The following is a 57,671-nucleotide window of genomic DNA, read 5'->3' as shown; positions in this document are numbered from 1 at the left end:
ATCAGCAACCCGATCCAGAAAACGCCAGAGTCCCGCCGCATCCACAGCGAATAAATCACACCCCCACCAAGGAGAGTAACGGTTAGCGCTAACGATACTTCATTGGCGCCAATAATGATAATCACTAATAAGCCGGAAAGAAGAAAAAGCAGTATTCGCAGGTTGCTATTTTTCCTCCTGTAAATTTTCCTGTGATTCGCACGACGGGTTGGGTGAGTACAACGCACACCTCTCAGCAAGATCAAAGAGTTAGATGAAGCCGATGTTCTAGCCCAGGCCGCAAATCATCGCCATCACAGGAAAATTTACAGGAGGCTATTTTTTGCTGTAGTCTCCCGCCAAATCAGCAAGCCCAGCAGAAAAACAAAGAGGACATTGGGTATTTGGTAAGTAAAGCTGCCGCCCGGCCAATAGAAGGTCTGGGCAACATCTGGAGCGCCGGCGATGAACAGTATCGTGCATACCCCTCCCAAAAGAAAAACCAGAGGTATCGAGAGCTTACTTTGGGTAATTTTCGCAGTCAGAAAAGCAAAGCCCAGCCACGTAGATACTAGAAGAATAATCGGTGGGAAGCGGTAGATTTTGAAAATATCCCCTGACAGGGTAAATGCGGTATAGACCAGATTCAGCGTGTAGCGGCCCGACCAGTGTTGGTACCAGAACACCTGCGCCTCGATAAAACCCAGTTGTTTGGCCTTGGCGGCATAACAAAAATCATCGGCGGATGGATAGTCAAAAAGCGATAGCGTGATGAAAAGTATGAGTACCGCTATCACTACAATCGCCAATATAGCGATCAAAACCTTATTCACAGGAAAAAGCTTGAGGCTATTGATCGGCATAATTAACTCTGTCGGGTAGTGAGAGAAGCCGGCCCCTGAACCAGCAATGTGCCGGTTCGACCCGGTACGCTGCCGTAGATGAGTTCATGGCGCGGTAAAGCATCCAATGCCGTCGCGGCGGCCAGCGACCGTAATGCGCCAAGGCGATACCCTTGAGCGCGCCATCCGCTGAGAAGCTGATTGAGTACCGGCAGGAATTTCATGCCTTCGAGTTCGGCATGGAGCGTAAAAACATGGCCGGTGGCCGACACCGTCTGAGTCAACGCCAGCAGTCGGTCGGCGACGTTATCCGGCGTGACTCCGTTCATCCCAATCAATTCATCCAGCGTCGGTAGCGTGGTCGGAAACTGGGGACAACGGATCGTTATCCCGTCCACCACCGGTAAAAAAGGATGGGTTCCGCGTGCGTCAGAATCATAGGCAAAGCCCAGGGATTCGCTGAGCCGCAGCGCATGGCCGTTCATTTGCCAGCCCGCAGCGCCATGGACGCACGCCGTCGCGCCGAAAATCTCGCTAAAGCGGTCGGTCGCCAAGCGCATCTGAGCAGCCGTCCACTCAGCGTTTGCGTTGACCACATGATCCTGCCACCGCACATGATCCCAGCAGTGAATACCGGTCTCGAAACCGGTATCGCGCACCGCCTGCATCACTCCCGCCGCCCGCCGGCCAATATCCGGGCTGGGCAATAACGTCCCATAGAGCAGTGTTTTCAGGCCATAGTGTTCGATCACCGAGGTTCGTTTGACCTTGCCGAGAAACCCGCGCCGAAATACCCGCTTGATTGCCCAGCCGGTATGATCGGGACCGAGGCTGAATAAAAATGTCGCGTCGGTTTGGTGGCGCTGGAACGTTTCAACCAATCGTGGTACGCCTTCCAGCGTCCCGCGCAGGGTGTCCACATCTACTTTCAGCGCCAGGGTGGGCGATAACATGGCGGCTATTGAATCAGCGCGCTGGCGTCAGCGACATGAGCGCGGTACGCCTCGAAAATCTGTCGCAGCGCATCGTCCATCGTCACCGTCGGCTGCCAGTCGAGATCAGCGCAGGTATTGGCGATGTTCGGCACTCGCTGCTGCATGTCCTGATAACCCTTGCCGTAATAATCCAGCGCCGTGGTTTCGATTAACCGAACCTTTGCCGCATTGTCGCGGTATTCCGGGTAATCCGCCGCCAGTTCCAGCATCCGCGTCGCCAGTTCGCGCACCGACAGGTTATTGCCGGGATTGCCGATGTTATAAATCCTGCCGCTGGTGATGCCGTCCACGTTGGCAATAATTTTGATCAGCGCGGCAATCCCATCGTCTACATAAGTGAACGAGCGCCGTTGTGCGCCACCGTCCACCAGCTTAATCGGCTCACCGCGTACAATCTGGCCGAGGAATTGCGTAATCACCCGCGAACTGCCTTCCTTCGGTGTATTGATTGAATCGAGACCAGCGCCGATCCAGTTGAAGGGCCGAAACAGAGTAAAATCTAACCCTTGTTCCATCCCATAAGCCCAAATGACCCGATCCATCATTTGTTTGGCACAGGCATAAATCCAGCGCGGCTTGTTAATCGGCCCATAGACCAGCGGCGAGTTTTCGGAGTCAAATTCAGCGTCGGCGCACATCCCATAAACTTCCGACGTGGAAGGAAAAACCAGCCGCTTATGGTATTTGACGCAAGCGCGCACCACCGGCAGGTTGGCTTCAAAGTCGAGTTCAAACACCCGCAACGGTTCAGTCACATAGGTGGCCGGCGTGGCGATAGCGACCAGCGGCAATACCACGTCGCATTTTTTGACATGGTATTCAATCCACTCGCGGTTGATAGTAATGTCGCCTTCAAAGAAGTGAAAGCGGGGGTTGCCGGTCAAATCGCGAATGCGGTCGTCTTGCATATCCATCCCGTGAATATCCCAATCGGTATTCGCCAGGATGCGCTTGGACAAGTGATGGCCGATGAAGCCGTTAACTCCGAGGATCAGGATTCTTTTCATTGCGGGAAGGAGTCCAAAATCTGAAAAAAGAAAAAGCCCCCTCTCATCCTTGGAAAGAGTTGGGGCTAGGAAATTGCGTGATGATATTCAATCCCCAATCCGCCACGGGCCAAGGCCGAATCGCAGCACTAGGGTCGCTGGTGTAATAAGTTCACCAGCAATCTCCAGCGTAAGGATCTGCAATACAGCGCCATCAGCACAATACACAAGCAGCCGGTTATCAGCCAGAGTAAGCAGTGGTGTAGGTCGCTTGCCACAGTCCACTGCAATCAACCGGGTGCTTAAAATCCGCGCCGGCTGATCCATCACGGTCGTAAAAGCGCCCGGATACGGTGGCGCAACTGCGCGCACCAGATTGTGAATTTGCGCCGCCGATTCATTCCAGTTAATCCGTCCATCTTCCGGGTCGCGACCGGAGAAGTAGCTGCCCTGCGCCAGGTCTTGAACAATGCGCGGCGCTGTTCCGGCGATCAATGCGGGTAATGCTCGATGCAGGGTAAGTTCAGCGGCCAGCGTTACCTTGTTAAATACCTCTTGCGCGGTGTCATCGGGCAAAATCGGCACCGGGGTTTGCGCCACAATATCGCCGGCATCGGGTTTCGCCACCATATAATGCAGCGTCGCCCCAGTCTCGCTCTCGCCGTGAATAATCGCCCAATTGACCGGGACCCGCCCGCGATATTTCGGCAGCAGCGAACCGTGCATATTGAGCGCGCCGCGTGGAGCGATGGCGAGAAGTTCCGGCGTTAACATCTGCCGGTAATAGAACGAAAACAGAAAATCTGGGGTGAGATCACGAATGCGTTGCAACTCATCCGGGGTATTGGGATTGTCCGGCATAATCGTCGGAATATCGTAATCCGCAGCCGTCGCAGCCACGCTGTCAAACCAAATCTGTTCCTTGGGGTTATCAGCGTGAGTGATCACCAGCGCTACATCCACGCCATGCGCCAGCAGCACTTTGAGGCAGCGCACTCCGACATGGTGATAAGCGAAGACAACGGCGCGGGTCATGCGGGCAGTTCCTGTTCTATGATGCTATTCACTTTTAACCGGATCACCTCCATATTTTCCAGCCCGTCATTGTCCACCACTTCTCTGTACATGACAAAAATTAGCTTGAAAAGTAAAATGATTAAAATCAATAAATTGAAACAAGGTAGCACGATTACAAGAAGAGGTGGCGTTGAATAAAATGATCACATTTATGGCAATACGTCCCGCACTCTGTGCTATTAACGGTAATTCGATAATACCCTTCTTGATCAACTTCTATATGCTCTATTTTGACATTAGAACTATCTAAATTTACCTCAAAAGTTGTTTTAATACCAATTCTGAATAGGTTTTCGTTATTCCCGCGAATGCAGGAATCCAGGCAGCCGCTGAAAAACTGGATACCCGCTTTCGCGGGTATGACGAACAGGGTGGTTTTTGGCCTCCGCAAAGAACAAAACCTATCGGGAAACGGTATAACAACACCGGCTGAATTATCCGTCATAAAATTCTCACCGGAGAAGGGATGGGACTGCGGGCGACAGCCCGGATTCTGGGAGCGCACAAGAACACGATGGCCTAGTGGGAACACCGGTGGGGTGGGATGAAACCGACGGGGAGGCTCTACGGGTTGTGCCAGACCTTCATTCCACGGATGTTAGAAGGGGATGCGATTGACACGGGGGTGTACCCAGACAGTGCAGACCGGGAAGCGGGGCCGTCCCCGCAAGACGTTGCCGAAAGGCGGCCGCGTGCGTCTCAAGAACCTGGGTCGCCCACGGCATCGGCGGGGTCGCAAGCGTCCGAAGGATCCCGCGCGCCAACCGGAACCACACCTCGCCTCGCCGGATTTTCCCGAGACCGCTCTCCACGCCCCTCCTCTGGAAGGTCACCATGGCGTTCCGGCGGCGCCATAGCGCCTTTCGGCGCAAAAGGTGGCTTACCGTGGTTTGATCCCTGTGCCTCCGTGCCCTAGTGGAATCTAAAATGAGGTCGGTCCCCGCTTACCAGCGCCCCGCCACCGGCAAATCGCCTGGCTGACCAAAGCTGCCGATGTAGCAGCGATCCTTTCCGCCGTCCTGCTGACAGCCACCCCATTTCCCGTCACCGTCATAGTCCAGATACCAGGTGCCATTGCGGAATACTCCGACCTTGGCTTTGCCGTCACCATTCCAATCGCCGGCCACCGGCAGATCGCCGGCTTGGCCGAAACTGCTGAAGTAGCAGCGGTCAATGTCGCAGCCGTCCCATTTTCCGTTGCCGTTGTAGTCCAGATACCAAGTGCCGGCGCGGAATACCCCGACGCCCGCTTGAAGCCCCCCGTTCCAGTTGCCCGCCACCGGCAGATCGCCCGTCTGGCCGAAGCTCAGGCAGAGTTCGGTGCCGCAGCCGTCCCATGATCCGTTGCCATTGGCATCCAGGAACCACTGGCCGTTGCGGAACACGCCGATTTTAGCGACGCCGCTGCCGTTCCAATCCCCGGCCACCGGCAGATCACCGGCTTGGCCGAAGCCGTCATAACAGCCATCGGCCACACAGCCATCCCATTGGTGATTGCCGTTGAGGTCGATGAACCATTGGCCGCTGCTGGAGCGCAACACACCGATAGAACTCTTTGCGCCGCCGTCCCAGTTGCCCGCCGCCGGTAAATCACCAGCCTGTCCAAAGCTGTTAAACAGGCAGAGATCCTGCCCGCCGTCCTGCTGGCAACCATCCCAAGCTCCATTGCCGTTAGCGTCCAGGAACCAGGTGCCCTCCCGGAACACGCCCACCGCAGAAGTTTGACTACTAAAGGTTGCAGTCACGCTCTTTGTTGCGTCCATGGTCACTTCGCAACTGGCTGTACCGCTGCAACCGGCGCTGCTCCATCCGGTGAAGGTTGAGCCGGGGTCTGAGACGGCGGTGAGGGTGACCTTAGTCGTGGCGCTGGAAAGGAAGTTGGTGGTGCACTGAGTACCACAGTTGATCCAGAAGGGTGTACCGGTGACTACACCTTGCCCATTACCGCTCTTGTTGACGGTCAGGATCACAATCGGCAGGGTGTTAGTGGTGGCCTTCCCATTGTTAGCCTCATCGCTCTCGGCAATGGTATTGTCGGGATCAGCGTAAGCGCCCAGATAATAGGAACCAGCAATAAGGCTGTTGGGCAGAACTAAATTGCGGCTGCAACTCGTAGTGGTATTCACAGCCAAGCTGTCAAACAAGCATTCACCCGCACTGATCACCCCTACCCCATTGGGGCTGAAATTACTGGGATCATTGCGAGGGCTGGTCAGCAGGTAGAGACCTACCTTGAAACTGCCCGCCGCCACCTTGCCAATATTTTTTACGGTTAGGGAATAGTTAATGTTGCGCCCGGTATTTTGGCCGGTGCTGGGAGTCGTTAGGGTCTCGATTTTCAGATCCGGGAGGTCGCCGGGCGCCGAAATAAAGGTCGCGGTGACGCTCTTGGCCGCATCCATCGTGACCACGCAGGTACCGGCGATAGTGGTGCAGGCACCACTCCATCCGGTGAAGGTTGAGCCGGCTGCCGCTTGGGCGGTCAGGGTAACCTGGGTGCTTCCTACATAGTTGGCACTACACGTTGTGCCACAGTTGATGGTCTGTGGATTGTCACCGCTGGTCACCGTGCCGCTGCCGGTCTTAATCACGGTCAGTGTTTGCGACGGGGAAAATTTCGCCACGACCTGTTTGGAGCCATCCATCGTGACTTCACAGGTCAACGCAGAACTGCCAGCGCAAGTACCGCTGCCACTACCGCTCCAACCTACAAACAGGGATCCGGTAGCCGGAACCGCTGTTAGAGTGACTTTGGTTCCCGTGGCATAGTTGGCATCGCAATTAGCATTCGGGATTAGAACACCCTCTGTCTGCTTACACTCAGCGGTTTTACCAATACCCTGCGGGGTGCTGGTCACTGCACCAGAACCGCTGCCTTGGAGTTTGACGGACAGATTGAAGTCGGTAGTGGTGGTGGGAATGCTGAACTTGGTTACAAACGCATCGGCACCGCCAGAATAATCCCGATAAGGGGTAATGGTGCCGAGTGAAAAACCGTCCTTGGGTGAGTTTGTGTAACCCACCATGTAAACGTCATTAGAGAAATCCTTAGCGAGACCCCGCCCGGAGTCGTTCTCAGCGCCGCCCCAGAAGCTGGAGTAGGTCAACTCCTTTCCATCTTGGTTCAGTCTAGCCAGAAACGCCTCGCCCTTGACCAAGGTAGCATCATCTGGACTCACCAAAGGAAAATCAGGAGAGAAGGTTTCGCCAGCGACATAGGCATTGCCGAAACTATCTACGGTAATGCCATAGCCAACATCATTAGCCTGACCCCCTAGATAAGTGGCGTAATTCAGCGTGAAGGCTGATCCTGAATCCGTATATTTGGCGACAAAAGCATCTTGTGATGCAGAGGGGCCATTAAACGTGGTGTCATAGGCACCCGTTGTAGCTATACCGGGGGTTGTACCCGTTGAGGTGCTACAGGGAATTGATGTATAGGAACAACTGGTATAACCGGTAATATAGATAGCTTTTGCGTTGTCCCGGTCAATCGCTAGACCGCGCTCATTGCTGCTGGAGCCGTCCAAGGCAGCACCATAGCTAAGCGCACCTGTTGTACTCACCTTGGAAATGAAAGCGGCTTCATTCGATCCAGTGGTGCTGAAGCCGGTGATATAAGCGCTGGTCCCTGCTGAATCCAGCACAATCCCTTGGCCGCGATCATTACCGGCAAAGCCCGTTAGACTGCTGTACACCAAGCCATTACCTGCTGCATTCACTTTGACGATAAAAGCGTCTTCTCCAACTGCCGCTTTGGGAGTGATGGCTGAAAAATTCGCACCGGGGAAATTATTAGCAGGTGTCGTTGAATCATTTGAACTGGTATAACCAGTCACATAAGCCTCACCCAAAGTATTAACCGCAATCCCATAACCAGCTTCATTACCGGTGCCACCGAGATAAGTTGAATAACCTAATGTGCCACTGGCATTGATTTTAGCGACAAAAGCATCTTGAGTACCTTGAAGAAGGCTACCCACCACCGTTAACCTGAAAGTCCTGCGTGCCGTATTGGGAGTGCTATTGTTATCAGCCACCTTGACGATAAAGTTATAAGTTCCGACATCAGCATTGGTTGGCGTCCCCGATAACACGCCACTGGCAGGGTCGAGCGTTAGGCTGGCTGGTAAATTAGCCAACGTTGTTGAATCAAGGCTCCATGTGTAAGTAACCGTACATGTCGCCGGCGCTACTGCTGTACACTGCCCGCCCGTCGCAGCGAATGTTGTCGTATAGGCTGTTCCCGGTGTAGCGCTAGACAATGGCGATCCGGTAATCCTGACCGTAGTACCCTCATCAACCAGAGTTGCTGTCGTTCTTATCGGAAAATCACTCGAATTGGTATAACCGGTGACATAGGCATTACTTCCGCCATCAACAGCAATTCCATAACCAGCATCAAAAGCACTCCCGCCAAGATAGGTCGAATAAATAATGGTGCCCGTCGCATCCATCCGGGTCACAAAAACATCCGTGCCTCCACTAAAAATTTTATTAATGGCAAGACTTGTTGTAGGAAACTGTTTAGTCGCAGCGGCAACATTCGCATTATTAGTACTAGTCGAACCGGTGATATAGGCATTGCCAGAGCTATCCACCGCAATACTCAAACCCAAATCATCACCGCCGACACCGGTACTATCATCCGGCGCACCGCCCACAAAGGTAAAATACACCACAGGATCAATCACCAGCGGCCATTGCCGGTCATACGCCGCAATCTCAAATCCCACCAGGGGTGCATCCCCAACAGCCTCGCGCAGCACATAGCGCCCAGTCACGATCTGCCGTTCGCCATTCACCACCTGATAGATCGTCGGCGAAGAATGCAACACTTCCCGCCCGGCTACCGACACCACCAACTCGCCATTGGCCGCGATCCGTGCTTGATCCGCTCCGGCAAAACTCACGGCAATCTGTTTCGGGTCGGCGCCCGGCGCCACCACAAAGTCATATTCCAATTGGCGCGGATTGCCATACAACACCCAATCCACTCCCGGATACACCTGCGAATAGCGCACCTTGGCGAAATGCGGAATATCGGTCTGCCAGCGTTGTGGATCGTTGCCCAAGTAATAATGACTGCGACCCGTCAAAGCCTCCAGCGCCTCCAAAACCGGCTGAGGATTCACGTCCGCGCCCATCAACTGCATCCGCACCAGCGACGGCGCTTGATCCACCGCCCGCGCCCGCACCGCCAGCACCGCCTCGTTCGGGGTCAACAACAACTGATAGCCCGGTGCCCGCGCCAGGAACTTCACGGATTCCGCCGTCTGCCCCTGATTCGGCTCGAAATGCAGCGGCGACCGCCCGAAGGTCTCGACCAACCGCGCCCGCTGTTCCGTCGCTGCCGGACGCAACCCATCGGCCAACGCCGCGCCCTGGCCCAGGATTACGCTGGCGACCAACGCCAATAGCACGGCCTGCAACCCTCGCCCCCAACTACGGAATGCCCGTTGACTGCTGATCATGATCGTTAACCTCACGGCACTTATCGCTATTCTGAATCAAGGATAAAAGCAACTAGTCGAGCTTTTTGAATTGCTCTACATAAACTTGATCAACGTCCATCAAGGATCCGGCCAGAAATCCCCGGACATGATCTGATCGGCGGACCACAGACAGGCTTCTGGAAAAACCAGCCCGGTTTCTTCGGTCGCCAAAGCCACCCCATCCGCCCAAACTTCCTCCCACCACTGCACATCCGCCAAGGAAGTTTTCAGACTCGGGGTTCGTTGCAAACGCTTGGCAATTGCACGCCGCTGAACCACGATCGTTTGTCGCCCACTGTGACCGCGCCGTTCGGATTGAAACTGCCACTTCAACAGGTGTGCCAGCAATACCGCCATGCGATGAGCCAATTCCCGCTGCTCGCTCTTGCCCACATCGCTAATCTCCTCAGCCACCTGTTCCAAGTCAATCTCAGCAAACCGGCCTGCTCGCAGCAAAGCCGCCTGTTGATTGGCCCAAGCAATCACATCCTGCTGGTAAAGCGTCGCCATTTCATACCCCGCCAAAATTCCTAATATTTCAGCAGACTGTGCGGTGTTGGGTTGCCCATAAAGACGGCAACCCAACTTAACTACTGCTAGGGTACCAGCCTGATGGGCACTACAGCCTTCGCATTTCCAACCGCAAACGTCACTGTCCCTACCGGCGTCCCAGTGGCTGACACCGGTACACTGTTGGTTATGCTGGTGTTGGTCACCGTCACATTAAACAGTGCCGTTGGTCCCGTGGTAGCCAAGGATGAGGGGACGGCAATACTCACATTGGACACAATCGAGTTGCCCTGAGCCGTTATAGTTGTTCCAGTGAGATCACCTGAGAAGCCCGGTAACTCAACCGTCACGGTCACACTACTGCTTACCGACGCAAGAGGCCCAAGACTAGCGCCAGCGACAGGGATAGATAACCCTACACTGGCCGGCGGGATCGTACTCAGTTTCAGCGCAACCTCCTTTTCAACAGAAACTGCGCAATTCGGCAACACGCCAAACGGACTGGGCTGTCCGGGAGGCGATATCTTTTCACTGCCGACATCGGCTGCGCTGGGCGGTAACACAAAGATGGAACTTTGCTCACCTTCACTCCCGTTCACCTTAGTCCGTGCAGTGAGGTTGTTATTGATCCAGCTCGCATATTGCTGTGCGTACAGTACATCGAACTTGCCGAAGCCATCTTTATCGGTGGTGATGGCAGCCACGGAGGTGGTTACCACATTGCCCGGATCCAAATGGCCGTTGTTATTCACATCTTCGCCCGGATCAAGAATGCCATTATTGTTAGTGTCTTCATTGGGGCAACTTATGGCAACCACCGGCACCCACACTACGCCATTCCACACATACTGTCCTTTGCGATACTGCAAAGGAACGGTATTCAAGGTCACCGTTGCCCCTTGAACCGCGCCGCCCACAATGTCATTCACCAGTACGTTGTAGGGCAATGCATAAGTCGTGGGATCAGGCTCAGTAATGGTATTACCGGTGCCGAGCGTAATAAAGACTTCACGCTTGGACACGGTCAATGTAGTGGTCGCCGTCAAGTTGACCGGACTGCTTGCGGTGGCCTGAATCTCCACGCCATTATCAGGGGTGGTACTGGAACCGGCAAAATAAACAACGCTGGCTTGTCCAGAGAAATCCGTTACCGCCGAAGCCGCACTTACTGTACCGCCGCTGGCATCTTTGATCACCTTAAAGGAGATCTGAATACCAGGGACGGGATTGTCGTTGGCGTCACGCACGGTCGCGGTAATGGTGCTCTGACTGGATGTCGACGGCGGCACATTAACCGGAATCGTCGCTGGATCGGCTTGCACCACAAACTTGCTCGGCAGGGGTTCTGTCGAAACAAACTGGATGCTTTTCGGAGCTGAAGCCACCTTGACGGGCTGACCATCCCTGGTGGTATTGCCGGTCGCGGTAATAACAGCCCCCCCCGGCACACTGGAACTAATCGTAGCGAGCAGCGGATTACCTCCGGGATTCGTCACCACCAGAGTGCCCTTGGTCACTACCAAACTGATATCCGCCGGCGATACCAAGCAGCCGTTAGGATCGCCGCAATTCACCAGACTGGTCCAAGTCACCCGGATATTACCGCTGGAATTAATACCAATCACATCTGGTTGATTGGTATTCGCATCCACCACTTCAATGGTGATCTTGTCGGAGGAAGCGGTCAAAGACAATGGTATGGATTCAGCACCACCGCCAACCCAACTTGCTTTAATTTCATCCGTACCATTTTGATTAATCTTCAGATTGACTTCGACCACGCCGCTGGAATTGGTTGTGACCGACAGCGTTGAACCCTTAGCATCGGATTTCGCCGGTGGTAGGGCCAAGCCATTCAGCACCGAGGACACGCTCAACGTCGCTCCAGAAATGCCCACACTCGCCGAATCCTTCAGTTCAAAGATCAGCTTCAAGGTATCGCCGACCAGCACCGACGCTCCAGAATCCACCCCGGACACCTTCAAAGTGGTGCCCGTCACCGTCACATTCACCGGGTTCGCCACAATCTCGCCAGAGACGGCGCCGACCGTGATAATGCGATTGCGCTTGTTACCGCCGGTGGAAAGCGAGGCCGTGGCAACCCCTTTGTCATCGGTGACACTGGTGATCACTTGAATGGTGCCATTGGGCGTTTTACCGTCCGCCTCGGTACTCTTGACCTGGAATTGCACACCGACATCTTTCAGCACCACTCCCTTGCTATCGCTCGCAACAGCGGTCAACGTCACTGACGGCTGGCCCGAAGAAGGCAAATCGGGGCTGCTCACCAGCAAGATCAGGCCGGAAGGGGTGACGGAACCTCCACCCCCCCCGCTTTGCTTCACGGTCAAGGCTAAATTTGCCAGCGCGGTTTTGCCCGCGCCATCCGCTACCTGCATAATCAGATTGAAGACGCCCGGCGAAGTCGGCGTACCTGATAGCACGCCTTTACTGCCGTCAAGGGTGATACCCGCAGGTAAAACCCCGCTGAAAATGGACCAGATGTACGGCGTCTTGCCCCCCGTCGCTTGCAACAACGCGGTATAAAAGGTGCTTGTAGTTCCATCAGGCAGTGTCGACGTCGAAATCGCCAAGGGGTCGCCAGTGCTGCCATCGCCCACCGTGATGGTGAATGCGCCAGATCCGGTCTGCCCCTTGCTATCGGTCGCCTGCACCGAGAAGCTAAAGGTGCCCTCAGTCGTCGGCGTTCCCGTAATCAAGCCCTTACTGGCGTCAAAGACCAAACCCTTTGGCAACGACGCCAAGCCTGATAGCAACTCCCAGGTGTACGGTGGAATCCCACTGTCAGCCTGGAAAACCGCGCTATAGAGTGTACCGATAGTCGCCGTAGTGGGGCCAACCATAGTGACTTTTAGCGAGGTACCACTTCCCACTGTGAGGGTGAACGTCGCAAAGCCGGTCTGCTTCTTGCTATCGGTCGCCTGCACCGAGATGCTGTACACGCCATCGGAACCTGCCGCCGGCGTTCCGGTAATTGAACCGTTACTGCTAAAGCTCAAACCCTGCGGCAACTGACCCGCCAGCAGCGACCAACTGTACGGCGGCACCCCGCCATCGGCCAGGAACACGCCACTGTAGGGCTGACCAACGGTCGCAGTGGCGGTGGTAGGCGGCGTGATCTTCAAGGTGCCCGGCACTGCTACACCCACTTTCAACTCATACTTTGCGGTGCCGCCGGCTGCGGTCTGGAACGGGAAGGTATATTGGCCCGGACTCCTTATATCGACCGACACCTGCAACTGACCGCTCTCATCGGTCTTACCGAACACGCCCTCCGCCGGATTAAAGGTCAACACGAACTCACCGGGTGCCACCACCTGTCCCACCGCTATCAGCACCCCGGCCATCGGCGATCCTTCGTCGTCGGTCAACCGCAAGGTGCCCTTGCAGCTAGCTGTGCCCTGGTCCGTTGCGAACTCGCAGTTGAAAAAGCCATCCATCTTGCCGGCGCCCGGTGACTTGATGGTCACCTTGATCGGGGCCGCCACAAAATCCGACGTAAAATTCAAATCAATCGGCAGTCCACCGGGAATCTGGCCGCTGCTGGCAATCTTAACCGTGGTGCAACCCTCTTCGCCGGTCAACAGCTTGCCCTTGTTGCCCTCTACATCATTGACAGTCACTTTGGCCGGGCCGGTCGATCCGATGTCATAACGGATTTCTGTCGCCGGCAGTGGAGTGAAATTCACGTCCCGCAGGCACATCTGCACATTGGTGGTCCGGTTCGGCCCCAAGCTGGTTGCCGAAACCGTTAGCACCCGGTCGGAGCCATTGGTCACACCCAGATAGACCGATTTGCAATTAGCGCCGTTGATATCGCAGGTATTGAGCATCCCGCAGTAGACATAATCATCAGTACACGCCATCAAAATCGCCGTCTGGCCGACCCGGGTGACCGGATAGGTCAGAATCGTGCTGGCCACTCCGCTGAGATCGGTAAACGACGGCGACAGAATCGCGGCATTTTCGGCATGACCGATCACGTAGGGAATCGCGGCGCGACTGTCCGACCCGAACGGCTTGCTGGCCTGAATCGTCAGGCTCTCCTCACTGGTCACCGTCTGTATCGTGCGATACTGGCCCCCATTCAGCACCAGTCGCTGGAATGGACGCACCCCTTTGGTCAGGAATTGACCGCCGAGCGCACTGAAGTTCAGGCCGTTTTCCTGCGGATCGCCGTTATTGCCGGCGACAAAAAATGCACCGGGATTGTTCGGATAACCGGTGATCGGCGCATCAATCAGGAAGAAGTTGATTTTGGTATTGGGATTGGTCGGATTGCCGTTGGCATCATTGACCACGACGCTGACTACCCGGCTGTAAGCGCCATTCTGGATAGGTGGCGTACCGAAGCGCGATTCCCCTGCGATCACCGCGTTCACATACGGCCCGGTGAATGCTATCGAAGTCGCTGGCCGGCTCTCGCCAACTACCGTGATTTGTACGCTGGAACTCACTGTTTGTTTAGTGTTGGGATCTTGTGCCGAGGCGGTAATAGTCACCGTGCCTGGCGTGGCAGAAGCCTGGAAAAATACGGTAGACAAGCCGCTGGTGCCTTTCACCGGCAGGCTGCGGAAACCCTTGGTCAGATCCGCCGGGTCAAACAGGGTGCCTTGCGCCAGATTGGGCGCCAAATCGAACTGAATATCCGTTGGCAACAACCGTCCATCCTGTTTCACCACCGCCGTGAGGGTGCTGGTATAAGGCAGGCTAGGATTCGGCCCAAAACCGGCCAGATTAACCGGCACACTGGTCTTATCCGCAGAAATCTCGACCGTAATCAATGGCCGTCCGGTGAAACCGCCGCTGCCGCCACCCGGATTGCTAAAAAACTGAGCAACTGCATCGCTGCTCCCCCAACTGACCAGCATCACGGCCAGCAGCAACAACTCAGCAAACCCTTTCAGCCTATCCAGCAACACGCGCATGGCTTCACTCCCCGCGACAATGGTGTTTCTTGAAATGTTTTAACGCTCGGCGACCGCGCCATTCTTCAGAAGCTGCGGCGTCACGAAAATCAGCAACTCACGTTTGATGGTTGAAGTGGTATTGTCCTGGAACAAATAGCCCAACAGCGGAATATCGCCCAACAACGGCACCTTACTCTGGCCTTTGCTCTTGTTCTGCTCGAAGACACCACCCAGCACTACGGTTTCGCCGTTATTCACCAGCACATTGGTCGTCACGTGGCGTGTGTCAATCGAGGGCACGAACCCCCCGCCTTGTTGCGGAACCAACTCACCTACATCATCTTTCTTTATGTCCAACTTCATGCTAACCCGATCATCAGGAGTGATCTTCGGGGTGACTTTCAACTCCAGAACCGCTTTCTTGAATTCAGTGGTCGCTGCGGCACCTATAGTAGTAGGAGCCACCGTATAAGGGATTTCCCGGCCTTGCAGAATAGAGGCTTCCTGATTATCCGCCGTCACTACCCGTGGATTGGAAAGAACCTCGCCATTGCCTTCCTTCTGTAACGCTGACAATTCCAGATCAAGCAGATAATCCGCACCGAGGATGGAGTAGGCGAGGCTGGGCGCGCCCGCCGCCGCCAGATTCACCCCCAACCGCTGGGCCAGAGGCGGCACCGCAACCGGAAACGGCTGCCCGGTACTAATCAGATTGCCGACGGCGCTGTCTACAATGGTACTGGTGCCGGCTAAACTGCCACTGACCGTATTTAAGGTATTACCACCCTGATTAACCCCGGTCACTCCAAAGCGCACCCCGATATCCCGCGCAAAATTGTCGACCGCAATCACTATCCGCGAATCAATCATCACTTGGCGGGTCGGCACATCGAGTTTGGTCACCAGATCGCGAATTTCCGCCAGCTTGTCGGGAATGTCCTTAACGATCAAGCTATTGGTTCGTTCATCCGTCTCCACGGTGCCACGCGGCGACAGAATACTTCCCTTATCCTTGTCCTGCGTTTTCAACAATTTCGCCAAATCACCGGCCTTGGCATAATTGATCTGGATGATTTCAGTGCGCAGCGGAATCAATTCATCCACCACCTTGCGCGACTCCAAATCCAGCTTCTCTCGCGCCGCCACTTCCTCGGTCGGCGCAATGAAAATCACATTACCGTTCTGGCGCATGGACAGACCCTTGGTCCGCAAAATAATGTCCAGCGCCTGATCCCACGGCACATTCTGTAAGCGCAGGGTCAAATTACCCTTCACGCTATCGCTGACCACAATGTTCAGCCCGGTGAAATCGGCCAGGATTTGCAGGATCGCCCGCACCTCAATATCCTGGAAATTCAGCGACAGTAAATCGCCGACGTACTTCTTCTTGGACGGATCGAACTTCGCCTCCTTATCTTCCTCTTCCTTGGATTTCTGCGGCGGGCGCACCTCAATCACATAAAGATCATTGGCCTGATAGGCCAAAAACTCGAACGGCGGATTAGGTTTGATAGTCAAGCGGGCGTTGCCGCCCCGGTTCAACGCCTCCAAAAGCGTGACCGGCGTCGCAAAATCGGTCACATCCAGGCGCCGCTCCTGGCCACGTTTCAGTGCTGCCCCCTGAAAATCAGCAATGATCTGGTTGCCTTCCTGCCGCACGTCCACTGGAATACCGGGATTGGACAGCCTGATCGTAATCACGCCCTGCCCGCCCGGCCCGCGCTTGAAATTGACATCACTGACATTGCGCGGGGTCGTCACCGGCCCATCGGCATTGGCCTGCCGCGAACTCGCCGCTGCCTTGACCGACGTCACCGGAGTCGCCGCCGGAGTCTTGGCGGCAGTTGCGCCGGCGTTTTCCAGCGTCAGTAACACCGCGTTACCCTGCACCTGCACGTTATAGGGCACCAGTCGCGCCAGATTGAGCGAAGCCCGAGTCCGGTCGGCGCCTTCCAGCACACTGATCTTGTCGGCCACTCCGACATTGATCGGCTGCTGCCGGGTATCCAGACCGTTGGTAGTCCCCAGAAAATCCAGCACGATTCGCGCCGGTTCATTGATAGTGAAACTACTCGGCGGCCCCTTGGGCGGCCCCGACAGTCGGAAGCGAATCTGCAACCGATTACCGGACAGCGGACTAATATCTACCGCCTGCAACACCACCGGATCGGTTTCCGCGGCAACCGCGACTCGCCCGCCCCCCGCCAGCGCTATGCATCCGATCAACCCGATCACCGCCAACCCAAGCGGCAACCAGCCTCCGCCTGACCGTCGGTCATGTTGGCCTTCACTCGTGGACCTGCTTATCATGACTTCCCCCTACGATCATTGGGTAAGCGACAGCAGCGAATCCCGCTCCTGCCAGCGTCCGGGCCCGTCCGGAACAATCTCTTTCAACTCGACCCGCTGCTCCGTAATACCGGTGATCTTGCCGTGGTTCATACCCAGATAATTGTTCTTTTGAACCCGATGCACCACACCATCAGGCGCCAGAATCAGCGCCCACAACTCGCCGCCGTTGCCGCTGCCCATGCGGAACGTACCCATCATCTTGAGCGAACCCAGCGAATATTTCTCCAACTCCTCCCGAACCCGGTTTGGATCAGGTCGCGGCCCGGTGTAATTGGCACCACTCTGCTGCACCTTAGCCGATATTTCTCCCAGCTCGTCGGGATCACCGGCCCACGCCGCCACCACAAACGGATCCTTGCCCCCTTGTGCCGTATAGGAAAAAGGCGTGTAGGCTTTAATTTCCGGCGGTGGATCGAGCTTTTTGACCGGCGTGGTGCGCTTGGTGGTTTCCACGAACTGCTGCACCTTGGTCAAATCCGGCTGGGCGCAACCCACCAGCACCGCGACCATCACCCCCGGCACTACCATGCCGTGTGCGGATACTACCCGCTCCCACCACAAACGCAGGTTCATTTCTTGGTCGCCCCCTTCTGCGGCGGACCGCCCTGGCCCGCCGGCGCACCGACATCAGTCCCATAACGATAGGTTTGCAGCGTCGCCTGAATGTTGAGCGGTTCATTATTGATTTTAACGCCTTTCGCGTCCTTGCCGCCCTTCACCTCCTTGCCACTCGCACCGGTCAGGGTCGCATTCTCCAGCGTCACGATCCGCGACAGCGCCGCGACCCCGCTCACAAACGCGCCAAACTGATGGTAAGTTCCTCGCGCCTTGATCGTGATCGGCTTCGCCGCATAAAAGTCCCGAGGCTGATCGGCCTCGGGTTTGAAGAGTTCAAAGTCCAGACCATTCTTTTTGCCGGTATTAGACACATCTTCCAGCAAGTCCGGCATTTCCGTACCGGTCGGCAACTGCCGCAGCATGACCTCCAAATCAGCCTCCATCTGCTTGAGCTGCGCCCGGAACGCTTCAATGTTGGCCGTCACCCGCTGCTTCTCAACGAACTCCTGTCGCAGCGTCTGTTCCTCGCGCGTTACTCGATCCAACTCATCCAGCCGTTCGCTGGTGAAGAAATAATAACCAGCGCCCAACACTGCGGCGACAGCCAGAACCACCAACACAATCTTGCCCGCCAACGGCCAATCGCCCGCCTCGCGCAGATCAATGTCGCTGAGGTTGATATTGGACAAATTCATGTTTTACCTCCCCCAGCGTCTGAACCTGGCTCCAGCTTTAATGGCACAATCAGCTCGAACACTCGAGCTTGCACGTTGTTCACATTCCGGGTCTCGATGATCTGTAACACCGGCTCACCAAACAGTTTGTTGCTACGAATAGCGCGCATAAACTCGGAGATGATGTTATCGGAGCGGGCGATACCATTGAGCGTGACCTGATTATTGGCCGTTTTGAACGCGGTCAGGTAAATATCCTGAGGAATCAGTCGAACCATCTCATCCAGCATCCGCACCATGCCCGGACGGCTGGTCTGCAATTTCTGGATGACATTGAGACGTTCTACCAACTGGTTCCGAGTCTTCTGCAACTCCTGCAACTCCTCAGCCGCTTTCTTGAGCCGGGCGATCTCACCACGCAGATAGTTGTTGCGCTCCTGCTGGTAGTCAATGCGGTGGGCGATCTCGGTCTGTATCAGAAACACGGCACCCGCAGCGATCAAGGCGGCTCCAGCCAGCATCCCGAACAGTTCTCGCTGCCGCTGAGTGCGGCGCATTTCACGCCAAGGCAACAAATTAATGCGCGTCATCTCAGTCGAAGCTCCTCAGGGCCAGACCGCAAGCGACCGCCAATAACGGCGCATCGCGTAACAAGGCACTGCTGTTCACTTTCGAGGCGCTCCCCATATTTCTGAAGGGATTAGCCACAACCGCCGTGATGCCAAGAATATCCGCCACCACCCGATCCAACCCCATAATCATCGCGCCACCGCCCACCAGGGCAATGGTATCTACATTATAGCGACCGGAAACGAATTGGTCGGAGGAAAAAAAGAACTGCAAGCCATGACCAATCTGCTCGGCGAGCATCTGTTTGAACGGCTCCAGGATCGTGGTGGCAAAATCGTCGGCGACCTGCCCCGAACGCTTGGCCTGTTCAGCTTGCTCCCGGGTCAGGCCATAAGCCTCAGCCACTCGAACAGTAAGCTGGTCGCAGCCAAAGCCCTGTTCGCGGGTAAAAATAATGTGGTCGTCCTGCAGAATGTACAAATTGGTGATGGTGGCGCCGATATCCACCAGCGCCGTCAAGCTGTCTCGCGGCTTATCCAGGCTGATCTGCCCTCCGCTGCTCGCCTTGGGCAGACTCTCCAGCAACAGCCGAAAGGTATTTTCCAGCGCGTAAGCCTCAACATCCACAATCGCCGGAGTCAGACCCGCTTCCTTCAGGGCGGCTTCGCGGGTATCCACATTCTCCTTGCGGGTAGCCACCAGCATGATGTCCTGCATCTCGTTGCTGGCGCGAGAAAGACCCTTGTTCTCGAAATCCAGATAGATTTCTTCGATGGGATAGGGAATGTACTGGGCGGCTTCAATCGAGATATTGGTCTCAATGTCGCTTTCCTTAAACTCCGCTGGCATCGGCACGGTGCGCGTAATCACGCTGGAGGTCGGTACGGCGACAGCGGCACGGCGGGTGCGCGTACCCGCTTTGCGGCAGGCTCGCTTGATCGCCTCCGCCATTTGATCGGTATCCACCGGGTTGCGATCTTCCATCATGCCCTCGCCCAGCGGTTCGATGGCGAAGCTCTCGACCCGGAAGCGTGGCCCAGAGCGGCTCAGTTCGATCAGCTTGATCGCCGATGGACTGATGTCGATGCCCAGAATGGGTTCTTTACGCGTAAACAGAGCCAAGTTACCCTTCCTCAACCAATTCAGAGTGGACGAATCAAACCGGTATCTCTGCCAAATATAGCAAACAAACGCACTCAAAGCGTCAGACCGCAATTTTTTGGCTTAAAGTTTAACCCTACTCTGGGATCTATCCATGACTCACCGACCCCGTACCCACCACCGCATCACGCTCTTGCTGGCCCAAGAGTGCGCCCGGATCATGACCGAAGAAGGCATTCAGGATTTCGGGACTGCCAAGCGCAAGGCCGCACTGCGCCTTGGAATTCCTGACAAAGCGGTACTACCGGACAACACGGCGGTCGAACAGGCTTTGATCGACCGCCAGCGGTTGTTCCATGCCGACCATCAGCCGCTTCGCTTGCGCGGCCTGCGTGAAACCGCCTTGGAAGCCATGCATTTCCTCGCCTGCTTCCGGCCCAGACTGGTCGGATCGGTGCTGAGTGGCGCTGCCAGTTCTCATGCGGGCGTCCACCTGCACCTGTTCGCCGAACCCATCGAGGAGGTACCGCTATTTCTGATGGAACATCGCATTCCATTCAAAACATCGGAGCGCCGCCTCAAAATGGCCAACGGCACCCCCCTCTGCCAACCGGTTTTTAGTTTCACCGCTGGCGACACTCCCATTGACCTCACGATTTTCGCACTGCTGGCTGAACGGGAAGCACCGCGCAGCCCAGTGGACGGCCGGCCCATGCGCCGGGCCGGCTTGGCTGAAGTCCAGGCTTTGCTGGCTGGGGATCCCGCCTGAGCGCCACCGGGGCGGCCGATCCAATCGTCTGATGCGACTGACTCACGCTGAGGCCCGGTTGTTCGGATGAGTCTCCACAAAATGCTTGAGTACCAGCTTTAACTGCAAAGCTTTCTCGGCATGACCGCGCCGGCGTGCTTCATCAATGTCATCCAGAATGATGCGCTTGATCATCGGCACCCCTTCTTCGGTATGCACCATGTAGCTACCCAGTTCCAGCGCCGCCATTTCCGGCAAATGCTCGTGTTGGGCGATGGCTTCAATCTCTTCCTCGGTCAGGTCGCTTAATTCCACACAATCTTGATAGGTCAACATGACGCTCCCTCCTTAATCGTTTGGTGTTGTTAGGATCAAACCCGGTTCAACAGCATGGCCAAGCACGGCCCGATCACTTCTGAATCCTTTCAATTAAAGGTTAAACCTGACGCTGCGTCCAGACAAGCATAGACCCTATTATCTTTACCCTTAATCCCATTTTCGACCTTGAAGCGACAAAACTGGCCTAACCCCAGATTAAGAAATGGTTTTTTACCCGAATTGCGCGAAAAGCCTCGGCCTTCAGGCCGGGGATGGATAGCGCGGCGAACAAAGTTCGCCGTCTTTTTCTTTGGGTTAGCCATTAGCGCTGCTATCATACTCGGGTCGGGATATGGCGATTGCGCCCCTGATGTTAGAGCTTCTTTGGCAATTTAAGAGATGCGGTTCTGCTCAAAAGAGGGGCAGGTAAAATCTTAATCGTGTTCAAAAGCATGGGTTTAGGCCGACCTGTTGCCGGTCGGTTGTACCACCTGTGTAGCGATACACAGGGGAGATCAGAGAGCATTCAGTGTTCTCGGTATGGGGCATCATACCCTCTACAGAGGAATCCCCGTCCTTCAGAGCCTGCCCCCGCGTAGGCGGGGGGCGGGGAGGATGTCAATTATTTCCTGACCCGTCTGGGGAGCTTTAACCGGCTGGGCGGCATTTCTCCTGGCGACCTGATTGTTCCTGGATTCGCCATGCGGCGGCGCGGTATCATCACTGCATGACACTGCGAGCAATCCTCATATCCGCCATGACCGCCAACTGTTCGTTCCCGCCTAACGATCCGCCCTCCCCCTGCATTGGCGTCTGCGTCATTCATCCGCAAACGCAACTTTGCGAGGGTTGCTCGCGCACCTTGGACGAAATCGCCGCCTGGTGGGATTACACTCCGAACCAGAAGCGTAGGGTGATCGAACAGTTGGAAACACGGCTGACGCAGATGATGAGCGGTGCCTTCTTCGACTGAAACCGTCAGTCGCTGGCTCACCTAAATTTCTTTGGAGGATTCATGCCGCTCTCCGCTCCCGTCCCACGCCGACTCCTACACCGGCGTATCGTGCAGTGTTGGGGTTACCATCGCGACGATGGGCTGTGGGACATTGAAGGTCAGATGGTGGATACCAAAACCTACCCTTTTCCTAACGAAGACCGGGGCGGCGCTATCCAGGCCGAAGAACCGCTGCATGACATGTGGATTCGACTGACGGTAGACGATCAGTTTTGCATCCATGGGGTTGATGTTCGCACTGACGCCGCGCCCTTTGGTCTCTGTCCCGCTATCGTTAGCCGCTATCAGCAACTGATCGGGGTACGGATCGGGCCGGGGTGGTCGCTCAAACTGCGGGAACTGTTCGGCGGGGTGCGGGGCTGTACTCACATGACCGAGCTGCTCGGCCCGGTTGCCACGACGATGTTCCAGACGGTGTACGGTCAGCGTTACGACGAGGATGATGCCAAATCAGCGGAGGATCGCCCGCCGCCGCCGGTGCTGAACACCTGCCATGCCCTGTCCAGCGATAGCGCGGTGGTAAAAAAGCGCTGGCCGAAGGTTTATACCGGACCGGATCGGGAGACGGACAAACACTACCGACCGTTACTGGATGATTGTCTGACTTGAACAGGACTTTCGCTTTCCGTCATTCCCGCACCAGCGGGAATCCAGTAAGCCACTGAAAAGCATGGATACCCGCTTTCGCGGGTATGACGAATTTAAGAGACTGTCGCAAAACTCGCCATTGATTTTGAACAAAAATTTAGCGCGGAACCCGCTTCTAGCCAGTTTTAACCCGACTCCACCATTAAGCAGATCAATAACTTAGTTTTTAGACAGTCTCTAAGGGGCTTGGCGAAAGTCCTGTTGAACAACGCTGTTGCTACATGCGCTCAGACTGCTTCCGGTTTCGGATCACGCGCCAGCAACATTTCCACTGCCCGACGCGGATTCTGACTGTGATGGAGTACTTGATCGACTTGCTCCGTAATCGGCATTTCCACCCGATGTTGCAGCGCCAGCCGCATGACCTCATGCGCCGTTACTGCCCCTTCAACCACTTGGGCAATCATGGCGAAGGCGGTCTCGGCGGTTTCGCCCCGGCCTATCGCTAAACCAAACCGGCGGTTGCGCGACTGGTCATCGGTGCAGGTCAACACCAGATCCCCAATGCCGGCCAGCCCCATGAAAGTTTCGCGCTGCCCCCCCACCGCCAGTCCCAGCCGCACCATTTCCGCCAGTCCACGGGTGATCAACGCCGCCCGGGCGTTAGCGCCAAAGCCCAAACCGTCGGCGATACCGGCGGCTATCGCCAGCACATTCTTGACGGCCCCCCCCAACTCAACGCCGATCACATCGGCGCTGGTGTAAGCGCGCAGGTTGGAACCGTGCAGCAGCGCCGCTACCCGATGCGCATGATCAGTGTCCTGGGAGGCGACGGTAACAGCGGTCGGCAAGCCAAGAGCGACTTCCCGGGCGAAACTGGGGCCGGAAATAATCGCCGCAGGCCATCTCTCGCCGAGGATGTCCGCCGTGACCTGGTGCAGAAACCGCCCGCCACCCGGTTCCAGACCTTTGGTGGCCCAAGCAAAACCGGCATCCGCTGGCAAATGAGGCCGCAGCCGAGCCAGTGTCGCCGCGTAGGCGTGGCTGGGAACGACCATCAGCGCCAATTCAACCCCTGCCAGAATTTCTGCCAGATCGGCGCTGACCATCAGGGCCGGTGGAAAGGGGATACCGGGCAAATAGCGGCGGTTCTCCCGCTCCCGGCGCAGTGGCACAATTTCAGCAGGATCGTGACCCCACAAGCGAACCGTGTGGCCGTTACGCACCAGTAATAATGCCAGCGCGGTACCCCAGGAACCCGGGCCGAGTACCGCGACTGTCGCGACGCTAATCATCCCTTAGTGCGCCGTCACCGGAGCCGCCTCCGCCTCTTGCTGCTGCAACCGCTGCATGTAGATGCCGTCGAAGTTAATCGGATTGAGCAGTACCGCCGGAAACCCCCCCTTACCAATCAGGGACGCCAGCTCTTCACGGGCGAACGGGAACAGCAGGTTTGGGCAAAAGGCGTGCAGCATGTGACCCATCTGTGGTTCGGGAAAGCCTCGCAGGGTAAACAATCCTCCTTGCTGAACTTCAGCCAAGTAAGCGGTGCGTTCGCCGATCTTGCTGGTCACCGTCACCGTCAACACGACTTCAAACAAGTCCTCGGTCAGCGGTGTAGCACCCGTTTCCAGCCGTACTTCGGTCTGCGGCTGCCATTGCTCGGTAAAAATCATCGGGGAATTTGGCGTCTCCAGCGAGACATCCTTGAGATACACCTTCTGGATTTCAAAATGCTGGGGAACCTGCGGTTGCTCGCTCATGCCAATACCTTGTTCAGTGAATGATGGGGTTGATTAAAACGGATAGCTCTGCGGGAAATATTGATCCGCAGCGGATTTACGGGTTTTTCAGCAACGGTTCCAATCCACCGCGCTGATCCAGGGCGAATAGATCGTCGCAACCACCAATGTGCTGATCGCCGATGAAGATTTGCGGCACGGTGTCGCGGCCGGTGCGCCCAGACATTTCCGGCCACAGGCGCGGATCGCGGTTCACATCCAGCACCGTGTAAGCAGCGCCCTTGCGGTCCAGCAGCGCCCGCGCCCGCCGACAGTAGGGGCAGGACTCTGAAGCATACATGACAATATCGGGCATCGCGGAACTCCGAGGCGGGGTCAGGATTTCTTGCGACTGATCGGCAACTTGGCATCCAACCAAGTCGGTAACCCCCCATTCAAGCTATGAACATTGGTAAACCCGTTTTTCTTGAGCAGGGTGCAAGCCGACTGCGAAGTGGCGCCAGTACGGCAGTAGAGAACTATCGGCTTGTCCTTGATCTTGGCCAACTCACCCAACCGCTCCTGCAACGCATTCAATGGAATATGCCGCGCCTGCGCGATATGGCCGTCCTTGTATTCACCCACATTGCCAACATCCACGATCACCGCATCCTGATCGTTGAGCAGCCGCAAGACGCCAGCGGCGTCAAGGGCGCTCACCCCACGCACCTTGCGCAGGACTTCACTGCCGACCAACATACCAGCGATAGCGAACATTGCCACAAATAACAGCCAATTGTGCAGGGCGAATTCGATAAAATCTCTCATCTCAGAGTTCCTTTGGCATAGTCTCAGGGCTGGCCTTGTTGACGCCCAGCTTCCACAACATCATCTCCGCCGGACAAAAGCGGGTGAAGCCGCTCTGGAACAGGTTGAAACCGACGAAAGCCGTGAACCACAGCCAGTAGCTGCTGTGATAGAGCGGGCTGGCCGGCGCGCCCAGCAGCAGCGACAACAGAATGAAAGATCCAGCCATGATCCGGATAATCCGCTCACTATTCATCGATAGATCTCGCAAAGTTAGGAGGCGGGATCGAACTCAATCTCGCGCACAGAATATTTCCCGCATCATCCCGAGCAGGCGCAGGGTGCCGGGATCGCCCACCCGATAATAGACACGATTGGCATCCTTGCGGCAGGTCAGAATTCCCTTGTCGCGCAGAATCGCCAGATGCTGGGAGATGTTGCTCTGGGAGGTGCCGACGTGGCTAACGATGTCTTGAACGCTGACTTCCCGGTCGCCCAGCGTACAGAGGATTTTGAGCCGCAACGGATGCGACATCGCCTTGAGCGAGCGCGAGGCTCGCTCGATATCGTCATCGCGGGTCAACAGAAAATCCAGGGGCATCCCTGTATTGGCACTCTTTCGCGCCTCGATGGCGTATTCATTACGTACCATGTTCCAACCAAGCCTTGCCTAAAAATTTCATCAATCAGCATAACTGAATATAGCGATATTGAGAAACTGCGTACACTCTCCACCAGGTTGGAACACCGGGCGCGGCTGGCGAAACCGGCGGACCGGGCGTATGATCAGGCCGCAAAATTTCCATACGATGCTAGAATTTACCCCTATGCCGTCGGTACCGAGACCGACCTCACATCGTGACAACCACTACAACTGAAATTAGAGGAGGCATTTTTTATGTACAAAATCGTACTCATCCGCCATGGTGAAAGCCAGTGGAACATGGAAAACCGCTTCACCGGCTGGGTGGACGTAGACCTGTCCGACAAGGGCCGCGAGGAAGCCAAAAAAGGAGGTCAAGCGCTCAAGAAAGAGGGTTATGTCTTCGATGTGGCCTTCACGTCAGTACTCAAGCGCGCCATCCACACGCTGTGGACGGTGCTGGATGAGATGGATCTGGCCTGGATTCCGGTTCATCGGAGCTGGCGGCTGAACGAACGCCATTACGGCGCCTTGGCCGGCCTGAACAAATCCGAAACTGCGGCCAAACACGGCGAGGAACAAGTCAAAATCTGGCGGCGCAGTTTTGATGTTCCGCCACCGGCGCTTGAACCGAGTGACCCGCGTCATCCGGTCCATGACCCGCGCTACGCCAGTCTTGACCCGTGCGTATTGCCAGGCACTGAAAGCCTCAAGACCACCATTGATCGGGCACTGCCGTTCTGGCATGACAATATCGTTCCGGCAATCCGCGCCGGCAAGCGGGTTGTCATCGCCGCGCATGGCAATAGCCTGCGCGCCTTGGTCAAGTATCTCGACAACATGTCCGACGAGGATATCATTGCGCTGAACATCCCGACGGCCGTCCCACTGGTCTATGAACTGGACGCCAACCTGCGCCCCATCAAGCACTACTACCTCGCTGACCCCGAAGAACTCAAGAAGCTGATGGACGCTGTTGCCAATCAAGGCAAAGCCAAGTAAGCGACGCAACCCCGATCCCCGCAGTTGCGATAACCCGGCGCTGGTTGAAAGAACCGGCGTGCGGGAATCCGTTAAATCTGCCTGTTTTCGTAACGATTTCCCCTCCCGCCCCGCAATTTTCGAGAATCGCTTGTTGTCTCATGTCAGGAATTGGCTAACTATTCCTGGTTATCCTTGGCTGCAACCAAAAAATGGTTTCTGGAGTGACGATGAGTGCTGTAACCCGACACGGTCTGGCGCTGGCATTGAGTTTTATGGCGGGGGTTTCGCTGACGGCGGTTCATGCGGTTTGGGCCGAAAAGGAAGTGCTGCCGGAAAACCGGCTACCGCTGGATGAGTTACGTACCTTCACCGGTGTACTTGACGCCGTCAAACAGGATTATGTGGAGCCGGTCAAAGACAAGGACCTGCTGGAAAATGCAATTCGCGGGATGTTGAGCAACCTCGACCCGCATTCGGCTTATCTGGACGCCGAGGCGTTCCAGGATTTGCAGATCGGCACTTCCGGCGAGTTTGGCGGACTCGGTATTGAGGTGAGCCAGGAAGAGGGCTTCCTCAAGGTCATCGCCCCGATTGACGATACACCGGCGCAGCGGGCCGGGATTCGCTCCGGCGATCTCATCATCCGGTTGGACGACACCTCGGTTAAAGGAATGTCGCTGGCGGATGCAATTCAGCGAATGCGCGGTAAGCCCAACACACCGATCACTCTGACTATCGTGCGGGAAGGGGTGCGAAAACCGCTCAAATTTAAGCTGATCCGCGAAATCATCCAAGTCAAGAGTGTCAAGAACCGTCTGCTCGATCCAGGCTTCGCTTATGTGCGCATCACTCAATTCCAATCCAAGACTGCCCAAAATCTGCGGCAGGCGTTTCAGGAACTCGAACAGCAGAACAAAGGCCCACTGCGGGGCATGGTGCTGGATTTACGCAACAATCCGGGGGGCATACTGAATGGCGCGGTAGAAGTCGCCGACGAATTTCTCGAAAGCGGCGTTATCGTCCAAACCAAAGGCCGTGGCAGTGATTCCGACCAGAGTTTCAAGGCTACGCCCGAAGACCTGTTGAAAGGTGCTCCGCTGGTGGTGTTGGTTAATGGCGGTTCGGCATCAGCTTCAGAAATTGTTGCCGGCGCACTGCAAGACCACCGCCGCGCCCTCATCCTGGGTGAGCGAACCTTTGGCAAAGGCTCAGTGCAAACCATCCTGCCGCTGGGCAACGGTACTGCAGTCAAATTGACCACCGCTCGCTATTACACTCCAAATGGCCGCTCCATTCAGGCCGAAGGCATCGAACCCGACATTAAGGTTAAGCCGCTCAAGATCACGGTGGGCGACAACAACGCGGACTCGGATTTCACCAAGGAAGCCGACTTGACCGGCCACCTGCGCAACGACCGCAGCGATAAAGTTGAAAACGCCCCGGCTGACAGCGCCGCCACGCCAAAAACCGACGGTGATCTGGCGCAAAGCGATTATCAACTCTCCGAAGCCCTGAATCTGCTCAAGGGCATGATCCTGTTGCAAAACCGTAAGAGCGGCTAACCGTCAGCTCGTCACCTGCATTCGCTCAGAGGAGCCATTCCCCATGTCTACTGTGCTTGTTCCCCTCGCTCACGGCTGCGAGGAACTGGAAGCTGTTACCGTTATTGATTTGCTGCGTCGGGCGGGCGTAAGCGTAACGGTGGCGGGGCTGGAAGCCGGTCCCGTGACCGCTTCGCGGGGGGTGGTACTGCTGCCCGAAACCACGTTGAACGACATTCTGGATCAGGACTTCGATATGGTGGTACTGCCGGGCGGCTTGGGCGGCGCGCAACGGCTGGAAGCTGACCGGCGGATTGCGGCGTTGCTGCGCCGGATGGCGGAACAGGGCCGTTTTGTTGCTGCTATTTGCGCTGCGCCGCGAGTGCTGGTCAGCGCCGGGCTATTGAAAGATCGCGAAGCGACGGCTTATCCGGGCATTCTCGACGACCAGCCGGAGATTCGATTGAGCAGTGCTGCGGTGGTGCGCGATGGCACCTTTATTACTTCACGCGGCCCCGGCACCGCCATCGATTTCACTCTGAGTCTGATTGAAATTCTGTGCGGGCACGAACAACGCGATACCGTTGAAAAAGCGTTGCAACGATCTTGATTCTTCCGCAGCGCCCAGCCTCGTTTTATCTGCCAGCCAACCACACCCCGCCATCGCGGAACTTATCTTCCAGAAAGCGTCCGTGAACCAGGAGTTGTTCACTGTCGCGATGGTGGATGTCGGCGGCGATTTCCCGCATCTTGCCATCGAGCAATTCGAGTTGTTCCAGCAAAATCTGATGGGCGTTCTTACCATCGCGCAGCGGGTGCAGTCGGGCAAAGGCCGGCGGCAAGGCCAAATAGCTCTGCAAGGCAGCGGGCAAATAGTCCAGCACGGTCTGCCGGATAACATGGGTATTGTGGCTACCGCCGTCGAATTCGCCCAAACGCGGCAACACCTCCAGGATGGTCGCGGCAATCGCTTCGACCTTGGCCAGAATGTCCGCTGCTACCCGACGCCGAATGGAAGCGATCAGTTCGTTCAAACTGGCCGCCAACGCCGCGTTATCCAGTTCGTGGCTCAAAGCCAGTTGCTGACCCACGGGGCGCGGCGTCGCCAGCCAACCGCCCAGATAAAGCCCGGCCACAATCAGCAGCCAATAATTGTGAATCAATCCGGCGAAGTACAAGCTCAATCCGCCCAAGCCCAGCAGGCAGCCAACGATATTGGGTGTCCCATATAAAAACAGCAGCAGCAGACGTTTCATGATTCAGGCGTTCCGCGCTCACTGGTAGCCACGAATGACCTTGAACACCTGGCTCAATGAGCCGGAACGGCCATCAAACACCCGCCCTCCGGTCGCTTCCGCCAATCGTTTCATGACTTTCACATCGCCTTCGCCGAACAGCACCGGGAAAACCCGGACCTGCCGGACCGCTTCCGGCAGCTTGCGATAGGTGGACATGAACTCGGCTTCCGACAGCCCTTCATTACTCTCGCCGTCGGTCATCAGCACAATGGAGTAATAGCGGCTTAGATCGTTGCGTTGCGCCTCCCCGGCGATTTCATAGGCTCGCTGCAACGCCGAGAAAATCGCAGTTCCACCTCTTGGCTGAAGCGTCAGCGCCGCTTGCCTGATCGCCCGCATATCGTTGCCCTCGGCGGCGGTATCGCCCACCTGGAAATTCTGAGCAGGCTGCACGTCGCTGCTAAAGGGGATGAAAGTAATCCGCTCCCGGCTGCGGAACCGGGCAAAGCGCCCGCTCAAACTCCGGTCAGCGCCGGCCAGATTCACCAAGGCGGTCTTGAGCTGCTGGATGCGTTCGCCGCTCATCGAACCGCTGGTGTCCAGCACAAACAGGGCATGACCGGGGCGGCGCTGCTCGTCGAGGTAAGCAAACAGCAGCCGATCAATCACTTCCAGACTGTTGGGGAACGGCAATTCCACCAGCAGGCGATCAGAAAAGCGCGCATCCGGCTTGACTGCCGCTATCGCCGGGCGACGCAGGGTCAAATCCATGATTTTGCGCTGCGTATCAGGCGTGCGCAGGTAATCCACCACTTTCCGATAGGCTTCGCGCTGAGCGGGATTCAGCAGCATCAACGGATAATCAGCGGTGACGATGCCCTCCTTGGGATAAACCAGAACCAGCTTTTCCCGCAACTGACCGCCCGCGTTCAGCCCCAGCAACACCGATTCGTAGTTGATCATGCCGTTCAGCCGGTCCTGCTCCGAAAGGTAACGCTCGGCCAGCCAGCCGGAACTGCCCGCAGTCAACGCCTGCCCGGCGAAAAATGACTTGAGCGCCGCGCTGTCAATGGTTTCCGGTTTCAAGGTTTCGCCGCTGCCGGAAAAAGCCGCCGCCAGCCCGATCAGCGCGGTGAGGCCAGTATTGGAGGATGTGGGATCGGTCATGGCGTAACGCAGTTCACCGCTGGTGACCTTGGCAGCGATGTCGCGCCAGGTCAGGTTGGAATTGTCAGTCCAACCCCAGATCCGCGCCTGACTTTCCCTTACCCCCAGCACCACCGGCGACAACATGATTTTCTCTTGGGCGGCGACCCGCGAGCCGGCCAGCAGACTGAGATACTTGCCGTGGGAAAACCAGGCCAGATCCGCTTTCTCGCCGCCTGCCAGCCGCTCGGCCCCATCCAGCGAACCGGCGTAATCCATTTGTAGCCGGACGCCGGTTGCCGCTTCCATATCGCGCAGCACCGGTTCCATATCCTGCAATTCGGAACCGGCCAGCACCTTGAGCGTAGTCTCCGGCTCGCGGTTGCATCCGGCGCTCAACACCAGCAGCAGACACAGCGCCAATGCCCACCCACCGAAACCTGTTTTCCGCACCGCTGCCATATTTCCCCCTTTCACCCCGGCCATAGTCTCGATCACCAGCACGTCAAAGCACGAGGTCAGTGGTGGCGGAAGTGGACGAGACCATAATCGTTTCCGCCTCCCGCGCCTGCGTGACGTATTTCTTGGCCTTGTCCACTTCGGTGGAGAGAACCTCCACCGTCTGGCGCATGTTGTCCAGCGCCTTGATTTTGTAGTCGGCCATCATGTCCATCGTCTGATAGATGTTGGAAAACGCGGTCTTGAGCTTGTCGAGGCTGATGGTGGCGCTCACGGCCTGCTGCTGGATTTGCCCGGACTGCTGCTTGAGCATGGCCGAAGTGGACTCGATCAGGTTGCCGGTAGTGGTATTGAGCGCGTTGATCTGGTCGAGCACCAACTTTTGATTCGCCAACGCCTGAGCGACGATGACTGCGGTGCGCAGGGCAGAAACTGTGGTAGTAGTCGCTCGGTCTACGCCCTTGATCAGTTCCAGATTATTTTTGCGGATCATGTCCAGCGCCAGATAGCCCTGGATACTGACCGCCAACTGGGTCAGCAAGTCCTGCACCTTCTGCCGCAGATAGAACAACATTTCCTCCTTGATGATTCGCGCCTTCTCCTGACTTTCAGCCTCGATCTGGCCGATGCGGCCTTCCAGTTCGGTATCAAGCTGTTTACCCACATAAACGTACTGTTCCAGCTTCTGCATCATCGCCCAGAGATTGGCTTTCTCCTGCTCAATGGCAGCGTTGTCCTTGCGCAATTCATCCTGACCGTTATACAGCGCTTGCAGGATGGCGTTGATGTGGCTCTGCGCCGACTGGTATTGCAGAAAATAATCACGCAGCCGATTGCCAAACGGGATGATGCCGAACAGCTTTTTAGGCGCGAACAGATCGCCCTGACGACCCGGATCGAGGTCTTCCACCGTCTTGCGCAAATCGGTGAGGGTGCGGGCGATGGGTGCGCCGTCATCAAATAGGCCACTGCTCAGTGCTTGGGTCGGCCGCTGTAACATCCGGTTGGAAACACTGGCGGCGGAGCGAATTTCGGCGCTGCCCAGATTGTGAATGTTGGCGACCTTGTTCTTGAACTCATCGCTCTGCGGATGCAGGGTCAGCACTGCGGACACAAATTCCTGCACCTTGGCATTGAGGCTGGTGAGCGTCCCCGGTTCCAGCTTGACCATGCTGTGCGCCTTATCGGGCGCGACCGCCGCCACCGGGGCGGGCGGGGTCAGTGGTTCAATCACGGTCTGTTCCGGCGGGGTCAATTCGATAGCGGACATCAGATACGCTCCGTAGACATTCTGTGGTGGAAACGGGGCATTGACGGCGTAGATCGGGCGGCCATACGCCGGAAAATTCAGGGTTTAGGGTGGCCGCAGTGGCCGAAGGGGTCAGGGCGGCTGCGATCCAGCGCCGCTTCGATGGAGCCGATCATCGCTTCAATAATGTCGTAGCTGGGCGGTTCGGCCACATTGACCAGGGCATCGGCAACCGCTGCCTTATACTTGCCGGTGAACTCGCGGAAATAGGCCACGTCGGTGGTGCGAAAACCGTATTCGACCGCCAGCCGCCGCAAGGCCGGATCGCTCTCCAGCGCCTCGCCCAACTGCTTGCCCGCTTCGGTGAAAGCGACCAGCACATGCTTGGTATAGACGGTGGGTTCCGGGTACAGCAACACCATCTCTGGCCGCAGCCCGTTATGCGCCGCCTGCTGAAGAAACTGCGATTCGTAGATCATCACCAGTGGGGACTTGCCGACACCCATCACCAGATAGTCCTCGAACGGGGCCTCGGAAGAGTATTCGGTGAAGCCCTGACGCAGAAAAACATCACGAAAGGCCGGGTAGATTTTGCAAATCTGGCTCTCGTCCTGCACTACCTCATCGCCATTCGCCACGAAGCTGAACAGCGCCAGATACATCGCAGCGGAGTTGGACTTGCGGGCGTCGGTCGAGGAGATCAGGATGTTCTTGCCCACGGCATAATCGGGATTATTAGCCAGATCGCGCCAGCGCTTGCCGGCGTTCATCAGTTCGATCAGTTTTTTCATGTCAAGGAAGTAGTGACCCTCTGCTTGCCGGGCAAGGTTGTTCGCCACCAGCACTTTGGCAATCAACTGCCAGGACGCAATCACCATTGGAGTAAAGAATGGGGTATAACTGGCCAGCGCCCGCCGCTGGCGACCGATTTTCTCCGCCGCTGGCAATCCCGCCGGAAAGGCAAAATCATAGCTTGTGAGGTTGGGCAGCGTCGCAATCTGGCGGGAACCGGCTTTTTCCACATTCACGATCAGGCGACGCGCTCGCAGCGCCTCGATCACCCGTGGATCGCGGAAGAAATCCTCCTTTTCCGAGCCGATCACCCCGCGCACCGTGACCTGCTGAGTCAGCAGTTGTTGTTCATGAGCCGAGAAATAGAGTCCAATCCCAACGCCGCCCAGCAACAAGATACCAAGCAAAGGTCCAAGCCAACGCCGCACCTGCCACCTCCCGTGTTTTGTCGTGCATTCAAGTGATTGCCGAGCGAAAGGCTCCGCAACCGGTTCCGGCGTCGCTGCCTTACCAACTGAATTCTGCCATTTTTGCCACACTCAAACCGGCCTGGGCGCCAGGTGGGAAGCTAACGAGTGCAGATGACAACACCGTGAAAGCGAACTACCGCTTAATAGCTACCTATTTTCCGGCTTCAACAGCGATATTTTCTAGGCATCGGTTGGCCAGACGCTGAGCAGCAGACCGACGCCGATTCCGCCCAACAGCCAGGTGAGCAGCGGCGTCTGTTCAAAAGTTGCCGGGTGTAACGCATCCAGACCCAGAATCAGCGCCGCGCTAATGATCAGCGCCGCGCCGACCGCCGCATGAAAATTGCGCCGGTTAGCCCGCCGCAAATCCCGCCGCAGTTGTTCCATTTCCTGTTTGTGCAACTGCACCGTCAGCCCGCCGCTATTCGCCTGTCGCAACAGGCTATGCACCAGATTAGGCAAATCTGGCGTCTGATCGATCCAGCGCGGGATAAAGTGCTTAATCCGGTTAATAAACGCCCGTGGTCCCACCCGATCACGCATCCAGTTTTCCAGAAAGGGCTTGGCCGTTTTCCACAAATCCAGTTCAGGATCGAGCTGTCGCCCCAATCCCTCGATATTGAGCAGAGTTTTTTGCAGCAGCACCAATTGCGGCTGCACCTCCATATTGAAGCGCCGTGCAGTCTGGAATAACGCCAGCAGAAACCCACCGAAGGAAATGTCCTTGAGCGGACGGTCGAAAATCGGCTCCGATACGGTGCGGATAGCCGATTCAAATTCGTCTACCCGGGTTTCCGGTGGCACCCAGCCCGATTCGATATGCAGCTCCGCCACCCGCCGGTAGTCGCGGTGAAAAAAGGCCAGGAAGTTTTCGGCCAGATAATGCTGATCGGTCGGACTTAGAGTGCCGATGATGCCAAAATCCACTGCGATGTAACGGGGATCATCGGGATTGTCAGCATTAACGAAGATATTACCGGGGTGCATATCGGCGTGGAAAAAGCTGTCGCGGAACACCTGCGTGAAGAAAATTTCCACACCCCGCTCCGACAACTTTTTCATATTCACTTTGCGTCGGCGCAATTCAGCAATGTCGCCCGCTGGAATGCCGTAAATCCGTTCCATTACCAGCACATTGCGGCGAGTTTCCGGCCAAAACACTTCGGGGACATACAGCATGGGTGAATCGCGAAAGTTGCGCCGCAATTGACTGGCGTTGGCAGCCTCACGGATCAGATCCAGTTCGTCAAAAATGGTCTTTTCATACTCGGCCACCACCTCAAGCGGGCGCAGCCGGCGTCCTTCCTTCCAGTAGCGTTGCGCTAAGTGGGCAATGATATACAGCAGTTCCACATCGCGGCGGATGGTCTTTTCGATAGCGGGACGCACCACTTTCACTGCGACTTCGCGGCCATTGCGCAAGCGGGCAATATGCACCTGAGCGATGGAAGCCGATGCCAGCGGCTCAAAGTCGAAATCGTCGAAGATGGTTTCCAGCGGCTGACCATAGGCTTTCTCAATGATAATCCGCACCTGTTCGCCGGAAAATGACGGCACCCGATCCTGTAACCGAGCCAGTTCCAGGGCGATATCATCCGGCAGCAGATCGCGACGGGTGGATAACATTTGACCAAATTTGACGAAGATCGGCCCTAGATCCTCCAAAGTCAGCCGGATACGGGCGCCGCGCGGCAGATTCAACTGCTGACGGGGTACCCAGTTCCATGGGAACAGATGGCGTAAGAAACCCACGGGACGGAACAGATGGGTCGCCAGCACGATGTCATCCAGACCATGACGAACCAGTACCCGGTTGATATGCAACAGGCGAAGCAGTTGAGCAGGACCGAACATGCCGTTTGAAGGTCTCGGCGGAGAGCGGAATTTAGACGGGATCGGCGGACGATAATTGCCGACGCAGGCGTTCGATCCGTACCGCCAGCCGGTCGGCATCCTCACGCAGAATATCCACCGCGCTCAGGAACCTTTCAATCGCATGGCGCGGCGGCAACACCTGTCGTTCTTGCTGGAGATATTCAGTGCCGTCACGCAGCAGCAGATCACCGGTACATCGGCTCCAGTCGCGGAAACCCCGCCAGAACTGGCCGATTTGGTGAGCGGCGGCATCGCCGACTACCCTGGAAAGCAGTTCTTCCCAGTCAATGTCCAACTGCGCCAGCGCCACCTGAAATTCCGAACCAACGGCAGTATCACCCTCGACCGTGATCCCACTATTGGTCGAACGCTGGCCGCGCCATTGCCGAGCCAACGCTAGAGGCGTACCTCGAATGGAGACGGTCGGTTCACCTTCATAGTGATCCATGACCCGGATGCTACTGACACCGGGCAACAGATAAAAAGTCAGCCCCAGTCCTTCGGGTTCGATGGCAATTACGCAACCTTCCAGCGCCGCCAACCGGGACTGGGTTTCGGGATCGAGCCGCAACATTGCGTTGAAGGCAGTTTCCAAGCCAGCAGCGATAAGATCGGGCGTCACACGGAAGTCCTCAAGATTAACAACCCTCACCCCAGTCCTCTCCTAGCGAAAAAGGGAGCGCTATCAGAATCAGAATTTGTAGCCGCGATGCACCGCAACGACGCCACCCGTCAGGTTGAAATACTGGCAGCGTTCGAAGCCGGCGGTTTCCATCATTTTAAGCAGGGTATCCTGATTCGGGTGTACGCGAATGGATTCGGCCAGATAGCGGTAGCTGGCGGCATCATTAGCCACCAGCTTGCCCAGAATCGGCAGCACCGCGAACGAGTACAGGTCATAGACCGGTTTCAACCCCGGCGCCACCGGATGGGAAAATTCCAGAATCACCGCTCGTCCACCCGGTTTAAGCGCCCGATACATGGATACCAGTGCCTGATCCTGGTCGGTGACATTGCGCAGACCAAAGCCGATGGTGATGCAGTCAAAGGTATTGTCGGAAAAAGGTAATTGCTCGGCGTCAATCTGGGCATAGGTGATATTGCCGACTGCACCCTCGTCAATCAGCCGCCGCCGACCTTCGCTCAACATGCTGGCGTTAATATCGGACAGCACCACCTGTCCTTTTGACCCGACCAGCGGCAGCAACCGACTGCTCAGATCGCCGGTGCCACCGGCCAGATCCAGCACCCAATCTCCGGCTCGCACTCCGCTGACACTGATAGCAAAGCGCTTCCATAGCCGGTGAGCGCCCAGCGACATCAGATCATTCATCAGATCATATTGGCTGGCGACGGAATCAAAGACCCCGGCCACCTTGCGGGATTTTTCGCCAGCGGCCACTTTCTGATAGCCAAAATGGGTTGTTTCGGAGGGTTCCATGCTCGCGGCATTCCTTGGACGGAGGCGATTCAAACGTGGCGCTGGTAGCCGACTTCGGCCAGCCGCCGCAGATAATCCTGCCAGTGAGTGTCCTGATTCACGCTCAGATCATGCAGGACATCCCAGGAATACAGGCCGGTTGAATGTCCATCGTCAAATACCAGCTTGACTGCGTAGTTCCCTATCGGCTCGATGGCGGTGATATTCACCGTTTCCTTGCCGGTGACCAACACCCCAGGGCCAGGACCGTGACCCCGCACCTCGGCGGAGGGCGAGAACACCCGCAGGTACTCGCAGGGTAACTGGAAGCGGGCGTCATCGCCAAAGGCGACTTCCAGAATCCGGGAGGCTTGATGCAGCTTGATTTCAGTGGGATAGGTGCGCATGGCGGAGTCTCACAGAATATAGCGGGTCAGATCTTCATCCTTGATCAACTCGCCCAAATGGGCATCCACATAGGCGCAATCCACAGTCAACGCCTCGTGGGCACGATCAGGCGCCTCAAAGGACAAGGTTTCCAACAGCCGTTCCATCACCGTATGCAAGCGGCGGGCGCCGATATTTTCGGTGCGTTCGTTGACCTGACAAGCCACCTCAGCAATACGCCGAACCCCATCCGCTGCAAAATCCAGCTTGACCTCTTCAGTTTCCAGCAGTGCCGCATACTGTTCGGTCAGCGACGCATCCGGCTCGGTCAGTATCCGCACGAAATCTTCAGTACTCAACGCGCTGAGTTCCACCCGGATCGGTAAGCGGCCTTGCAGCTCGGGAATCAGATCAGAGGGTTTGGCCAGATGAAACGCGCCGGAAGCGATGAATAAAATATGGTCGGTGCGCACCATACCGTATTTAGTCGAGACGGTGCAGCCTTCTACCAGCGGCAGCAGATCGCGCTGCACTCCCTCGCGGGAGACATCCGGGCCACCGTACTCGCCGCGCTTAGCCACCTTGTCAATTTCGTCAATGAAGACAATGCCGTTCTGCTCGACCGACTCCAGCGCCTGAAGTTTGAGTTCTTCCTCATTAACCATTTTGGCGGCTTCTTCTTCCTGCAACAGCTTGAGGGCATCCTTGACCTTGAGCTTGCGGGTGCGAGTGCGGCCGCTGTTGAGATTCTGGAACAGGCTCTGTAACTGATTGGTCATTTCTTCCATGCCGGGCGGTGCCATGATTTCCACCCCGACCGTCCGCGCCGAAACTTCGACTTCAATCTCCCGGTCGTCCAGATCACTCTTGAGCAGGCGCTCGCGCATCTTCTGCCGGGTCACCGAATGATCCGGCGCTTGCGGTTCATTGGCGAAGCCGACGCTGCGCGGACGCGGCAGCAGTGTATCCAGCACTCGTTCCTGAGCCGCTTCTTCGGCACGGTGACAGACTTTGTGCATCTCTTCTTCCCGCACCATCTTCACCGCTCCGTCCATCAGGTCGCGGATAATGGATTCTACGTCGCGACCGACGTAGCCGACCTCGGTAAACTTGGTCGCCTCGACTTTGATGAAAGGGGCATTAGCCAGCTTGGCCAAACGGCGGGCAATTTCGGTTTTGCCCACTCCGGTTGGGCCGATCATCAGGATATTCTTGGGGGTAATCTCGTTACGCAGTTCTGGACTCACCCGCATCCGCCGCCAGCGATTGCGCAAGGCGATAGCCACGGCGCGCTTGGCGGCATCCTGGCCGATGATGTGTTTGTCCAGTTCCTGGGCGATTTCTCGCGGGGTCATCTCTGACATGGCGCGGCTACCGTACTGGGGAATAAGGTGAAAACAGGGGGGAGGGCAGCTTGGTTGCAATACTGGATCATGCGCCCGCCAGTTCTTCAAACGTCAGATTTTCGTTGGTATAGATGCAGATGCCCGCAGCGATTTTCAAGGCTTGCTCGACGATGGTTCGGGCATCGAGTTCGGTGTGTTCCAACAGCGCCTGAGCTGCGGCCTGGGCATAAGCGCCGCCTGATCCAATCGCCGCCAGGTCGCGTTCCGGCTCGATCACATCGCCATTGCCGGAGATCACCAGGGTCACGCTGAGGTCAGCGACAATCAGCAACGCCTCCAACCGTCGCAGCATCCGGTCGGTGCGCCAGTCTTTCGCCAGCTCCACCGCAGCACGGGTCAAGTTGCCGCCGTGCTTTTCCAGTTTGCCTTCAAAGCGTTCAAACAGGGTAAATGCATCTGCAGTACCACCCGCGAAACCGGCGATCACCTTGTTCTGATAAAGCCGCCGCACCTTGCGGGCGTTGCCCTTCATTACGGTATTACCCAATGTGACTTGGCCGTCGCCGCCGATCACGACCCGACCGTTGCGGCGCACCGCGATCACCGTGGTGCCATGCAATGATTCCATGCGGTTGCCTCTTGGTTTTGCGCGGGATTGTACACAACTGATAGCGGCGGAGATGGGGGTGAATCCAGAATTCTCAAGATTCGCGCCCAAAAAGAAGCCCCGGTCACAAGGGGGAGTGAAACCGGGGCCAATAGGATATCCGGCTTGTTGCCCGGACATAGTCCGCTCAGGGAGGGAAGCGGACAGGCGTAAGGGCTTACGCTTATAGGCTGAGATAAGGTCGCCCGCTAAAAGTTCAATGGTTGCTCCTGTGATTTTTTCGTTTGGATCGGACCGTCTCGCAGCGCTCAGCATAAAGATCGTGCTGGTCGGCATCCACAATCCGCACCTCAGCAAACTCCCCGACTGGCAATACCATTCCACCCTCGATATACACTACGCCGTCAATATCCGGCGCATCAGCGCTGGATCGGGCGACGGCTTCGCCCTCCTCATTATGCGCGTCCACCAAGACTTGCAAGGTACGCCCGACCTTGCGTTGTAGCCGTTCGGCACTAATCGCGGCCTGCATTTCCATCAATCGCGCCTGCCGTTCCTGCTTCACCGCTTCCGGCACCGGATTGACTAAGGCATTAGCGGGAGCGCCGTCCACCGCTGAGTAGCTGAAACAGCCGACCCGATCCAGCGTTGCCGTTTGCAAGAACTCCAGCAAGTGTTGGAAATCATCCTCGGTCTCGCCGGGAAACCCGACAATAAAGGTGCTGCGCAGGGTGATGTCGGGACAAATCTCGCGCCAGCGCCGGATGCGCGCCAGGGTGTCGTCGGCATTAGCGGGGCGCTTCATCGCTTTCAAAATGCGCGGGCTGGCATGTTGCAGCGGTACATCCAGATAAGGCAACACCCGGCCTTCCGCCATCAGCGGCACCACCTCGTCTACATGCGGATAGGGATAGACATAATGCAGCCGTACCCATACCCCCAGTTCGCCCAGCGCAGCAGCCAGCGGGGTCATGTGGGTTTTGAGCGGACGCCCGTTCCAGAAACCGGTGCGATAGCGCAGGTCTACTCCGTAGGCACTGGTATCCTGGGAGACGATCAATAATTCCCGACATCCAGCGCGAACCAGGTTTTCCGCCTCTTGCAGCACCTCGCCGATAGGCCGACTGACCAGATCACCGCGCAATTGCGGGATGATGCAGAAGGTACAGCGGTGATTGCAGCCCTCGGCGATTTTCAGATAGGCGTAGTGGCGGGGCGTGAGCTTGATTCCCTGCGGCGGGACCAGATCGACAAATGGATCGTGCGGTTTGGGCAGATGCAAATGAACCGCCGTCATCACCTCCTCGCAGGCATGAGGCCCGGTGACCGCCAGCACCCTCGGGTGCATGTCCCGCACCACATGGCCCTTGGCCCCCAGACAGCCGGTAACGATCACCTTGCCGTTCTCGGTCAGCGCCTCGCCGATGGCGTCCAGCGATTCTGCTACCGCAGCATCAATGAACCCGCAGGTGTTGACCACCACCAGTTCTGCATCCTGATAACTCGGTACGATGGCGTAGCCTTCAGCGCGCAACCGGGTCAAAATCTGCTCGGAATCTACCAGCGCCTTGGGGCAGCCGAGGCTGACGAAACCGATCTTGGGTTCATGGTTCATTCCTATTTTCCATGCAATGAAAGTTCAGTAGGAAACGGCGCCGCTGACGCATGGGACGAATAACCCTGGAATCTGGCTTGCGGCGGATCACCGAAACTCGCTATAGTTTAACGTTTTAACAACCTATCAAGTACCTATACCTGCGCCCTCTCCTGTGCGACACGGATCAACCCACAGCATTACCAAGGTTTCAGCCGTCATGAAGAAAGATACCCATCCTGTTTACCGTGAAGTCGTGTTTCAGGACATCTCCAGCGACTTCACCTTTCTCACCCGCTCCACGATTTCCACTAAGGAAACCATTCAGTGGACCGATGGCAAGGACTATCCGCTGGTCAAGGTGGAAGTATCCAGCCATTCTCATCCGTTCTACACCGGCAAACAGAAAATCGTGGATACCGCCGGGCGCGTGGATCGTTTCCGTCGTAAGTATGGTCTGTCCTGAGTCATCCCGGATCATTGCTAAAAGGCATCCTCTGGATGCCTTTTCTTTTGCCTGCTGACCATGACCAGCGAGAATTTTGCAATACAGCCCACCGCTTAAGATGCTAGTACCGTTGCATCAACCATAGCGTTTATTGTATGGCTAACTTCCTGCTTCACCGAGGCCGGTTTCACGGCGGTCTTGCGACCGACGCCAGCACCTTCTCTCTCCACCGGCGTGACTTCCTGTCCAACTGACGGTAGCCAGCGCTTCACGCTGGAGATTCAGGGCCGTGCCCTGGATAACATTTTCATCGAGCGCCTGTGGCGCTCCCTCACATACGAGGAGGTGTACTCCAAACACTATCAAAGCCTGCGTGAGGCTCAGACCGAATTGTCGGTCTACTTCCGATTCTATAACACCGACCGTCCGCACCAGTCACTCGACGATCGGACCCCGGAACAAGTCTATCGTAGCGCCCAGCCACCCCAATAACTAACTGGGCCAGCAACAGTTTCTAACCCATGTGGCTTCTATCTTAAATCGCCCGTTCTGTGGTCTTGACTGAGGGGTACACTATATGTACAGGGGTTGCGATTGGAAAAAAACGGCGGGTCGGGATAAACCAGATCAACGCTCTCCGTTTCCAGCGTTTTGAGTACTTCAAGGCAATCACCGAGAATGAGTCGGTTCACTTTTCATCTTCGCCCTGGCGCTGTTCCAAAATCGCCTGAATGGTGAAGCGCGGGTGATCACGCACCTGCTGATAAATCCGTCCAACGTATTCGCCCAACAGGCCAATACCAAACAGCAGAATGCCGATCAGAAAGAAATTGATACTGAATAGGGTGAATAGCCCTTCCGCCTCCGGGCCGATGATCAACCGCCGGATGACGAGAAAGACGACAAATGCCGCCGACGCCAGCGATAACGCAATACCCACCAGCGAAAACAGTTGCAGCGGCATCAGTGAAAAGCCGGTCACTAAATCAAAGTTCAATCGGATCAGCTTGTACAGCGGATATTTCGATTCGCCGGCGGCACGTTCGGCATGAGCGACCGTGACCTCGGTCGGATAAGCGGCGAAGGTGTAAGCCAATGCCGGAATATAGGTACTCACCTCATGAGTAGACGCAATCGCCTTGACGATGGCGCGGCTGTAGGCGCGCAACATACAGCCCTGATCCGTCATCCGAATTTTAGTAATGCGCTCACGCAGCCGATTCATTAACCGGGAAGCGATATGCCGCCATAAACTATCTTCACGGCTCTCGCGGATGCTGCCGACGTAATCGTGACCGCGATCCATGGCTTCCAGCAGCTTGCCAATTTCCTCTGGCGGATTCTGCAAATCAGCATCCAGCGTCACCACTCGCTCCCCCCGGCAATACTCAAAGCCCGCCATGATCGCCAAATGCTGACCATAATTGGCGTTGAACAGGATCACCCGCGTCACCTCAGGCCGAGCCAGAAACTGGTCTTTCAGCAGCGCCGCCGAGTGGTCGCGGCTGCCATCGTTGATGAACAGCACTTCGTAATTTACACCCAGTGCGTCCAGCGCCGGGTAAAGGCGTGCGAATAACGCCGGCAACATCGCTTCTTCGTTATAGACGGGAATAATGACAGACAGCAGCAATGCGCTCATTCAGATTTTCGCCTCCAGCAGCACTTCACTCACCGCCGTGCAGACCCGCTCGACATCAGCACCGCTCATGGTTGGGAACAGCGGCAATGTCACGGTCTCGCGGGCAATCTGCTCAGTGTTCGGCAGTTCACCCTCGCAATAACCATAACGGCGGAATAGCGTCGTGAGATGGGCCGCTTCATAGGAAATGCCGGTGCCAATACCACGCGCTTCCAATGCGGCGCGGAATTGCTTACGGTCAATGCTCATCTGCTCCAGCGGCAACAGCGGCGCAAACATATTCCAACTGTGTCCAGCTTCATCGCCCGTATAACCGGGATGCGGCAACAGACAAGGCGGATCGGTTTGCAATAACTGGAAATAATCAGCCACAAATTCACGACGGCGAGTATTAAATTCCTCCAGCCGCGCCAATTGACTCAGACCGATTCGAGCATTCACATCGGGCAGATTAAATTTGCCACCGGGAAAAGCCACATCGCGGGTGCCATCAGGTAAGCGGGTAATGCCATGAAAGCGCAGTTTTTCTACTTCACGCACTTCTGCTTCGTCGGATAAAACCAAGGCACCGCCTTCAATCGTAGTCATGTTTTTATTGGGGTGAAAGCTGAATACAGTCAGATCGCCGAAACTGCCGATCCGCTGCCCACGCCAGCTTGAACCTATCGCCAGCGCTGCATCCTCAATGACTCTTAATCGGTGCCGCCCGGCGATTTCATACAGCCGATCCATAGCCACTGGCAGTCCGGCAAAGTGCGTCGGCATAATCGCCTTGGTGCGCGGCGTGATCGCCCACTCCACGGCGTCAAGGTCCAAATTGCGGCTGGCGAGTTCAACATCCACAAAAACCGGCGTTGCGCCAACCTTGGCGATCATATTAGGCGCGGCAAAGAAAGTTTGCGACGGGGTAATAACTTCATCGCCGGGACCAATACCACAAAGCTGAAGCGCCACTTCCAGCGCAGCGGTCGCCGAGTTCAATACGCGCACCGGCCGTCCACCCAGATAAGCGGACAGCGCCGCCTCGAATTTTTGCACTTGCGGCCCGGTGGTAATCCAGCCGGAACGCAGCACCTCGACCACACCGGCAATAGTGTCTTCATCCAGAGTCGGGCGGGCGAATGGGAGATAAGGAAGCGATGCCACATTCAGTGTCTCGCAAGCAGATAAACGCCAACGATGATAAAACCGATGCCGAGCCAGCGCCCACTGCTCAGCATTTCGCCGAACAGATACCAAGCAGCGAAGGCGTTAACGACGTAGCCAATAGACAGCATGGGATAAGCGATGCTGACCGGGACGCGGGACAACGCCAGAATCCAGACCAGGACGCTGATCCCGTAACAGGCAAAACCGCCGAGAAAATGCGGATTGGTAGCAATTGCCCCAGCCAGCGGCAATACGTTAGCAACCGTGGGCGTAATCACGCCGAGCGCATTGGTTCCCGCCTTCAACAATAACTGCGCAACGGCGTTGAGCAATACGCCGACTAGAATTAAACCGAAGCTGGAGGCAGTCATTGGCGACTGACGATCACCCGGCGTGGGTCACGAGTCAGTACTCGCATCGGTAAACCCTCGCTGACGAAGCGTTCGTAGTGGGTGAGATTCATGATGGCATAACCTTTGTCGAGTACAATCCAGCGTTGTTTCCAGTCCTCGACCTGGGCAATGCCTTTCTGCGGCTCCGCATCCAGCCCGAGGGCGAATTCATCAATGTACTGCACCAGCGTCACCGGGCGTTTGAGATAGAACGGCAAGGTTTGATCATACATTTGGACGCTGTAAAAGGGGGCGGTAGGGTCAAATGGCCCGTATTCCGCTTCGGTTTCGCGGACAAGGTGATAAGCCGAGAACAGACGGGACAGTTGATCGTGACCGTTCAGCGCCACAATACCGGCCACCAGGCTGCCGAAAGCTAGCGCAACGATGCCGGTGGATCGGGCATGACTGCGGAATAACCAGGCTGCCGCGAGTGCGCCGATGGTAAAGCTGAACACTGAAGCCTGAATCCAAGGGACATAATGACGCGCGATCTCGAACAATGATGCTTCCTTCGAGAACACGCGAGCCATACGCTCGCCGCCTATCAGAACAACCAGCAGCACGCCGCTGACTGCCGCCAATCCCCAAGTGAAACGGCTGAGCGTTTTCGGTTCCATCCGCTGCATTTCAACCGCTGCGAATAGCGCCAGTGCGGGAAATACCGGCAGGATATAGAACGGCAGCTTGGAACTAGACGCGCTGAAGAACAGGAAGATGAACGCCACCCAAATCAGCAACAATCTTAACGGTTGCAATGTTCCCGGTTCGCCCTCACGTCGCCAGCCGTCCCGCAATCGGACCGCAATAAACGGTGTCCACGGCATTACCCCGAACAATAGAATGGGAACAAAGTACCACCAAGCGCCCTCACGCCTATGAACGTGAGTTAAAAACCGCTCCAGATGCTCGTGAATGAAGAAGAAACGGGCGAACTCGTGATTAGCCAGTGATACGGCGACAAACCACGGAACAGCGATCAGCAACAGGATAATGACGCCTTCAGCGATATGCAGGCGCGTCAACCGCCGCCAGTCGCGCTCGATCAGGATATAGATCGCCAGCACCGCGCCAGGCAATACGACGCCGATCAATCCTTTGCTCAGTACCGCCAGCGCCAGCGCCGCCCAGACCACCCGCATCCAGTTCCGATTTTCCTTCCGTGTTGCGTCGGGGTGTTGGGCCAGCAGAAAACCGAGTAAAGCCACCGTCAGAAACGCGGTCAGCCCAGCGTCCAGCGTGTTGATGTGGGAGTTGATAACAAAGCCGCTGCACCCGCCCAGCGCCGCCGCCGCCGCCAAACCGACCTCGACGCCAAACAGCCGGCGACCCACCCAGAACATCAGCAGCACACAACCAAAAGTCGTCGCTGCCGGCCACCAGCGCGCGCCCCAGTGACTATCGCCGAACGCTCGAAACACCGCCGCCGTCGCCCAGTATTGCAAGGGCGGTTTCTCAAAGTATTTGAGGTCGTTTAATCGGGGCGTCACCCAGTCCCCGGACACAGCCATCTCGCGCGAAATCTCGGCGTAACGCCCTTCATCCGGTCGAACCAGCTTGCGGTACTCCAGGTTGCTGAACCAAATGAGGGTGAAAATGATCAACAATCCCAGCCAGTAAAACCGGGAGAAGGAGCTTAGTGCATGAGATTTATTTCGCAGCATGTGTCTTCTTCTTCAATGCGGCGCGCAACTGTTCCAGAACCACATCCGGTTTGATGACTTGCAGGCACACATTGTCGGCGCAGGGAGTTTTGCGATGGTTGGCCGCACTCACACAGGGCGAACAGGCCAGACCGGCGTAAATGGGCGTGCTATGACCGAGCGAACCGTATAGATGTGGCGACTCTGGTCCAAACAGAACGAAGGTGCGGAGATCAGTCACCGCCGAAAAATGACCTGGCCCCGAATCATTGGTCAGCATGATTTCGGCGATCCGGTACAGCGCTGGTAATTCTTCCAACTGTTGGCGACCCGCAAAATTCACGCAACGCTGATGGCGCACCTGCTGTTGCAGTTGCCCCGCTTCTTGACATTCCGTTGGAGCGCCAGTGATCAAAACCAGAAGATTTTCGTCATCCGCCAGCAAACCGCGCATGACTGCGACGAAATATTCAGGCATCCAGCGTCGTTGTGGCAATAGGTCGCTGGCGTTCGGATTGATCAACACAATTCGATGGCGTTTCTCATCGTAAAGCGGATATTCATTGCGGATGCGATCACGCATTGTCGCAATGGCGTTTTCACTCACTTCGGCACGGGCTAATCCAATTTCGCGGTCATCAACCCGGGTTTTTGAAAAAGGCAGTTCTTCCCTGTTTGTCAAGGCGGCATTAACCAGCGCGATAAAGTTTTTCGCAATATGCAGATGTGGATTATAGGCCACTCGGTGAGTTAACATCGCTCCCCGATACAATCCCTCATTGTAAAACGAATGAAAGCCAATCCGGTTGACTGCACCCGATAAACCGGTCAATAAGGCGCTGTACCGTGAGAACAATTCCAGATCGATAATCGTATCAATTCCGCGCCGACGTGCCCAGAATAGAAAACGCAGGCTATCTACTGCGAGATTCAATATGCCATCTTCACGAATGGTAAAAACATTGGACTCCGGCACCGTATTCAATAGATGCAGACTGGCTGCATTACATTTGAAAATAAGAAAATACAGTTCCGCATTGCCCGCCCGCTGCATCTTTCTCATGGCGGGATCAGCCAGAATAGCGCTGCCCATCTCTGAGAGTTCAATAAACAATACCTTACAGGGACGCTGGGTTCGCCGCTTGAAAAATAGACTCATCAAGCGGACGAGCAAGGTCGCTAGAACGCAAAGCGGAATTCCAGCGAAGTAATCCACTTTACGCATGGTGTCAATTTTCATAATGCCCGCCTACTGTTGCACATTAAGTCATGCCCGGTAGCATAGGTTTTAATCTCATCTACTGATCCTGTTTTACCGGTTTTCTTGAAATCAGATGTTGACGACCGCTAAGATAGATTACAAAACCAGGCAAGCTGACCGCAAGCAGCGTCAGTCCATATAAAATAGACATTGCTAAAACCGTCGCCTTATCAGCGCCAATCAAGGAAAATAACCCCACTAATGCGCCTTCACGCACGCCCCATCCGGCCAGGGAAACCGGAATAATGGTTAAAAAAATTGCGGGCGGCACAATGATCACATAGGTGATTGGATCATAGCGTAGGCCCAATGCCCAACCGGTGGCAAAGAAACCCATCATGGCTAGAAACGGAATCAGCAGCGATGAGGTAAGGAGCAGAATTCGATGGGTTAAAAAAGCTTGATGCAACCTTGTTGACAATATCTTTACCATCACCAGTTTGGGATAAGCATCAAGCCATTGCAGCCGCCTTAACGATACGATACCTACAAAACTGAGCAGACCTATCATCACCAACAACAAAATCAGGTAGCCCACTTTAATGGGCAACAAATCAGGATCGAACCCATACGCGATAAGGTTCAGCAACATTAACGCGCCAAGCCCAGTGATTCGGTCCAGCATAACCCCGTACAAGACATCGCGTTTGCGAAATCCTTGACCGGCTACATCCAGCACCCGCAACGCATCGCCGCCGATGCTGGTTGGCAATCCCTGGTTAAAAAACATCGCCTTAAAATAACTGCGCCAGTAAAAGGAAAAAGATTGGCCGAAGTGAAGATTCTGCATGATCAGTTGCCAGCGATAGGCTGAAACTGTAGTGCTGCTGAATTGCATGAGTAGCGCCGCCAACAGCAGATCCAGCCTGGCTTGTTTCAGTATCTTCCAAATTTCATGGAGATGGATCGAACGCAAAATAAGTGCAAATATCGATAGCGTAATCAAGACTCTAATCCACAACTTGATCGAATTCACCGAGACAAAAAAATTATTCACTGGGTCAGGTAAAAACATGTCAATCAGCACATTTAATCAGTCATTTTAATAATGGAACTACTGTTGTTGACTGGCTGGTTTTGGTAGCCTTTCACCAAACAATAATAATAAAAACCCGCCGATTTACCATTTTTCCAGATCATGATCTTGCCAATTTCACTGGCTTGCTGGGTGCGCGAACGGACATGATCGCTGGTTAGATTGGAAATATCCTTGCTGACCAATAACAGGCTCTTATTATTTTGTTCCGCGACCGGAAACCAGCGCTCATACATCAGACCTCTTCCATCAAACAGATGCCAACTTGCAGTTTGAAGCGCCGGTTGATGGCTTATCGGTTCTTTTGCCAGTTCAGTTGAGACTTGGACAGCTTTGGTGCGATAAAAAGCCAGCCCACTGGCGATCCTGTTTCTATCCATGCCAACCACTAGCGGTTTTTCGCCGGTATCGCGCTCAAACTGATCGGCCAGCGCTTCAATGTCATGCCCAAAATTTTGCCATCCTAATAGATAAAGACGCTGTGGATAGGGAACACCCGGAAACCCCAATACCAGATAATACAAAAAAGCGCCGTAACCGAGCAGACAAATCACCAGCGTTGCCGGCCAGGCGCGTTGACTCCATCTAAGCCATGGATGCGTGTTGATATGTGGATGCTGGATTGAAACCAGCGCCAGGTAAGGCAGTATTGCCAGCCAGCATGGTCCCGTCCAGTGGAATTTGGTTTCTCTGAACAGGCTGAGCGCGGCGAATACTGTAGTTGGGAATAAAGCGAACGTCATTAACAAGATATAGCCACGACTCATGCTCCTGCAACTGTCATCGCAGCCGGATAAAAAACTCCTTTTGAATAGCAGGATGGCAACTACTGACAATATTCCGGTAGGTGTAATTAGTAGGAGGATGCCACCAACAAATTCCGGCAAGGAGAAATCAAAATTACCCGCAGCCCGGTCGTGGCCTTGAAACAAAAATGAGGCCCAGGCATGTTCAGCATTCCAAACAATAACCGGTGAAAATAAAATAAGAGCAATTACAATTGCTAAATAAGGCTCCCATCGCAACAACCACTTTCTCGAATTGCGATCCATAAGCATGAATAACAACGCAGCGATACCTAATAGAATTATCGTATATTTTGAAAGCATGCCCAGTCCAATAGCAAATCCCAATCCTATCCAGGCTCTGCGTCGTTCACGGATCAATGCTTGATAAAAAAAGTAAATTGCCATCGCCCAACAGGCCATGAGCGGAGCATCTGGAGTCATTACCAATCCAACAGCAAAATAGGCAGGCAATACTGCCACTAATACGATAGATTGATTCGCTCTGGGCTTACCGGATACCTCGGAGGTCAGTTGATATGAAAAATAAGCGGTAATAAACCAGCAGATAAAGGCGCCAAATCGAACAGCAAACTCATTGTCACCCATCAATTTAATAAACAACGCTATAATCCAAGCCACCATTGGCGGATGGTCCAGATACCCGATATCCAGGTGCTTGGCATAATTCCAATAATAAGCTTCTTCAAAAAAAAGCTCTAGCGACCCTAAATAAAAAAACCGTAGTAATACGGCATAAATAACCATGCCTATAGAAAAGTAATACCACTTGATTTCAGAGTTAAAATAGATCGTTCCCGGTGAAAATACAGGGTAGGCATGACCTATTTGATTCAAGATTGATGAGGCAGCAATACTGATCAGCAGTGCTAATTGGGGCGATAAATTCAGAAACTGGATCAGGGTCAGCAAAATCCCGCCGCGTAAAAACAGGATCAACAGGACAGTGATAATGAAATTAATCAGCCGATCAGATGCCTTTTGGGTGGTACTGTCTTTAAGAAGCCGGGTGGAACTTAAAAAATAACCGGTTCCGGCTGCGATTAAAAAGCCTGAAAGTTGGGCAGAACTTAACGAAAAATCTTGGCTGTAAAGAAGATTAACGACCACAAGGTCAACGACAAACCCCAGCAGACCTAAAGCAGCCCGACGAACTCTGTCAGCCGCCCCATTCATCGGCGAGTTTGCGGATTGCTGTAGTACCGTCATTCGCCGGTCCATCACCATTTGATTAGATTGTAACCGAAGGTAAACATGATTCCCGCTCCGCCGAGCGCATTGATCTGTACGTTGAAGTCGCCATACTGGTAACCGAGTCCCGGTACAACGCCCGGCGCCACTCCATCGTTGTTAAAGGGTATTTTGTCCTCGTAAGGCTCCTTGTAGCCGAGCAGCAGACCGCCGGTCAGCTTGAAATAGACGTTGCTGCTGATGAATTCCAGCGGCCAGGATTTCCCGAAGTAGAAATACTCGCATTTTTGGTCGAAGCTATTGTTGAAATAGGATGCGCCCACTAGCCAGCGCGAAGAAGACTGCCACTCCAGACCGACCAGCCAGGAAAAATCAGCGTGATCGGGACTATAGTTAAAATGAATAGCGCCCGGCGCTACTTGCACCATCAGCATATCGCCCTCTTCAAAAATGCTGGATCGGGCGCTACTCGCCGCGATGAGCGCCAGCATGGCGAACCCAATCGACAGGCGAAATTTTGCACAATGGAACGACCCTATTGGAGATGCAGAAATTGAAGGCATATTGAATCCGATGGGCTGCTAAAGTGACTTTGGAGTTGCGCAATGCTCTCAGTACGATTTCCACCAACTTCGCGTACTGAAAACGCTGCCATCCAAAAATCGTGCGATTATGATCGATCTGATAGACCTTGACCATGCTTACCAAAATGACCGGCGACGACCGCCTGGAATTGCAAATCATCGAACGCCTACATGACGCGCTTCCTGCTCAGGCCACTCTTACCCTACCGTTCGAACTGCGCCAGAAGAGCCGATTGCGAACGTGGTTGGACAACGGCGCGGAGGTAGGATTGTTCCTGCCGCGCGGCACGGTATTGCGCCACAGCGACCGACTGCGCGCCACCTGCGGTCTGATCGTCGAAGTACGCGCAGCCACGGAAGCCGTGTCCACCGCCCGCGCTGCTGACCCACTGCTGCTGGCGCGGGCCGCCTACCATCTCGGTAACCGCCACATCGCCCTGCAACTCGGCCTGGGCTGGCTACGTTATTTGCACGATCATGTACTGGACAGGATGGTGCGGGAACTGGGGCTGGAGGTGGTGTGCGAGCAAGCCCCGTTCGAGCCGGAAACCGGGGCTTACAGCGGCGGGCATCACTCGCACCCATAGTTATCAGCCAAGTCCTTCAACGCCTCTGCCCCGTATGCCCCTCACTCTCCCCAGCCTGCTGCGGCTGTTGCAATTGTGCAGTCCCACCCTGCCGGTGGGCGCGTATGCCTATTCGCAAGGGCTGGAATACGCGGTGGATCGCGGTTGGGTGCGGGATGAAACCAGCGCTGGTGAATGGATTCTCGGTCTGCTGAACCATAGTGTGCGGCGGCTGGATGTGCCGGTGCTTGCCCGCTTGTATCGCGGTTGGCAGGAGACCGATGCAGAGGCGGTGCAACGCTGGAACGCTCGCTTGTATGCCTCACGCGAAGCAGCAGAATTGCAGCAGGAGGACCGCCATCTTGGCACCGCGCTGGCCCGGTTGCTGGTCGATCTCGGTTTGAATGAAGCAACATCGTGGCGGAATGCACCACAGGTCTGCTTCGCCACCCTGTTCAGTCTGGCGGCGGTGCGCTGGGAGATTCCACTGCCGGAAGCGGCGACCGGTTATGCCTGGGCCTGGACCGAGAACCAGATCATCGCCGCTACCCGCCTGATTCCACTCGGCCAAACCGCCAGTCAGCGCTTGTTGGTCGCTGCCGGATCGGCGATTGCGGCGGCGGTCGTTGATGGTTTGACGCTGGCGGATGAGGAGATTGGCGCGGCTGCACCGGGATTAGCGTTAGCCGGCATATTGCACGAAACCCAGTACTCGCGGTTATTTCGGTCGTGAGTTCGGAACTGCCATGGATGAAGGCGCCGCATTGGATCATTCTCAGCAGATCGGAGCTTTCCCTGAACGAACAATCTGAAAAACCTCATGACCTTGCCGGTTGATTTCCTCGGGCAGCGCAACCAATGTCGCCACCGGCAAGCTCAGCAGGCTGGAGAATTCTTCGAGCATTTCATGGCTATATTCGATAGTGGCGACGAATTCAGCGTCGATTTGCAGATCGCAGGTGATTCGGGCAGCGACATGAATGATTTTGGCTTCCAACGGGTAGTTGGGTGCCTTGGCCGGTTTCAAATGGTAGGCAACCGCGATCCGCAGGGGTTCGGGAAGCCGCCAGGCTTTGAGGAGTTCGGCGCTTAAATCCGCATAGGTAAAACCAAAGACCTGCCGCTCAGCTATGGCGATTTCGCATTCGCCTCGTTCAACGCGACCCAACGCCTCGCGATACAAGTCCGGGCACTGGCTGTAGAAAATCAGCCGGCCAATATTGTGTAGCAGGCCCGCGATGAACAGCCGTTCTCCCTCATAGAGATGCTTGCGCCGGGCGAGCAGTCGTGCGGCGATGCCACAGGCAATACTTCGGAACCAAAATAAATCCATATTCACTTGTTCCGGTGGCAGCCCTTTGAACAGAGTGACAGCAGCGGTGGCAAGGATCAGGTCACGTAATCCCCGTTCTCCAACCAGGAGAATTGCTTGCGGGATGGAGTCCACCCGATGGGGGCGTCCGTAATAGGCGCTATTGACCAGTCGTAACAGTCGGGCTGACAGCGCGGGATCGCAAAGAATCACCTCGGCGAGATCGGAAACCTGAGTAGCAGGATTATCAATGAGTTCATTGATCCGCTTTACGACATCGGGAAGGGAAAACAAGGTGCGGGTGATTTTCACCAGCGATTCAGGGGTCATGGCGTAGCGATCCGGCGGTCAGCAATGATGTCAGTCTAGCAGACCGTTCATGGCGGTCTCAGCGAAAACAGCGCCACTTTCCGTTAGTAACGGGCTTGAATTCCTAAGCTGTTGTCGCGTGGCTTTTAGCGGATGGAGCGGGCGATCCTGGCCGAGCGAGTCCACCACCACAGCCGATAGCCCAGCAACACCGCCAACACTCCGGCATAAACCAGCGGTTCGGTCAGATCGGCCTTGACCAGCCATAGATAATGCAGGACACCCAGTGCACCAATAACATAAACCAGCCGGTGCAATCGCTGCCAATTCCGTCCCAGTCGCTTGATCATCGTGTGGGTTGAGGTCACGGCCAGAGGAATCAGCAGCAGCCAACCGGCGAAGCCCACCGTGATATAGGGTCGTTGAGCGACATCCTCGATGATCGCCCGCAGATCAAAAAACTGGTCAAAAATCAAATAGACGCCAAAGTGCAGGCAGACATAGAAGAAAGTAAATAAGCCTAGCATCCGTCGAAACTGTTGCAGGCGGTTCCAGCCGGTTAACCGCCGCAATGGCGTCACCGCCAGCGTCAATAGCAGAAAGCGCAGGCTCCAGTCGCCGCTATGGTGGCTGAGGGTCTCAACCGGATTGGCGCCCAACTGTCCCTGCCTAATCAACCAGCACAGCCAAACAAGAGGCAACAAGCTGGCTATGAATACCAGCGGTTTGCCCAGTCGCGAAATCAGGCGGGGTTGCTGCGGAGTCATGAGGGAAAACATCCAGAGCGTTTAGTAGGCTTGCCAAACTATCGGAACAGGGGTATCCAGAAAGTTCCTGGATCATCGCTCTCCCGATTGCGGCTCTGCGTCGCAGCCATAAAAAAGCCGGGGGTTTAGGCCCCGGCAAATAACCACCAAAGGAAGTTGGGAACAACAACATCTAAACGATGTTAGGGCGTAAAATAAGCGATTATGTTGCAGTGCGTCAAGTTTTTTTGCAACCGCAATAAAAAAGCCGAGGTCGTTGATGACCTCGGCAAAGAACCACCAAAGGAGGATTGGAGGACAACTTTCACGATGAATGTTGCGTTGCAGTATAGAGTTTATATTGCACTGCGTCAATTCATTCCTCGACTTTTCTTAAGGTCTCCCAGCCAGATGAATCTCGACGCTCTCCCGCCACTTGATTACACTTATTTGAAGCCCCAACCACGGAAACCGCCATGCGCCGAGTCGTTTTCAACCAGAAAGGAGGGGTGGGCAAATCCACCATTACTTGTAATCTGGCCGCCATCGGCGCCGCTCAGGGTCGACGAACCCTGGTCGTAGATTTGGATCCGCAGGCCAACGCTTCCCGCTACCTGCTCGGTAATATGTTGGATGAGCAGAAGAAAACCCTGGCCCATTTTTTCGACGACATCCTGACCTACAAGATGTTTGCTGATAAACCCGCTGCCTATATCGTTCAAACTCCGTTTCCTAATCTCAGCGTCCTGCCCTCCGATCCCCGGCTGGAAGACCTGCAAATCAAGCTGGAATCACGCTACAAGATGTACAAGCTGCGGGAGGCGATGGAGACCTTCACCGAATTTGACGATGTTTTCATCGACACTCCGCCCGCGCTGAATTTCTACACCCGTTCGGCATTGATCGCTGCTGACACCTGCCTGATCCCGTTCGATTGCGACGATTTTTCCCACCGCGCCCTGTACACGCTGATGGACAGCGTGCGCGAGATTCAGGCCGACCATAACCGCGCGCTGCGGATTGAAGGGATCGTGGTCAACCACTATCAGGCCCGCGCCAACCTGCCGGTGCGCCTGGTCGAAGAACTGCGATCCGAGGGCTTGCCGGTGCTGGAGGCATTTCTTTCGGCCTCGATCAAAATCCGTGAATCACACGCTCAGGCGCTGCCGATGATTCATCTTGACCCCAAACACAAATTGAGCCGGGAGTTCGAGGCGCTCTACCGCTTGCTGAATTCCTGAGCGTTGCTGTCCGTCACTCGCCCGGCCCGGAGATCGGCGTAGAACGCCAGCAACGCCTGGGCCGGACCTTCTGCTGCCCACTGCCGGGCATAAATCCGCCCTTCCGCACACAGGCGGCGGCGCAGTTCGGCATCGTCCAGCACCCGGCGCACCTGAGTGGCGAAACCCGCTACATTTTCCTCGGCGACCAGCGCGCCTTGGTTCGCCGCCAGAATGTCGCGGGTGCCCATGACCGCCGTGGACACCACCGGCACCCCCAGACTCATCGCCTCCAGCAACACCAGTCCCTGAGTCTCAGTGCGCGAAGCAAACACGAAGACATCACCCGCCTGATAGCAACTGCTCAATTCAACGCCTCGCGCCAGATAGCGCACAAAGCGCAGGTTGGCCTCCAGCCCGAGGGTGGTTCCCAGCCGGCGCAACGACGTTTCTGCCGGTCCCTCGCCAGCGATAATCAGCACGAGATCGGGATGGGTGGTTTGCTGGAGTTCCCGCACCACATGCAGCAGAAACTCGATGTTCTTCTCGAACGCCACTCGACCCACGAACACCAGAGTCGGTTGTCCGATGGCGATGTTGTGGCGGGACCGAAATGCGGCGCCGTCGCCTTCCTGAAAAGATTCCAGCGGCATCCCGGTCGGAATCACTCGCATCGAGGTTCGCACTCCGTACTGGACCAGCACCTCGCGCATCGCTTGCGACGGCACCACCAACCCATTCAGTTGATTGCACTGACGGCGCGATAACAGCCGGGCTACTGCCCGCCAACCACGCTTCGGCAACACCGGCAAGTAATGAAACAGATATTCCTCGAAAAAGGTGTGATAGGTCTCGACGCAGGGCACGCCCCACTGCTGCGCCAGTCGGACGCCGGCATAATGGGCGACGAACGGGGTCTGGATATGCACGATGTCAAACTGATGGGCGCGTAGTTCCGCCAACCGCCGCGACAACAAGTTGGGCCGCATCATCCGATCTTCGGGATCAAGCAATACCTGGCGGGACGGCACCCGGCAGATCCGGTCTTCATCGGCAGTCGGCTGGCCGTAATCCGGTGCGACTACCCAGATTTCGTGCCCCAAGCGCTGCAATTCGCAGCGAAAAGTTTGAATGGATGTAGAAACCCCGTTCACACGCGGAAAATACACGTCCGAAAGCATTAGAATTTTCATCAGGCCCCTAATCGTTCCCGCGAGGTTCCATCATGTCCGACCCCAATCCCGCTATTGTCGCCCGAATTGTCGAGGAAATGCGCCGCGCCCGTCGGCTGCTGTTTATCACCGGCGCCGGTATTTCCGCCGATTCCGGCCTGCCGACCTATCGCGGCATCGGCGGGCTGTACAACGATCAGACCACCGAAGACCAATTCCCCATCGAAACCGCGTTGTCCGGTTCGATGCTCGAAGCCAACCCGGCCATCACCTGGAAATATCTGCATCAGATTGAGTATTCCTGTCGCGGGGCGCGCTTCAATGATGCGCACACCATTATCGCCGAGTGGCAGGATCATTTTGAGGTCTGTGTGCTGACGCAGAATATTGACGGGTTCCACCGCGACGCGGGTAGCCGCAATCTGATTGAAATTCACGGCGACATCCACGATCTGCTATGCACCCGCTGCGACTACGCGGCCACCGTGCCGGACTATAGCGAGCTGGAGATGCCGCCATCTTGCCCGCGCTGTCATGCGCCGGTGCGGCCACGGGTGGTGTTATTCGGCGAGGTGCTGCCGTCCGCCGCTATTCAGCACTTATATGCGGAACTGGATCAGGGCTTCGATCTGGTGTTCAGCATCGGCACCACCAGCGTGTTCCCTTACATCGCTGGCCCGGTGGCACAGGCCAGCCAGACCGGCATCCCCACCGTGGAAATCAATCCCGGCGAGACGCATGTGAGTCGTTTTGTGGATTACAAGTTGACTTCAGGTGCGGCGGTCAGCCTGCGCGCTATTCGTCAGGCGTTGGATTAGCCGGGCGGGAGGTTGCTGTTGCTGGAAGACTATGAGTTGCTGGCGACGCAGTGGCTGCATTGAGAATGCCGCCCGCCAGCAACCTGCTATTGCTGAATATTCAAATTCAGTAGGTTTGCGTAGGCCCCGTTCGATTGATTTGCCAGAGTTCGCATTGGTTTTGTGTTAGATGATCGATGTTCAGCTAATGCCTCTTCTGCTAATCGATCTAATAATTTTTATGCTTCATCCGTTGCCAGTAGCGTATCCCAGTGATCATTATCAGCCTCAATTTCAGCATCAGTAATGCTGCACCTTACCCCATACGCGCCAACTTAAGCACTAACTCTCAGATATTGCTGCATCCCTGTGCTTGGCA

The 57,671-nt window shown here is 55.8% G+C and carries 53 protein-coding genes and 1 pseudogene (1 of these 54 running past the window's edge); 12 read left to right on the top strand and 42 right to left on the bottom strand.

Annotated elements, in window-relative coordinates:
* The 13 genes from BN874_RS19890 to pilM all read right to left on the bottom strand — a co-directional run.
* Positions 1-227 carry the beginning of a DUF6056 family protein gene (locus BN874_RS19890; protein WP_230314502.1) on the bottom strand. Its footprint begins 760 nt before the window's first position, so only the first 227 of its 987 coding nucleotides appear in the window; its start codon is at positions 225-227; its stop codon lies off the left edge, out of view.
* Between the two features lie 78 nt (positions 228-305).
* Positions 306-842: a hypothetical protein gene (locus tag BN874_RS19885; protein ID WP_034436263.1), complete on the bottom strand. Its 537-nt coding sequence runs from the start codon at positions 840-842 to the stop codon at positions 306-308.
* Positions 843-844: 2 nt separating this feature from the next.
* Complete coding sequence (locus BN874_RS19880; RefSeq protein ID WP_034436261.1) at positions 845-1,774, bottom strand: polysaccharide deacetylase family protein; 930 nt, start codon at positions 1,772-1,774, stop codon at positions 845-847.
* 5 nt (positions 1,775-1,779) lie between these two features.
* Positions 1,780-2,823, bottom strand: coding sequence for a bifunctional UDP-4-keto-pentose/UDP-xylose synthase (locus BN874_RS19875; RefSeq protein ID WP_034436259.1), 1,044 nt, complete (start codon positions 2,821-2,823; stop codon positions 1,780-1,782).
* A gap of 87 nt (positions 2,824-2,910) precedes the next feature.
* Complete coding sequence (locus tag BN874_RS19870) at positions 2,911-3,837, bottom strand: formyltransferase (protein WP_034436257.1); 927 nt, start codon at positions 3,835-3,837, stop codon at positions 2,911-2,913.
* A gap of 986 nt (positions 3,838-4,823) precedes the next feature.
* A complete protein-coding gene (locus tag BN874_RS19860; RefSeq protein ID WP_034436253.1) occupies positions 4,824-9,353 on the bottom strand; it encodes a DUF7948 domain-containing protein in 4,530 nt (1,509 codons plus the stop codon).
* A 99-nt stretch (positions 9,354-9,452) separates the two neighbouring features.
* Positions 9,453-9,884, bottom strand: coding sequence for a DUF29 domain-containing protein (locus BN874_RS19855; RefSeq protein ID WP_034436250.1), 432 nt, complete (start codon positions 9,882-9,884; stop codon positions 9,453-9,455).
* Between the two features lie 86 nt (positions 9,885-9,970).
* Entirely contained in the window at positions 9,971-14,833 is a 4,863-nt protein-coding gene (locus BN874_RS19850) for a putative Ig domain-containing protein (protein WP_034436248.1), read from the bottom strand.
* Between the two features lie 39 nt (positions 14,834-14,872).
* A complete protein-coding gene (locus tag BN874_RS19845; RefSeq protein ID WP_081756546.1) occupies positions 14,873-17,125 on the bottom strand; it encodes a type IV pilus secretin PilQ in 2,253 nt (750 codons plus the stop codon).
* A 15-nt stretch (positions 17,126-17,140) separates the two neighbouring features.
* Positions 17,141-17,740: a pilus assembly protein PilP gene (locus BN874_RS19840; protein ID WP_051498118.1), complete on the bottom strand. Its 600-nt coding sequence runs from the start codon at positions 17,738-17,740 to the stop codon at positions 17,141-17,143.
* A complete protein-coding gene (locus tag BN874_RS19835) occupies positions 17,737-18,420 on the bottom strand; it encodes a type IV pilus inner membrane component PilO (protein ID WP_051498117.1) in 684 nt (227 codons plus the stop codon). Before BN874_RS19835 ends, BN874_RS19840 begins: the two co-directional genes overlap by 4 nt.
* Complete coding sequence (locus tag BN874_RS19830) at positions 18,417-18,989, bottom strand: PilN domain-containing protein (RefSeq protein WP_034436246.1); 573 nt, start codon at positions 18,987-18,989, stop codon at positions 18,417-18,419. Before BN874_RS19830 ends, BN874_RS19835 begins: the two co-directional genes overlap by 4 nt.
* Before the next feature lies 1 nt (position 18,990).
* On the bottom strand, positions 18,991-20,091 hold the full coding sequence (pilM, locus tag BN874_RS19825) for a type IV pilus assembly protein PilM (protein ID WP_034436244.1): 1,101 nt from the start codon (positions 20,089-20,091) through the stop codon (positions 18,991-18,993).
* 133 nt (positions 20,092-20,224) lie between these two features.
* Here pilM and BN874_RS19820 point away from each other — a divergent pair, with 133 nt between their 5' ends.
* Positions 20,225-20,839: a hypothetical protein gene (locus BN874_RS19820; protein ID WP_034436240.1), complete on the top strand. Its 615-nt coding sequence runs from the start codon at positions 20,225-20,227 to the stop codon at positions 20,837-20,839.
* Between the two features lie 42 nt (positions 20,840-20,881).
* Here BN874_RS19820 and BN874_RS19815 read toward each other — a convergent pair whose 3' ends face one another.
* On the bottom strand, positions 20,882-21,154 hold the full coding sequence (locus BN874_RS19815; protein WP_034436238.1) for a hypothetical protein: 273 nt from the start codon (positions 21,152-21,154) through the stop codon (positions 20,882-20,884).
* 739 nt (positions 21,155-21,893) lie between these two features.
* Here BN874_RS19815 and BN874_RS19810 point away from each other — a divergent pair.
* Both BN874_RS19810 and BN874_RS19805 read left to right on the top strand, forming a co-directional pair.
* On the top strand, positions 21,894-22,109 hold the full coding sequence (locus BN874_RS19810; protein ID WP_034436237.1) for a DUF1289 domain-containing protein: 216 nt from the start codon (positions 21,894-21,896) through the stop codon (positions 22,107-22,109).
* Between the two features lie 42 nt (positions 22,110-22,151).
* Positions 22,152-22,760 (top strand): DUF2889 domain-containing protein, encoded by a 609-nt coding sequence (locus BN874_RS19805; protein ID WP_051498116.1) that lies wholly within the window; start codon positions 22,152-22,154, stop codon positions 22,758-22,760.
* A 266-nt stretch (positions 22,761-23,026) separates the two neighbouring features.
* Here the strand turns inward: BN874_RS19805 and BN874_RS19800 are convergent, their stop codons facing one another.
* The 6 genes from BN874_RS19800 to BN874_RS19775 all read right to left on the bottom strand — a co-directional run bounded on the left by BN874_RS19800 (position 23,027) and on the right by BN874_RS19775 (position 25,868).
* The gene (locus tag BN874_RS19800; protein ID WP_034436235.1) at positions 23,027-24,034 is read right to left on the bottom strand and encodes an NAD(P)H-dependent glycerol-3-phosphate dehydrogenase; all 1,008 of its coding nucleotides are present in this window, start codon (positions 24,032-24,034) and stop codon (positions 23,027-23,029) included.
* Between the two features lie 3 nt (positions 24,035-24,037).
* On the bottom strand, positions 24,038-24,502 hold the full coding sequence (secB, locus tag BN874_RS19795; RefSeq protein WP_034436232.1) for a protein-export chaperone SecB: 465 nt from the start codon (positions 24,500-24,502) through the stop codon (positions 24,038-24,040).
* A 76-nt stretch (positions 24,503-24,578) separates the two neighbouring features.
* A complete protein-coding gene (gene grxC / locus BN874_RS19790) occupies positions 24,579-24,836 on the bottom strand; it encodes a glutaredoxin 3 (RefSeq protein WP_034436230.1) in 258 nt (85 codons plus the stop codon).
* Between the two features lie 20 nt (positions 24,837-24,856).
* Positions 24,857-25,288: a rhodanese-like domain-containing protein gene (locus BN874_RS19785; RefSeq protein ID WP_034436229.1), complete on the bottom strand. Its 432-nt coding sequence runs from the start codon at positions 25,286-25,288 to the stop codon at positions 24,857-24,859.
* A gap of 1 nt (position 25,289) precedes the next feature.
* The gene (locus BN874_RS19780) at positions 25,290-25,523 is read right to left on the bottom strand and encodes a YgaP family membrane protein (protein WP_034436227.1); all 234 of its coding nucleotides are present in this window, start codon (positions 25,521-25,523) and stop codon (positions 25,290-25,292) included.
* A gap of 36 nt (positions 25,524-25,559) precedes the next feature.
* Positions 25,560-25,868: an ArsR/SmtB family transcription factor gene (locus BN874_RS19775; protein ID WP_034436225.1), complete on the bottom strand. Its 309-nt coding sequence runs from the start codon at positions 25,866-25,868 to the stop codon at positions 25,560-25,562.
* 297 nt (positions 25,869-26,165) lie between these two features.
* Here BN874_RS19775 and gpmA point away from each other — a divergent pair, with 297 nt between their 5' ends.
* The 3 genes from gpmA to BN874_RS19760 all read left to right on the top strand — a co-directional run bounded on the left by gpmA (position 26,166) and on the right by BN874_RS19760 (position 29,045).
* A complete protein-coding gene (gene gpmA, locus BN874_RS19770; RefSeq protein ID WP_034436222.1) occupies positions 26,166-26,912 on the top strand; it encodes a 2,3-diphosphoglycerate-dependent phosphoglycerate mutase in 747 nt (248 codons plus the stop codon).
* A 209-nt stretch (positions 26,913-27,121) separates the two neighbouring features.
* Positions 27,122-28,456 (top strand): S41 family peptidase, encoded by a 1,335-nt coding sequence (locus tag BN874_RS19765; RefSeq protein WP_034436220.1) that lies wholly within the window; start codon positions 27,122-27,124, stop codon positions 28,454-28,456.
* A gap of 43 nt (positions 28,457-28,499) precedes the next feature.
* Complete coding sequence (locus BN874_RS19760; RefSeq protein ID WP_034436218.1) at positions 28,500-29,045, top strand: DJ-1 family glyoxalase III; 546 nt, start codon at positions 28,500-28,502, stop codon at positions 29,043-29,045.
* A 25-nt stretch (positions 29,046-29,070) separates the two neighbouring features.
* Here BN874_RS19760 and BN874_RS19755 read toward each other — a convergent pair whose 3' ends face one another.
* From BN874_RS19755 to rimO, 11 genes are all read right to left on the bottom strand, one after another.
* The gene (locus BN874_RS19755) at positions 29,071-29,691 is read right to left on the bottom strand and encodes a hypothetical protein (RefSeq protein ID WP_034436217.1); all 621 of its coding nucleotides are present in this window, start codon (positions 29,689-29,691) and stop codon (positions 29,071-29,073) included.
* An 18-nt stretch (positions 29,692-29,709) separates the two neighbouring features.
* Complete coding sequence (locus BN874_RS19750; protein ID WP_230314501.1) at positions 29,710-31,317, bottom strand: VWA domain-containing protein; 1,608 nt, start codon at positions 31,315-31,317, stop codon at positions 29,710-29,712.
* Positions 31,318-31,324: 7 nt separating this feature from the next.
* Entirely contained in the window at positions 31,325-32,548 is a 1,224-nt protein-coding gene (locus tag BN874_RS19745) for a toxic anion resistance protein (RefSeq protein WP_034436214.1), read from the bottom strand.
* 77 nt (positions 32,549-32,625) lie between these two features.
* A complete protein-coding gene (locus BN874_RS19740) occupies positions 32,626-33,747 on the bottom strand; it encodes a hypothetical protein (protein WP_051498114.1) in 1,122 nt (373 codons plus the stop codon).
* A 222-nt stretch (positions 33,748-33,969) separates the two neighbouring features.
* Positions 33,970-35,643 carry a ubiquinone biosynthesis regulatory protein kinase UbiB gene (gene ubiB, locus BN874_RS19735; RefSeq protein WP_034436213.1) on the bottom strand — a complete coding sequence of 558 codons (1,674 nt, stop codon included), beginning with the start codon at positions 35,641-35,643 and terminating at the stop codon, positions 33,970-33,972.
* A gap of 31 nt (positions 35,644-35,674) precedes the next feature.
* Positions 35,675-36,316, bottom strand: coding sequence for a ubiquinone biosynthesis accessory factor UbiJ (locus tag BN874_RS19730; protein WP_195912239.1), 642 nt, complete (start codon positions 36,314-36,316; stop codon positions 35,675-35,677).
* 39 nt (positions 36,317-36,355) lie between these two features.
* A complete protein-coding gene (gene ubiE / locus BN874_RS19725) occupies positions 36,356-37,105 on the bottom strand; it encodes a bifunctional demethylmenaquinone methyltransferase/2-methoxy-6-polyprenyl-1,4-benzoquinol methylase UbiE (protein WP_034436210.1) in 750 nt (249 codons plus the stop codon).
* A 29-nt stretch (positions 37,106-37,134) separates the two neighbouring features.
* Positions 37,135-37,491: a gamma-butyrobetaine hydroxylase family protein gene (locus BN874_RS19720; protein ID WP_034436208.1), complete on the bottom strand. Its 357-nt coding sequence runs from the start codon at positions 37,489-37,491 to the stop codon at positions 37,135-37,137.
* Positions 37,492-37,500: 9 nt separating this feature from the next.
* Entirely contained in the window at positions 37,501-38,835 is a 1,335-nt protein-coding gene (gene hslU, locus BN874_RS19715; RefSeq protein ID WP_034436207.1) for an ATP-dependent protease ATPase subunit HslU, read from the bottom strand.
* A 67-nt stretch (positions 38,836-38,902) separates the two neighbouring features.
* Positions 38,903-39,445, bottom strand: a complete 543-nt coding sequence (hslV, locus tag BN874_RS19710) for an ATP-dependent protease subunit HslV (protein WP_034436205.1) — start codon at positions 39,443-39,445, stop codon at positions 38,903-38,905.
* A 235-nt stretch (positions 39,446-39,680) separates the two neighbouring features.
* Positions 39,681-41,039 (bottom strand): 30S ribosomal protein S12 methylthiotransferase RimO, encoded by a 1,359-nt coding sequence (gene rimO, locus BN874_RS19705; RefSeq protein WP_051498113.1) that lies wholly within the window; start codon positions 41,037-41,039, stop codon positions 39,681-39,683.
* A 199-nt stretch (positions 41,040-41,238) separates the two neighbouring features.
* Here rimO and BN874_RS19700 point away from each other — a divergent pair, with 199 nt between their 5' ends.
* A complete protein-coding gene (locus BN874_RS19700) occupies positions 41,239-41,484 on the top strand; it encodes a type B 50S ribosomal protein L31 (RefSeq protein ID WP_034436203.1) in 246 nt (81 codons plus the stop codon).
* A gap of 273 nt (positions 41,485-41,757) precedes the next feature.
* Positions 41,758-41,943 (top strand): annotated as a pseudogene (locus tag BN874_RS25915) (integrase core domain-containing protein); the annotation flags it as partial.
* A 211-nt stretch (positions 41,944-42,154) separates the two neighbouring features.
* On the opposite strand, the gene BN874_RS19690 reads toward BN874_RS25915, so the two are convergent.
* From BN874_RS19690 to BN874_RS19655, 8 genes are all read right to left on the bottom strand, one after another.
* Positions 42,155-43,108 carry a glycosyltransferase gene (locus BN874_RS19690; RefSeq protein ID WP_034436200.1) on the bottom strand — a complete coding sequence of 318 codons (954 nt, stop codon included), beginning with the start codon at positions 43,106-43,108 and terminating at the stop codon, positions 42,155-42,157.
* A complete protein-coding gene (locus BN874_RS19685) occupies positions 43,109-44,260 on the bottom strand; it encodes a DegT/DnrJ/EryC1/StrS family aminotransferase (RefSeq protein ID WP_034436336.1) in 1,152 nt (383 codons plus the stop codon).
* A complete protein-coding gene (locus BN874_RS19680) occupies positions 44,257-44,628 on the bottom strand; it encodes an SMR family transporter (RefSeq protein WP_034436332.1) in 372 nt (123 codons plus the stop codon). The genes BN874_RS19685 and BN874_RS19680 overlap by 4 nt, the downstream gene beginning before the upstream one ends.
* Positions 44,625-46,313, bottom strand: coding sequence for an ArnT family glycosyltransferase (locus BN874_RS19675; protein WP_034436199.1), 1,689 nt, complete (start codon positions 46,311-46,313; stop codon positions 44,625-44,627). Before BN874_RS19675 ends, BN874_RS19680 begins: the two co-directional genes overlap by 4 nt.
* Positions 46,300-47,532 carry a glycosyltransferase family 9 protein gene (locus BN874_RS19670; RefSeq protein WP_034436197.1) on the bottom strand — a complete coding sequence of 411 codons (1,233 nt, stop codon included), beginning with the start codon at positions 47,530-47,532 and terminating at the stop codon, positions 46,300-46,302. Before BN874_RS19670 ends, BN874_RS19675 begins: the two co-directional genes overlap by 14 nt.
* A gap of 58 nt (positions 47,533-47,590) precedes the next feature.
* A complete protein-coding gene (locus BN874_RS19665; protein WP_195912237.1) occupies positions 47,591-48,499 on the bottom strand; it encodes a lysylphosphatidylglycerol synthase transmembrane domain-containing protein in 909 nt (302 codons plus the stop codon).
* 83 nt (positions 48,500-48,582) lie between these two features.
* Positions 48,583-50,604, bottom strand: a complete 2,022-nt coding sequence (locus BN874_RS19660; protein ID WP_195912236.1) for a glycosyltransferase family 39 protein — start codon at positions 50,602-50,604, stop codon at positions 48,583-48,585.
* A gap of 11 nt (positions 50,605-50,615) precedes the next feature.
* Entirely contained in the window at positions 50,616-51,077 is a 462-nt protein-coding gene (locus tag BN874_RS19655) for a hypothetical protein (protein WP_034436196.1), read from the bottom strand.
* Between the two features lie 206 nt (positions 51,078-51,283).
* Between BN874_RS19655 and ureE the strand changes: the two genes are divergently transcribed.
* Entirely contained in the window at positions 51,284-51,757 is a 474-nt protein-coding gene (gene ureE, locus BN874_RS19645) for an urease accessory protein UreE (protein WP_230314500.1), read from the top strand.
* Positions 51,758-51,791: 34 nt separating this feature from the next.
* Entirely contained in the window at positions 51,792-52,469 is a 678-nt protein-coding gene (locus tag BN874_RS19640; RefSeq protein ID WP_034436191.1) for an urease accessory protein UreF, read from the top strand.
* Between the two features lie 42 nt (positions 52,470-52,511).
* Here the strand turns inward: BN874_RS19640 and BN874_RS19635 are convergent, their stop codons facing one another.
* Together BN874_RS19635 and msrQ are read right to left on the bottom strand one after the other, a co-directional pair.
* Complete coding sequence (locus BN874_RS19635; protein ID WP_034436189.1) at positions 52,512-53,378, bottom strand: HDOD domain-containing protein; 867 nt, start codon at positions 53,376-53,378, stop codon at positions 52,512-52,514.
* 125 nt (positions 53,379-53,503) lie between these two features.
* Positions 53,504-54,124, bottom strand: a complete 621-nt coding sequence (gene msrQ, locus BN874_RS19630) for a protein-methionine-sulfoxide reductase heme-binding subunit MsrQ (RefSeq protein WP_034436187.1) — start codon at positions 54,122-54,124, stop codon at positions 53,504-53,506.
* Between the two features lie 455 nt (positions 54,125-54,579).
* Here msrQ and BN874_RS19625 point away from each other — a divergent pair, with 455 nt between their 5' ends.
* Positions 54,580-55,344 carry a ParA family protein gene (locus tag BN874_RS19625; protein ID WP_034436185.1) on the top strand — a complete coding sequence of 255 codons (765 nt, stop codon included), beginning with the start codon at positions 54,580-54,582 and terminating at the stop codon, positions 55,342-55,344.
* Here the strand turns inward: BN874_RS19625 and BN874_RS19620 are convergent.
* Positions 55,323-56,516, bottom strand: coding sequence for a glycosyltransferase (locus tag BN874_RS19620; protein WP_034436182.1), 1,194 nt, complete (start codon positions 56,514-56,516; stop codon positions 55,323-55,325). The genes BN874_RS19625 and BN874_RS19620 overlap by 22 nt on opposite strands.
* 32 nt (positions 56,517-56,548) lie before the next feature.
* Here BN874_RS19620 and BN874_RS19615 point away from each other — a divergent pair, with 32 nt between their 5' ends.
* The gene (locus BN874_RS19615) at positions 56,549-57,313 is read left to right on the top strand and encodes an NAD-dependent protein deacylase (protein WP_034436178.1); all 765 of its coding nucleotides are present in this window, start codon (positions 56,549-56,551) and stop codon (positions 57,311-57,313) included.
* The last annotated feature ends 358 nt before the right edge of the window (positions 57,314-57,671 follow it).

Source organism: Candidatus Contendobacter odensis Run_B_J11 (assembly GCF_000531125.1).
In the GTDB taxonomy this organism is placed as follows: Bacteria; Pseudomonadota; Gammaproteobacteria; order Competibacterales; family Competibacteraceae; genus Contendibacter; species Contendibacter odensensis.
This window is presented reverse-complemented; position numbering and strand designations above follow the sequence as displayed.

Coding starts and splice junctions, on each gene's coding strand:
- msrQ (WP_034436187.1), bottom strand. CDS start 54,124: ATGACTCCGCAGCAACCCCGCCTGATTTCGCGACTGGGCAAACCGCTG.
- BN874_RS19690 (WP_034436200.1), bottom strand. CDS start 43,108: ATGAGCGCATTGCTGCTGTCTGTCATTATTCCCGTCTATAACGAAGAA.
- BN874_RS19675 (WP_034436199.1), bottom strand. CDS start 46,313: ATGCTGCGAAATAAATCTCATGCACTAAGCTCCTTCTCCCGGTTTTAC.
- BN874_RS19850 (WP_034436248.1), bottom strand. CDS start 14,833: ATGCGCGTGTTGCTGGATAGGCTGAAAGGGTTTGCTGAGTTGTTGCTG.
- BN874_RS19755 (WP_034436217.1), bottom strand. CDS start 29,691: ATGAAACGTCTGCTGCTGCTGTTTTTATATGGGACACCCAATATCGTT.
- BN874_RS19615 (WP_034436178.1), top strand. CDS start 56,549: ATGTCCGACCCCAATCCCGCTATTGTCGCCCGAATTGTCGAGGAAATG.
- BN874_RS19745 (WP_034436214.1), bottom strand. CDS start 32,548: ATGTCCGCTATCGAATTGACCCCGCCGGAACAGACCGTGATTGAACCA.
- BN874_RS19700 (WP_034436203.1), top strand. CDS start 41,239: ATGAAGAAAGATACCCATCCTGTTTACCGTGAAGTCGTGTTTCAGGAC.
- gpmA (WP_034436222.1), top strand. CDS start 26,166: ATGTACAAAATCGTACTCATCCGCCATGGTGAAAGCCAGTGGAACATG.
- BN874_RS19855 (WP_034436250.1), bottom strand. CDS start 9,884: ATGGCGACGCTTTACCAGCAGGATGTGATTGCTTGGGCCAATCAACAG.
- BN874_RS19870 (WP_034436257.1), bottom strand. CDS start 3,837: ATGACCCGCGCCGTTGTCTTCGCTTATCACCATGTCGGAGTGCGCTGC.
- BN874_RS19875 (WP_034436259.1), bottom strand. CDS start 2,823: ATGAAAAGAATCCTGATCCTCGGAGTTAACGGCTTCATCGGCCATCAC.
- BN874_RS19835 (WP_051498117.1), bottom strand. CDS start 18,420: ATGAATTTGTCCAATATCAACCTCAGCGACATTGATCTGCGCGAGGCG.
- BN874_RS19670 (WP_034436197.1), bottom strand. CDS start 47,532: ATGAAAATTGACACCATGCGTAAAGTGGATTACTTCGCTGGAATTCCG.
- BN874_RS19845 (WP_081756546.1), bottom strand. CDS start 17,125: ATGATAAGCAGGTCCACGAGTGAAGGCCAACATGACCGACGGTCAGGC.
- BN874_RS19660 (WP_195912236.1), bottom strand. CDS start 50,604: ATGACGGTACTACAGCAATCCGCAAACTCGCCGATGAATGGGGCGGCT.
- BN874_RS19680 (WP_034436332.1), bottom strand. CDS start 44,628: ATGACTGCCTCCAGCTTCGGTTTAATTCTAGTCGGCGTATTGCTCAAC.
- ureE (WP_230314500.1), top strand. CDS start 51,284: ATGCTTACCAAAATGACCGGCGACGACCGCCTGGAATTGCAAATCATC.
- ubiB (WP_034436213.1), bottom strand. CDS start 35,643: ATGTTCGGTCCTGCTCAACTGCTTCGCCTGTTGCATATCAACCGGGTA.
- BN874_RS19820 (WP_034436240.1), top strand. CDS start 20,225: ATGACTCACCGACCCCGTACCCACCACCGCATCACGCTCTTGCTGGCC.
- hslU (WP_034436207.1), bottom strand. CDS start 38,835: ATGTCAGAGATGACCCCGCGAGAAATCGCCCAGGAACTGGACAAACAC.
- BN874_RS19765 (WP_034436220.1), top strand. CDS start 27,122: ATGAGTGCTGTAACCCGACACGGTCTGGCGCTGGCATTGAGTTTTATG.
- BN874_RS19805 (WP_051498116.1), top strand. CDS start 22,152: ATGCCGCTCTCCGCTCCCGTCCCACGCCGACTCCTACACCGGCGTATC.
- BN874_RS19885 (WP_034436263.1), bottom strand. CDS start 842: ATGCCGATCAATAGCCTCAAGCTTTTTCCTGTGAATAAGGTTTTGATC.
- BN874_RS19635 (WP_034436189.1), bottom strand. CDS start 53,378: ATGACCCCTGAATCGCTGGTGAAAATCACCCGCACCTTGTTTTCCCTT.
- BN874_RS19860 (WP_034436253.1), bottom strand. CDS start 9,353: ATGATCAGCAGTCAACGGGCATTCCGTAGTTGGGGGCGAGGGTTGCAG.
- BN874_RS19640 (WP_034436191.1), top strand. CDS start 51,792: ATGCCCCTCACTCTCCCCAGCCTGCTGCGGCTGTTGCAATTGTGCAGT.
- BN874_RS19780 (WP_034436227.1), bottom strand. CDS start 25,523: ATGAATAGTGAGCGGATTATCCGGATCATGGCTGGATCTTTCATTCTG.
- BN874_RS19830 (WP_034436246.1), bottom strand. CDS start 18,989: ATGACGCGCATTAATTTGTTGCCTTGGCGTGAAATGCGCCGCACTCAG.
- BN874_RS19775 (WP_034436225.1), bottom strand. CDS start 25,868: ATGCCCCTGGATTTTCTGTTGACCCGCGATGACGATATCGAGCGAGCC.
- hslV (WP_034436205.1), bottom strand. CDS start 39,445: ATGGAATCATTGCATGGCACCACGGTGATCGCGGTGCGCCGCAACGGT.
- ubiE (WP_034436210.1), bottom strand. CDS start 37,105: ATGGAACCCTCCGAAACAACCCATTTTGGCTATCAGAAAGTGGCCGCT.
- BN874_RS19655 (WP_034436196.1), bottom strand. CDS start 51,077: ATGCTGGCGCTCATCGCGGCGAGTAGCGCCCGATCCAGCATTTTTGAA.
- BN874_RS19880 (WP_034436261.1), bottom strand. CDS start 1,774: ATGTTATCGCCCACCCTGGCGCTGAAAGTAGATGTGGACACCCTGCGC.
- BN874_RS19785 (WP_034436229.1), bottom strand. CDS start 25,288: ATGAGAGATTTTATCGAATTCGCCCTGCACAATTGGCTGTTATTTGTG.
- BN874_RS19815 (WP_034436238.1), bottom strand. CDS start 21,154: ATGTTGACCTATCAAGATTGTGTGGAATTAAGCGACCTGACCGAGGAA.
- BN874_RS19760 (WP_034436218.1), top strand. CDS start 28,500: ATGTCTACTGTGCTTGTTCCCCTCGCTCACGGCTGCGAGGAACTGGAA.
- BN874_RS19625 (WP_034436185.1), top strand. CDS start 54,580: ATGCGCCGAGTCGTTTTCAACCAGAAAGGAGGGGTGGGCAAATCCACC.
- BN874_RS19620 (WP_034436182.1), bottom strand. CDS start 56,516: ATGAAAATTCTAATGCTTTCGGACGTGTATTTTCCGCGTGTGAACGGG.
- grxC (WP_034436230.1), bottom strand. CDS start 24,836: ATGCCCGATATTGTCATGTATGCTTCAGAGTCCTGCCCCTACTGTCGG.
- BN874_RS19810 (WP_034436237.1), top strand. CDS start 21,894: ATGACCGCCAACTGTTCGTTCCCGCCTAACGATCCGCCCTCCCCCTGC.
- rimO (WP_051498113.1), bottom strand. CDS start 41,039: ATGAACCATGAACCCAAGATCGGTTTCGTCAGCCTCGGCTGCCCCAAG.
- BN874_RS19840 (WP_051498118.1), bottom strand. CDS start 17,740: ATGAACCTGCGTTTGTGGTGGGAGCGGGTAGTATCCGCACACGGCATG.
- secB (WP_034436232.1), bottom strand. CDS start 24,502: ATGAGCGAGCAACCGCAGGTTCCCCAGCATTTTGAAATCCAGAAGGTG.
- BN874_RS19720 (WP_034436208.1), bottom strand. CDS start 37,491: ATGCGCACCTATCCCACTGAAATCAAGCTGCATCAAGCCTCCCGGATT.
- BN874_RS19800 (WP_034436235.1), bottom strand. CDS start 24,034: ATGATTAGCGTCGCGACAGTCGCGGTACTCGGCCCGGGTTCCTGGGGT.